The following is a 55,719-nucleotide window of genomic DNA, read 5'->3' on the forward strand; positions in this document are numbered from 1 at the left end:
CGTGTCCCGGTCGGTGGTCATGACCGCCCGCGGACCCAGGACCAACGCTAAATGTCGGTGGTCCCTGTCACCGTCGTCCGCATGACCAGAATCGACTGCGACACCTGCGAGGTGCGGGGGCTGCACTGCCACGACTGCGTGGTCACCGTGCTGCTCGGCCCACCGCCGGAGCTGACCTTCGACGACGACGAGCGCCGGGCGCTCGGCGTCCTCGCCGACAGCGGGCTGGTGCCCCCGCTGCGGCTCGTCCAGGCGGTCGACACGCCGCACGTCGAGTCGGCGTGACGACGCCCACGCGGTGGGGAGGTTGTGGCTGGTGTGACTTCTGTTGCTCGTGAGACCGGTTGAGGCGTGAATTAGCGCCGAGGGCGCACAAACTCACTGCAAATTTCCGGCGCGTTGCCGATGAAGGGTTTGGCGACCACGGGGTTGATGGTTAATCTCAGTCGCTCAGGTGGCCGAACGGGGATCATTCGGATCCGCGCGGCCGCCGCGCTGAGTCCGGGCAGCTCGATCCGTCGAGAGGCCCGGAGCCGGGGAACCAACGGTGCCGGGTCCGCCCGTCACCAGGGGTGAATCACCGGGAGGGCGACGGCACTCGTGCCGGGACCGGACCGGTGTAGGGCAAATGTCGTGCCCGAATCCGTCAGCTCACCCGGTAGGCGTACGACGTGCCGAAGGAGACCGCTCGCTCGTGCAGAAGAGCAGGAAGCGACTCGCCACCGTAGTGTCGGGTTGCGCCATGATCGCCTGTGTCGGACTCATGCCCTCGACGCCTGCGCAAGCCGAGCCGGACATCGACGACGTCCAGGACCGCGTCGACCGGCTCTACCACGAGGCCGAGCAGGCCCAGGAGCGCTACCACGACGCCCAGCTGGAGCTGAAGGACCTGGAGCGCGACCTGACGTCGCTGAAGGCCGACCAGAGCCGCCAGGACGAGGCGTTCGAGGACGTCCGCGAGCAGGTGCAGGACTCGATCGTGCGCCAGTACGAGGGCGAGAGCCTCTCGACGGTCGGCCAGGTCGTCGTCTCCGACGACCCGCAGTCGTTCCTCGCGCAGCTCTCGACCATGTCCGCCTTCAACGACCTCCAGTCGCAGCTGTTCGACAAGTACGCCACCGAGGCGGACGCGCTCGGCATCCGCCAGGAGGCGACCGAGCGGCGCGCCGCCGAGGTCGCCGACCTCGAGCAGCAGCTCGGCGAGGAGAAGGCGACCGTCGACAAGAAGCTCGACGAAGCAGAGGGGCTCCTCGACGAGCTCAAGGCCGAGGAGCGCGAGGACATCCTCTCCCGCGGTGTCGCCCGCGTCCCCTCCGACGTGCCTGCCTCCGGCCGCGCGGCCGCGGCGATCGCCTACGCGATGTCCCAGGTCGGCGATGCCTACGTGTACGGCGCCGCCGGTCCGAGCGCCTTCGACTGCTCCGGCCTCACCATGATGGCGTGGGGCCAGGCGGGCGTCGGGTTGCCGCACTCGTCGAGCGCCCAGTTCGGCTCCGGCCCGCACATCGCGATGAGCGACCTCCAGCCCGGCGACCTGGTCTTCTACTACAGCCCGATCAGCCACGTCGGCATGTACATCGGCAACGGGATGATCGTGCACGCCGCCAATCCCGGCACCGGCGTCGTCGTCTCCTCGGTGTCCTCGATGCCGTACTCCGGCGCGGTGCGTCCCGGCTGAGCCACGCGTGAGCCACGTCCCGGCCGGCGCCTTGGCGGCTGCGGGCAGAATGCCCGGGTGAGCACCGCTCCGGACCAGCCTCGACGGGCCGGTCGCCCACGATGGTGGGTGGCCGGTCTCATGCTGTGCGTGCTGGTCGCGGCCGCGCTCGTCGGCTGGTCCGCCACCCGCGACGACACCTACGTCGCGCCGACGCCCCGCGCCGCCCGTCCGAGCGTCGAGCCGGTCGAGGCGGGCACGACCCTGACGGCGTTCGAGCAGGCGGTGATCGGGCACGACTCCGACGCGGCCCGCGAGCTCGCGCCGGAGGGGGACGCCGCCGCCGCGGACCGGCTCGCCGCCCTGGTGACGAACGCCGAGGCGCTGCGGGTCACGGACTTCACGGTGCGCTACGTCGACGACGACGGCGCCCCGACCGGCGAGGGCGAGTGGACGGCCGCGGTCGACGTGACGTGGCGGTTCCGCGGGTTCGACCGGGTCTCGGCCCGTGCGGAGGTCTCCGCCCACCTGGTCGACGACGGGGACCGCGTCGCGCTGACCGGCTTCGGCGGCGTGCGACGCGTCTCGCCGGTCTGGCTCTCGGGGCCGGTCGACGTGCGACGTACGCCGGCGACCCTCGTGCTCGTCGCCGAGGGGGCCGGAGACGCCGACCGCTACGCGGCCCGCGCCGAGGCCGCCGTGCCGGCGGTCCGGCGGGTGCTGCCCGACTGGCGCCGCGGACTCGTGGTCGAGGTGCCGGGCTCCGCGCAGGCGCTGGAGCAGGCGCTGCGCGCGACGGCAGGGGACTACGACCAGATCGCCGCGGTCACGACCGCGGCCGACGGCTCCGCCGCGCCGCAGTCGGCGGTGCACGTCTTCGCGAACCCCGACGTCTTCGGCGGGCTCCGCCCCACGGGCGCGCAGGTCGTGATGAGTCACGAGGCCACCCACGTGGCGACCGGCGCGTGGGACAGCCGGGCGCCGCTGTGGCTGCTCGAGGGGTTCGCCGACTACGTCGCGCTGCGCGACGTCGACCTGCCGGTCGAGCGGTCGGCGGCCCAGATCATCGCGGCCGTACGCCGCTCCGGCCCACCGCGCACACTTCCCGACGCGGCGGCGTTCGGCGCACGCACGCCCCGCCTCGGCGCGACGTACGAGAGCGCCTGGCTGGCCTGCCGGCTGGTCGCCGAGGAGGCGGGCGAGGACGCCCTCGTCGCCTTCTACCGCGCCGTCGACCGTGGCCGGAGCGTCGGCTCGGCGCTCGTCGCGGCCAGCGGGCTCACGGTCGCGCAGCTGACCGGTGAGTGGCGCGACTACCTCGTCGGGCTGGCCGCATGAACCCTCCCGACCGTCGGGTGGCGGTGGCCGTCACGCTGGTCGGCGGCATGGCCTTCGTGGTGATCGCCGCCCTGCTGGTGCCGTGGCACCCGGTGCCCGGCGGGACACCGGACCCGGAAGCGGCGGCGTCGGTCTTCAGCCCGGAGCAGATCGCGCGGGGGGAGGACTACACGCGCTGGTCGCGCGTGCTGAGCTGGAGCTCCCTCGCGGTGTCCCTCGCCGTCGCCTGCGTGCTCGGCTTCAGCACCTGGGGTCGCCGGCTCGTCGACCGGCTCCCGGGCTGGTGGTGGGTGCGCGTGGTCCTGGCCGTCGTGGTGGTGCTCGTGATCGGGCGGGTGTGCACGCTGCCGTTCTCGGTGATGGTGCGGCAGCGGGCGCTCGACCACGGGCTGAGCAACCAGCCCTGGAGCGGGTTCGCCGCCGATGTGCTGCGCAGCGAGGCCGTGCAGGTGGTCGCGATGTCGCTGCTGCTGCTCGTGCTCGTCGGGTGCGCGCGCCGGTGGTCGCGCGCGTGGCCGGCCGTCGCCGGGGGACTGCTCGGGGCGCTGGTGCTGCTCGGGTCGTTCGCCTACCCGGTGCTGGTCGAGCCGCTCTTCAACGACTTCCGGTCGCTCGAGGACGGTCCGCTGCGCTCCGAGGTCCTGGCGCTCGCCGACCAGGAGGGCGTGCCCGTCGACGACGTGCTCGTGGCCGACGCGTCGCGGCGTACGACGACGCTGAACGCCTACGTCTCCGGCTTCGGCAGCACCCGGCGGGTCGTGCTCTACGACAACCTCGTCGACGACGTGCCGCAGCGCGAGGTGCTGTCGGTCGTCGCCCACGAGCTCGCGCACGCCAAGCACGACGACGTGCTGACCGGGTCGCTCCTCGGCGCCGCCGGGGCGGTGGCCGGGGTCGGCCTCCTGGCGCTCGTGACGGGCTCGCTGGCCCGGCGCGGCAGGCCGGCCCTGCGGGAGCCGGCTTCCGTGCCGATGGTGCTCGCGCTCTTCGCGATCGGCACGCTGCTGGCGTCGCCCGTGCAGAACACGATCAGCCGGCACATCGAGACCCGCGCGGACGTCGACGCGCTCGAGGTCACCCGCGACCCCGAGGCCTTCGAGGCGGTCCAGCGCCAGCTCGCGCTGCGCTCGCTGGCCGATCCGACGCCGCCGCGGGTGTCGCAGTTCTGGTTCGGGTCGCACCCCACGGGGCTGACCCGGATCGCCATCGCCCGGCAGCTCGACGACCGCGGCCGGTGAGTCAGCCGATGTAGAGCGCGGCGACGTCGTCCTTGAACTCGCGCATCACCACGTTGCGCTTGAGCTTGAGGCTCGGCGTCAGCTGGCCGCCCTCCTCGGTCCACTCGTCCGGGAGGATCGTGAACTTGCGGATCGACTCGGCCTTCGAGACGGCCTTGTTGGCCTCCTCGACCGCGGCCTCGATCTCGCCGCGCAGGTCGGGGTCGTCGACGAGATCGCCGATGCTGGTGCCCTTGCCGTGCTGCTCGGCCCACAGCGGGAGCGACTCGCGGTCGAGGGTGACCAGGGCGCCGATGAACGGCTGGCCGTCGCCCACGACCATGCACTGGTCGACGAGCAGGTGTGCGCGCAGGCGGTCCTCCAGCACGGCGGGGGCGACGTTCTTGCCGCCCGCGGTCACCAGGATCTCCTTCTTGCGGCCCGTGATCCGCACGAAGCCCTCGTCGTCGACCTCGCCGAGGTCGCCGGTGTGGAACCAGCCGTCGGACTCGAGCACCTCGGCCGTGGCCTCGTCGTTGCGCCAGTAGCCGGCCATCACCTGGCCGCCGCGGAAGAGCAGCTCCCCGTCGTCGGCGACCCGCACGGCGGTGCCGGGCAGCGGCTGGCCGACGGTGCCGATCTTCGTGGCGTCGGGGCGGTTGGCCGTCAGCGCCGCGGTCGTCTCGGTGAGGCCGTAGCCCTCCAGCACGACGAGGCCGATGCCGCGGTAGAAGTGACCGAGCCGCTCACCCAGCGGGGCGCCGCCGGACACGGCGTACAGGCACTGGCCGCCGAGCGCCGTGCGCAGCTTGCCGTAGACGAGCCGGTCGAAGACCGCGTGCTTGGCGCGCACGGCGAGCGGGACCTTCCCGCGCTCGAGGCCGCGGGAGTAGGCGATCGCGGCCTCGGCGGCCGCGTCGAAGATCTTGCCGCGCCCGTCGGCGGTCGCGCGCTGCGAGGCGGTGTTGAAGACCTTCTCGAAGACCCGTGGGACGGCGAGGATGAACGTCGGACGGAAGTCCGCCAGGTCGGGCAGCAGCTGCTTGATGTCGGCGGTGTGGCCCATCCGGGTGCGCGACTTCACGCAGCCGATCTGGATGATCCGGGCGAAGACGTGGGCCAGCGGCAGGAAGAGCAGCGTCGAGCCGTCGTCGTCGTGGAAGAGCCGCTCGAGCTCGTCGACGGCGACGCCCAGCTCGAACATGAAGTTGCCGTGGGTGAGCATGCAGCCCTTGGGCCGACCGGTCGTGCCGGAGGTGTAGATCAGCGTCGCGAGGTCGAGGGGCGTCGCCGTCGTACGCCGCTTCTCGAGCTCGTCGTCGGAGATGTCCCCTCCGAGCCGGCCGAGCGTGTCGATCGCGTTGTCCGTGATCGACCAGACGTGGTTGAGCTCGTCGAGCTCTGCGCGCGACTCGGCGACCCGGGCGAGGTGGTCGGGGGTCTCGGCGACCACCGCCCGTGCCCCGGAGTCGGCGAGGATCCAGCGGATCTGCTCGGCCGAGGAGGTCTCGTAGATCGGCACGGTCACCGCGCCGGCGAACCAGATCGCGTAGTCGAGGAGCGTCCACTCGTAGCGCGTCTTGGAGATCAGCGCGACGCGGTCGCCGACCTCGATGCCGGCGGCGACCAGGCCCTTGGCGACGGCCGTGACCTCGGCGAGGAACTCGGCGGCCGTCACGTCGACCCACGCGCTGTCGGGGCCGCCGGAACGGCGGCTGAACATGACCGTCGACGCGGCCTCGCGCGCGTTGGTCACGACGTCGTCGGTGAGGTTCCCGGTGGCCGGGATCTCGGTCGTCAGCGGGGTCGAGAACTCACGCACCGGCTGAGGTTACCGCGTGCGATGGACCCCGGCCCATCCGGTACGCTCACAGCCCCAGCCGAGACCAGGCAGTCGTGACCAGACCGTGGAGCAAGGGGGCCCGATGGCCGAGCAGACCACCTCGTCGATCGTCATCGACGCCCCTCCCGCCGAGGTCATGAACGTGATCGGCGACTTCGCGGCCTACCCCGAGTGGGCCAAGGGCGTCACGACGGCCGACGTGGTCGAGGCCGGCCCGGACGGCTGGGCGGAGCGGGTGTTCTTCGTGCTCGACGTCAGCCCGATCAAGGACGAGTACACGCTCGCCTACGAGTGGGACGGCTACGACGAGGTCACCTGGACGCTGGTCGAGGGGAAGATGCTGCGCGCGCTCGACGGCGCCTACACGCTGACCGACCGCGGCGACGGCACCACCGAGGTGACCTACCGCCTCGCGCTCGACGTCTCGATCCCGCTGATCGGCATGCTCAAGCGCAAGGGCGAGAAGATCCTGATCGACACCGCACTCAAGGGCCTCAAGAAGCGCGTGGAGTCGCTCTGAGAATCCTCCTCTTCACCGGCAAGGGAGGGGTCGGCAAGTCGACGATCGCCGCCGGGACCGCGGCCCTCGCCGCGGCCACCGGTCTGCGCACGCTCGTGCTCTCGACCGACGCGGCGCACTCGCTCGCCGACGCCTACGGCTGCCCGCCGGGCACGATCGGCGCCGAGCCCTCCGAGGTCGCGTCCGGTCTCTTCGTCCAGCAGGTCGACGCCCAGCTGCGCTTCGAGCAGTCGTGGGCCGACATCCAGCGCTACCTGCTCTCCGTGCTCGACGCGGCCGACGTCGACCCCGTGGCCGCGGAGGAGCTCACGGTGATCCCGGGCGCCGAGGAGGTCCTCGCGCTGCTGGAGCTGCGGCTCCAGGCACTCTCGGGGGCCTGGGACGTGATCGTCGTCGACTGCGCGCCGACGGCGGAGACGCTGCGCCTGCTCGCGCTCCCGGAGGCGCTGGGCTGGTACATGCAGCGCGTGCTCCCGGTCGAGCGGCGCGTGGTCAAGGCGCTGCGCCCCCTGCTGAGTCGCGCCGCCGGCGTACCGATGCCGGGGGACACGGTCTTCGACGCGCTCGAGCGGGTGCACGCCGAGCTGGAGGAGGTCCGCGCGCTGCTCAGCGGCCCCGACGCCAGCGTGCGGATCGTGCTGACGCCGGAGAACGTCGTGCTCGCCGAGGCGCGGCGCTCCTACACGACGCTGTCGCTCTTCGGCTACCGCGTGGACGGCGTGGTCGCCAACCGGGTGTTCCCGGCCGACGGCGCGGACGACTGGCGCGCGGGCTGGGTCGTCGCGCAGGACGAGGTGCTGAGGCGGGTCGCGGAGTCGTTCGCGGGGCTGCCGGTGTGGCGGTCGGCCTACCGGCCGGGCGAACCCGTCGGCGTCGAGGAGCTCGCGACGCTGGCCGCGACGGCGTACGGCGACGACGACCCGCTCGCGACCGTGACGGGTGAGGGTCCGTTCCGCGTGACGCGGCGGGGCGGCGGGGCGGTGCTGCGCCTCGCGCTGCCGCTCGTCTCGCGCACCGACGTCCATCTGGCGCGCAATGGCGACGATCTCGTCGTGACCGTGGGATCGTATCGTCGGCTGCTCACGCTCCCATCCGGGTTGGCGCGCCACCGCGTCGTCGGTGCCCGGGTGGAGCAGGGGGAACTGCAGGTGCGGTTCGTCGAGGACCCCGTGGACGAGGCTGGGAGGTGACGTGAGCGGGGACCGGAACGACCCTGATGTCGGCCCTGATGTCGGCCCTGAAGTCGGCCCTGAAGTCGGCACCGTGGCGGAGGAGGCTGCGAAGCTCCTCGGCGCCCTGTCGGGCTGGGCGAAGGACGCGACCCACGATCTGGAGGGGCACCTGGCGACGGGTGCGCCCGAGTGCACCTACTGCCCGATCTGCCGCACGGTGCACGCCGCACGGTCCCTGAGCCCGGAGGTGACCGAGCAGCTGGCGACCGCCGCGACGTCGGCGCTCCAGGCACTCGCCGGGCTGCTGAGCGCGGCCGGCCGCGCCTCCCCGTCACGTGACGGGGAGGGCGGGGTCGAGCACATCGACCTCGACGAGGGTGCCGAGGACTGGCCCGACGACCACACCGATCCCGAGGAGGGAGACCGATGAGCCTGGCCTGCGGGATCGACGTCGGCGGCACGAAGATCGCCGGCGGCGTCGTCGACGAGCACGGCGTCATCGTCGAGGAGCTGCGCGTCGAGTCGCCGGCGACCGACGCCGAGGCGATCGAGGAGGCCATCGCGGGCCTCGTGAGCGAGCTGCGCGTCCGCCACGACATCCAGACCGTCGGCGTGGGTGCGGCCGGCTACGTCGACAAGGCCCGGGCCGTCGTGCTCTTCGCGCCCAACGTCGCGTGGCGCAACGAGGACCTCAAGGGCGAGCTCGAGAAGCGTGTCGAGCTGCCGGTCGTGATCGAGAACGACGCCAACGCCGCCGCGTGGGGTGAGTTCGTGTACGGCGCCGGCCACGACGTCGACGACCTGCTGCTCGTCACGGTCGGCACCGGCGTCGGCGGCGGGCTGGTGCTCGACGGCGAGGTCTACCGCGGAGCCAACGGTGTCGGCGCCGAGATCGGCCACATGCGCGTCGTACCCAACGGGATCCTCTGCGGCTGCGGCAAGCACGGCTGCTTCGAGCAGTACGCCAGCGGCTCCGCGCTCGTCCGCGAGGCGCGCGCGCAGGCGATGAGCGGCGCGATGATCGCGGACGGCATGCTCCAGCGCGCCGGGGGGGACCTGAAGAGGATCACCGGTCCGCTCATCACCGAGGCCGCGCGCGACGGCGACCAGGGCGCGACCCAGCAGCTCGCCGAGCTCGGGCGCTGGCTGGGCGAGGGCATCGCCTCCCTCACCGAGATCCTCGACCCCGGCGTCGTGGTCATCGGGGGCGGCGTGAGCGAGGCCGACGAGCTCCTGCTCGGTCCGACCCGCGAGGCCTTCGGTGCCCAGCTGGTCGGCCGCGGCTTCCGCCCGATCCCGGAGATCCGCAAGGCCCGCCTCGGCAACCGCGCCGGCCTGATCGGCGCCGCCGACCTGTCCCGCCGCTGACCCGCCCCGTGTTTGAGGAGGTGACGGGCGCTGGGGCGCTTCCTCGACCATCGGGCTCCGTGGCGCGCGGGACTCGGGCCGCGTCTGGTCGAATGTCCCGCGTGAGTCTCTTCATCGGCGTCGACATCGGTGGCACCAAGGTGCTGGCGACCGCGGTCTCCCGGTCGGGTCGGGTGCTGCGCACGGCGCGGCGTACGACGCCGGGCCGCCGGGTGGAGGCGAGCCTGGTCGAGGACGCGCTGACCGAGGCCGTGCAGGAGATCGCGGGCGTACGCCGGATCAGCGCCATCGGGATCGCGGCGGCGGGGTTCGTCGACGCGCAGGGGGAGCGGGTCCGGTTCGCGCCGCACCTGCCGTGGCGCGACGAGGGCGTCCGGGCCCGGCTTGCGGAGCGGTGGAGCGCGCCGGTCGTGCTCGACAACGACGCCAACTGTGCGGCCCGCGCGGAGCTGACCTACGGCGCGGTCGGTGAGGCCGCCAACGCCCTCGTGGTGACGATGGGCACCGGCATCGGCGGGGCGGTGGTGCTGAACGGCGACGTGTTCCGCGGTCACAACGGCATGGCGGGGGAGTACGGCCACATGCAGGTGGTGCCCGACGGGCGGCCGTGCGAGTGCGGCGGGACCGGCTGCTGGGAGCAGTACTCCAGCGGCAACGCCCTGGTCCGGTTCGTCCGCGAGCACGGGGCCGCGGACCTGACCGGACCGATGGTCACCGCCGCGGCGGAGGCGGGTGACGACGTCGCGTGCGCGGCGTTCGCCTCCGTCGGCGACTGGCTGGGGGTCGGGCTGGCCAACCTGGTCGCGGCGTTCGACCCGGAGATCGTCGTCGTCGGCGGGGGACTCTCGGCGGCGGGGGACCTGCTGCTCGAGCCCGCTCGCCGCGCGATGCGGACGTCGCTGGTCGGGGCCGAGCACCGCACGATCCCGCCCGTGGTGCGCGCCGCGCTCGGCCCCGAGGCGGGCGCGATCGGGGCCGCGGACCTGGCGCGTCAGACGTTCAGGAGCGCCGGTACTCGGGCACGAGCTCGACGGCGAGCTGCTCGAGGAACAGCCCGACGTCGGTGACGATGCCGCGGGCCTGCGAGGAGCCGCGGTCGGCGAGCTTGGTGACGGTCGCGGGATTGATGTCCACGCAGACGAGCGGGATCGACGCCGGCAGGATGTTGCCGGTCGCCACCGAGTGGAGCATCGTCGCGACCATCAGGCAGAAGCCGACGTCCTGGAGCTGGCCACGCATCGCACGCTGTCCCTCGATGACGTCGGTGTAGACGTCGGGCAACGGGCCGTCGTCGCGCACCGAGCCGACGAGCACGAACTCCTTGTCGTGGGTGACGAGCGCGTGCATGATGCCGCCGGTCAGGACGCCGCTCTCGACGGCCGCGCGGATCGAGCCGGCCTTGCGGATCGTGTTGATCGCGCGGATGTGGTGCTCGTGGCCGTGCTCGACGCCGCGACCCATCGCGAGGTCGACGCCGAGGCTGGTGCCGTAGAGCGCGGACTCGATGTCGTGCGTCGCAAGCGCGTTGCCGGCGAACAGCACGTCGACGAACCCCGCGTGCACCATCGCGACCATCGCCGGCGCGGCCCCGGTGTGGACCACTCCGGGGCCGCCGACCCACAGCACCTTCCGGCCGGCGGCCTTGGCCTCGCGCATGCCGTCGGCCACCTGGCGCACCAGCACGGCCTGCGGCTTCTCGGAGGAGACCTCGGACTCCATGAAGCCGAACGCCTCGCCGCTGGCGTCGGGGACCGGCACGCTCACGTGGATGCCGTCGGCGCCGGTGATGACCAGCATGCCGGCGCGGACGTCGGACATCGGCAGCGTGTAGACGCGCGCCGCACGGCCGTCGGCCCCGCGCTCGAGCACGAGGCCGCAGTCCATCTCGGGGTTCTGGACGTGCAGCCAGGTGCCGTCGATGCGGACCCGGGTCTCGAGGTTGGTGGTCGAGTAGAACCGGTCCGGGAAGACGCCGTCCTGCTCGGCCTCCGTCACCTCGGCCGTGCCGGGGTCGACCTGGTTGACCCCGCGGGTCTGCAGGCGCATCAGCAGCCGCTGGAGCGCCTCGTCGTCCTCGGCGATCACCGAGATCACCGCGTGCGAGGCGTCGTCGGTGTCGCGCCCGACGTCGAAGCGATCGATCGTGTAGTCGCCGCCGTACTCCCGGATGTCGTCGAGGACCCGCGACAGGATGCCGTGGTCCATCAGGTGGCCGGTGATCTCGACGGTCTCGTTGGCGCTCATACGGGGTCCCCGCGGAATTGTGCGCTGGAGGAGCGGAGCGGGGGAGGCGCGCAATTGCGTGGGGTGTTCACGGATGGCACCCTAACCAGCGCGCTGTCGTGCTGCCGAGGTGCCGGTGGAGTCGGGGCCGGTTTCCTCGGGTCCTCCCGACGGGGTCAGACCTGCGCGCCGTCGTCCCAGGGGTCGCGCGGCTCGCGGGGCATCCGGAGCACGAGGTAGACGAAGCCGCCGACGAAGCCCCCGATGAGCAGGTAGCCCAGCCAGCTCGGCAGGTCGATGCCGAGGATCAGGGCGACCAGCAGCACCGCCGGCGATCCGAAGATCCCGGCCCAGGCGACCGCCCGGTCCGGCGCGAGCCGGGGCAGGGGTGGCGGTGGCGGGGGGACGTACCCCTCGTCGACGTCCGCCGCCTCCTCGACCACGTCGTCGGCGTCGTCCGGATCCCGACCGACGTACGGGTCGTCGGCATCGTCGACGACGAAGGCGCGCGGATCGCCGAACCGACCGCCGAACGGGGCCTCGGCCGACGGTGCCTCGCCCGGGAGGTCGTCGACCTCGGCGCGCTCGCCGTAGTTGTCGACGATCTCCTGCCAGGCGCGCTCGTCGGCGGTCTGCTCGTGGTCGCCGCGCTCGTCGCGCGGGTCGCGGGGGTCGCGGGGGTCCGGCACAACCACGAGCGTATGCCTCCCCCGTGAACTGTCACGAACCCGTGGTCACCCGCGCGACGAAAGCGGCGGAGTCGTCGAAGATCCGCGCGGCGTCGTTGTCGACCGTGGCGACGTGATAGCTGTCCTCGAGGCGTACGACGGTCACGTCGGTCGACGACACCCCGCCGGTGATGATCGGCTCGGACGCCTCGTCGACGACGTGGTCCTCGGTGGAGCGGAAGCAGAGGATCGGGGCGCTGACCTTCGGCGGGTCCGCGACCAGCGGCGGCCACGCCTGCAGCAGCGTGTGGAGGTGGTGCCGTGTCCGGGCAGGCGCGCACCTCGACGGCGTACCCGCGCGCCGCCGGCGCCTCGCCCCAGGGCCGCATCGACGCGGGCTTGGCCGGTGAACCCGTGGCTGAGCAGGACGCCGACCCGGCGGCCGCCGGTGAGCTCGGGCCGGGCGGGGGCCGAGAGCGGTGCGGCGAGAGGGTGGATCGTCATGGGTGGATGGTAGGGCTAGAGTTCCCTTGTCCGGTCGGATGTCGGGAGGGCTGCCGCGGTGTTCTACTGGTTCCTGAAGTGGATCGCACTCGGACCCTGGCTCCGCCTGTTCTTCCGGCCTCGGGTCTCGGGTGCCGAGAACGTCCCGCTCGAGGGTCCCGCGATCCTCGCGAGCAACCATCTCTCGTACGCCGACTGGCTGTTCATGCCGCTCACGCTGCCGCGCCGGGTGACCTTCGTGGCGAAGGCGGAGTACTTCACCGGCAAGGGTCTCAAGGGCTGGCTGCAGCGGACGTTCTTCAAGGGCTCGGGCCAGGTGCCGATCGACCGCTCCGGCGGCAGCGCGTCCGAGGGCGCGATCATCTCCGCCAAGCGGCTGCTCGACGACGGCGAGCTCTTCGGGATCTACCCCGAGGGCACCCGCTCGCACGACGGCCGGCTCTACCGCGGCAAGGTCGGCGTCGCCCGGCTGGCGATGGAGTCAGGGGTCCCGGTCGTCCCGGTCGCCGTGGTCGGCACCGACGTGGTCGCGCCGCCGGGCAAGACCTTCGGCCGGTTCACGCGGCCGGTGGTGCGCTTCGGCAGGCCCCTGGACTTCTCCCGCTACGAGGGCATGGAGAACGACCGCTACATCCTGCGATCGATCACCGACGAGATCATGTACGAGATCATGCGGCTCTCGGGCCAGGAGTACGTCGACATGTACGCCGCCCGGGCCAAGGAGCTGTCGAAGTCCGAGAAGGACTCCGGTCAGGAGGGCGGGCCCGAGAAGCTGGCGTCGTGACGATCCACGACACGCACCCGTTCGCGGACCCCGATCCGGATCCGGTGCGGCGGCTGCGTGGCCGGCTCGGCGCGACGGTCGCGCTGGTGACGACCGGTGCGGGCTCCCACCGCGCCGGGCTCACGGTCTCGTCGCTGATGGTGGCGAACGGCGAGCCCGCGCGCGTGCTGTTGCTCGTCGACCCGGACAGCGAGCTCGCCGAGGCGCTGACGCCGCCCGTGCGCGCGGTCGTGCAGCTGCTGTCGTGGTCGCACCGTGACCTCGCCGACGCCTTCGCCGGCACCGCGCCGGCCCCGGGCGGGCCGTGGCGGATGGCGGCGTTCGCCGACACCGAGTGGGGTCCGGTGCTCACCGGCGCCTCGACGTGGGCGGGAGTGTCGGTCGAGTCTGCCGCCGAGGTCGGCTGGTCGCTCCTGCTCACCTGCGTGATCGACTCGGTGACGGTCGGCGACGACGCCGAGCCCCTCGTGCACCGGCGCGGTCGCTACGTCAGGCCCGCGCGATGACCGACGAGCTGCTCGAGATCGCCGACGAGCTCTACGGGCTCCCGCTCGCGGAGTTCACCCCGGCGCGGGACGCGCGCGCGAAGGAGCTCAAGGGCACGCCGCTCGCGGCGCGGGTCAAGGCGCTGCGCAAGCCCTCGACCGCGGCGTGGGTCGCCAACCTGCTGGTGCGCCGCGACACCGGGCAGGTCGACCAGGTGCTCGCGGTCGGGGCCGCGCTGCGCGAGGCGCAGGCGTCGATGTCGGCCGACGAGCTGCGCACGCTGACCCGGCAGCGGCGCCAGCTCACCGCGGCCGTGACGACCGGCGCCCGGCGGATCGCACGCGAGGAGGGCTCGAAGGTCACCCAGGCCGTCGCCGACCAGGTCGAGGCCACGCTCACCGCGGCGATGGTCGACGAGCGGTGCGGCCAGGCGCTGCGCAGCGGGCTGCTCGTCACCGCGCTCACCACGACCGGCCTCGAGCCGGCCGAGCTGGAGGGGGCGGTGGCCCTGCCCGAGGCGTTGGGCTTCGCGGCGTCGGCACGTGAGGCCGAGCGGCCGGGACGACCCGACCTGCACGTCGTACCCGATCCGGAGGCGGACGAGAAGGCCGTGCGGGCGGCCGAGGACGCGCTCGAGCAGGCGGAGGAGGCGTACGCCGAGGCCGAGGCCGCCCACGGCGACGCCGCCGCCGCGGTCGACACCCTCGAGGCGCGCAGCCTCCAGCTCCAGGCCGAGATCGCCGAGCTGCGCGCCAAGATCGACGAGCTCGACGCCGCCGCCGAGGAGACCGACGAGGAGCTCGCCGAGGCCGAGGATGCGCGCGCCGACGCGGTCACCGACCTCGACGCCGCCACCAGGGCCCGCGACGCCGCCCGGTCGGCGCTCGAGCGACTGCGGGGATAGTCCCTGACGTTTTCGGGGTCGACGCGCCGTGGGGACCCCGAAGATGTCAGGGACTATCCCGACGACTCACTCCGCCCAGCCCTGCGCGAGGGTGACGGCGCGGGTCCAGCGGGCGTGGGCGGCGTCCGGCTCGGTGCGGTCGGAAGCGGGGTCGAAGCGGCGGTCGAGGGTCCAGGTGTGGCGCAGGTCGTCGGTCGACGACCAGAGCCCGACGCCGAGGCCGGCCAGGAACGCCGCGCCGAGCCCGGTCGTCTCGACGACGGTCGGACGCTCGACGGGTACGCCGACCTGGTCGGCCTGCAGCTGGCACAGCAGGTCGTTGGCGGCGGCCCCACCGTCGACGCGCAGCGACGAGAGCCGCGGCATCACGTCGAGGACGTCGCGGACCTCGAACGTGATCGCCTCCAGGGTCGCGCGGACGACGTGGGCACGCGTCGTACCCCGCGTGATGCCGACGATCAGGCCCCGGGCCTGGGGGTCCCAGTGCGGCGCGCCGAGACCGGTCAGCGCCGGGACGAACACGACGCCGCCGCTGTCGGTCACCGTCGAGGCGACGGCCTCGCTCTCGGCGACCGAGCCCACGACCTGGATGCCGTCGCGCAGCCACTGCACGGCCGCGCCGGTGACGAAGATCGAGCCCTCGGAGCAGTAGGTCATCGTGCCGTCGGGGGCGCGCCAGGCGGCCGAGGCCAGCAGGGCGTCCGACCGCTGCACCGACGACCCGGTGTTGGTGAGGATGAACGACCCGGTGCCGTAGGTGCACTTCGAGTCGCCCTCGTCGAAGCAGGTCTGCCCGAAGAGCGCCGACTGCTGGTCGCCCGCGACGCCGGAGATCGGCAGCGACAGGCCGAGGAAGGTCGTCGGGTCGGTCGTGGCGAGCTCGCCCCAGTTGGGCACCAGCTCCGGCAGCGCGTCGCGCGGGACCCCGAAGAGCTCGCAGAGCTCCTCGGACCAGTCGCCGGCCTCGAGGTCGAAGAGCAGCGTCCGGCACGCGTTGGAGACGTCGGTGACATGGTAGGTGCCGCGCGTCATCCGGGCGATCAGGTAGGACTCGACGGTGCCGATCGCGTAGCGGCCCGACTCCACCAGCGCCCAGGTGTGCGGTTCGTGCTCGGCCAGCCACATCAGCTTGGTGCCGGAGAAGTACGGGTCCAGCCGGAGACCCGTCAGCTCCCGCACCCGAGCCTCGTGGCCGTCGTCCTGCAGGCGCGTGCAGAGGTCGGCGGTCCGCCGGTCCTGCCACACGATCGCGCGGCGCGGCGACCCGAGCGTCTCGCGGTCCCAGAGCAGCACGGTCTCGCGCTGGTTGGTGAGGCCGATGCCGCGCAGCCGACCTGCGTCGTACGACGAGAGCGCGGAGCGGCAGGACTCCAGCGTGGCCTGCCAGATCTCCTCGGGCGAGTGCTCGACCCACCCGGGCTGGGGGAAGTGCTGCGAGAACTCCTCGTAGCCGCGGGCGACGATCCGGCCGTCGTGCTCGACGACCAGCGCCGTGACGCCGGTCGTCCCGGCGTCGATCGCGAGGATCGCGCCCTGGTCGGCGGAGCTCACCGGTAGGCCTCGGTGTCGCGGATGATCTCGAGGACGCGGACGTCGATCCAGGAGGCGTCGTCGGCGACCCGCATCTCGTAGTTCTCGGCGCCCACCCAGGCGAGGAAGTCGCGGTGGCCGAGCGCGGTCGCGAGCTCCTCGAGCTCCGCCGCGAGGTCCGGCGTCACCGGCACCTGCTCCTCGGCGGTCGAGGCCGTCAGGTAGAGCTCGTTGAGCGCCAGCAGGCGTGCCAGCTCGACGATCGGCTCCGGATGATCGTCGACCCTCAGGTCGACGGCGATGTCGTCGAGACCGCCGTACCCTGCCTCCTCCTCGACCACCAGCAGCGCGGCGGACTGCCGGCCGCGGGCGTCGCCCCCGGCCGCGTCGCCCGCGGTGAGCGCCTCGAGCAGGCGCTGCGCGAGCGGCGCCTCCGGCGAGGAGTCCAGCCAGGCCGACTCCATCGCCTCGACGACCTCGCCGCCGGTGAGGACGTTGCCCTGGATGGCGTAGCCCTCCCCGGTGACACCGCCCGCCCAGTCGAGGCACGCGTGACCGGTGTGGCTGGCGGCGTTGCCGTCGACGTCGACGATGCCGACCTGGCGGTGGTCGCGGCCGTCGTCCTCCTCGAGCAGCCGCTGCAGCGCGACCGAGGCGGTCGCCCCGTCGTCGAGGTGGGCGAGCGCGAGGCCCTTGTAGGCCACGTTGGCGCTCGCCTGGGTCGCGAGGGCGCCCACGCCTGCGACGGCGGCCGGGACCGCCGCCCCGACCGCGAGGAACCTGGAGGCGACGGCGACGCCCCACGACTCACCGTCGGCGGAGCGGGCCACGATCGAGAACGTCATGGCCCGACCCTAGTGCCGCGGGCGGCGGCACGGCTCGCAGCGCGCCCGCCCTCTCCACTAGGGTCGAAGGCGTTTGTGAACGATCCAAGATCAGGTCCAGCGTCAGCTCAGCGACAGGAGAGGTCATGCGCGTCGGAGTGCTCACCGGAGGCGGGGACTGCCCCGGCCTCAACGCCGTCATCCGGGCCGTGGTCCGCAAGGGGGTCAAGGAGCACGGCTTCGACTTCGTGGGCTACCGCGACGGCTGGCGCGGCCCGCTCGAGGGCGTGACGATGGAGCTCGGCATCGAGCAGTGCCGCGGCATCCTGCCGCGCGGCGGCACCATCCTGGGGTCCTCGCGCACCAACCCGTTCAAGCTGGACAACGGCGTGGAGCGCATCAAGGACAACCTCGCCAAGGACGGCGTCGACGCCCTCGTCGCGATCGGCGGCGAGGACACCCTCGGCGTCGCCACCAGGCTCGCCGATCTCGGCGTGAACGTCGTCGGCGTACCGAAGACGATCGACAACGACCTGTCGGGGACGGACTTCACCTTCGGCTTCGACACCGCGGTCAACATCGCGACCGAGGCGATCGACCGGCTGCACACGACGGCGGAGTCCCACCACCGGGTGCTCGTCGTCGAGGTGATGGGCCGCCACGCCGGCTGGATCGCGCTCCACTCCGGCATCGCGGGCGGCGCCAACATCGTGCTGATCCCCGAGCAGCCCTTCGACATCATCGAGGTCTGCGAGCTGATCGAGAGCCGGTTCGAGTCGCGCTACGCACCGATCCTGGTCGTCTCCGAGGGCGCGGTCCCGCGTGAAGGAGGCGACATGACGCTCGTCTCCGGCGATCTCGATGACTTCGGCCACGTCCGCCTCGGCGGCATCGGCGACCGGATCGCCAAGGAGATCGAGACCCGCACCGGCAAGGAGGCCCGCGCGGTCGTGCTCGGCCACATCCAGCGCGGCGGCACGCCCACGGCGTTCGACCGCTGGCTGGCGACCCGCTTCGGGCTCCAGGCGATCGACGCGGTCGCCGAGGGCGACTTCGGGACGATGATGGCGCTGCGCGGCACCGACATCGTGCGGGTCCCCCTGATCGAGGGGACCGGTGAGCTCAAGCTCGTCAGCGTCAAGGAGTACGCCGAGGCGCAGGTGTTCTTCGGCTGACCGCTACACCAGCTCGAGGTCGGCCACCAGCGCCAGGTGGTCCGAGAGCGCCAGCCGGCGTGCCTCGGACGCCGTCGCCACGAGCGGGCCGTCCGCGAGCACGTGGTCGATCTGCCTCTCGGGCCGGTCGGCAGGGAACGTCCGGTGCACGGCCAGGGAGGCCATGCCCGTGGTGCGCTCCGCTCGTCGCGGCCCCATGTTCAGGTCGCCGGTCAGCGCCAATGGACGCCGGGCGTCGCGCAGCGCGCGCACCAGCTGCCGGAGCTGGCGGCCGTTCCAGTAGTGGAGGAACGACAGGTGGGTGTTGGCGACCGTGACGCACCCCGCGGGCGTCTCGACCTGGGCGGCCACGGCCACGCGCGGCTCGTCGCGCACCAGCCGCGGGAGCGGCTGGTCGTGCCAGCGCCAGGGCCCGCGGGCCGGGAGCGCCGGCAGGCGCACCACCTCCCAGGCGGCCACCGGGTGCCGGCTCAGTAGCGCCACGCCGTACCCCGCGCTGTCGGGCTGCTCCGCCCCGGTGGCGGCGGTCCAGGTCGCGCCGGGGCTGCCGTCGAGGGCCGCCACGAAGCGGTGGTCGGTCGCGCCCATGGCCTCGGCGGCGACCGCGGTCAGGTCCGCGTGCGCCGAGCGCGGCAGGTTGCGGTCGACCTCCTGGAGGGCCAGCACGTCGGCGTCCAGCTCGCCCACCGCTGCCGCGAACCGCGCGACGTCGACGCGGCCGTCGACCGGGGAACGGCCGTGCAGGATGTTGAACGTCGCCAGGCGCATCGACCCGACGGTACCCACGGGCATGCGCCCGGTTGCCCGGGGTAACCCACCGGGTGTGGATGACGTGCAGTCGGGGCTGCGAGAGGCGCTCAAGCTCGTGGCCGTGACCCTCAAGGAGGGTGGTGCGCCGTTCGCGCTGACCGGCGGCTACGCGCTGTGGGCGCGCGGCGGACCCGAGCCCGACCACGACGTCGACTTCATGGTGGCCGAGGAGGACTCCGCCGCCACCGCCGAGCTGCTCGCCGAGCACGGCCTCGACGTCGTGCAGCCGCCGGAGGACTGGCTCTTCAAGGTGTACGTCGACGGCGCCATGGTCGACGTCCTCTTCCGGGCCGGCGGCGATCCCGTCACCCGCGAGCGGCTCGACCACGTCGACCACGTCGAGGTCGAGTCGGTCCGGATGCCGGTGCTCACGGCCACCGAGCTGATGGTCGACAAGCTCAACGCGCTCGAGGAGCACGCCTGCGACCTCGGTCCGGTCGTGGCCGTCGCACGAGCGGTGCGCGAGCAGGTCGACTGGGAGGTCGTGGCCGGGCGCACGGCGGACAACCCGTTCGCCGGGGCGCTCCTCTTCCTCCTCGACCGGCTGGCCGTCACGGGGTCTGGCTAGTTCGCTGCAGGTGGGGGACGCTGGCGTCATGGCCACCCAGAGCGCAGAACCCACGGACGTCAACGGTTCGACTCCCGATCTCAAGCGGGTGATGGGCCCCAAGCTGCTCCTGCTCTTCATCGTCGGCGACATCCTCGGTGCGGGCGTGTACGCCGTGACCGGCCAGATGGCCGGCGTCGTCGGCGGCATCGTCTGGCTTCCGTTCCTCGTCGCGTTCGTCGTCGCGAGCCTGACCGCGCTGTCCTACCTGGAGCTGGTGACGAAGTACCCCCAGGCCGCGGGGGCGGCGCTCTATGCGCACAAGGCCTTCGGCATCCACTTCGTGACGTTCCTCGTCGCCTTCGCCGTCATCTGCTCGGGCATCACCAGCGCGTCGACGTCGGCCAACGTGCTGGCGCAGAACCTCACCGGCGGCCTGCTGGCCAACGGATGGCTGGACTCCGAGCCCAGCACCGGCACGATCACGCTGATCGCGCTGGCGTTCATGGTGCTGCTGGCGCTGATCAACCTGCGCGGCGTCGGCGAGTCCGTGAAGTTCAACGTGCTCCTGACCCTGGTCGAGATCACGGCCCTCGCGATCGTCATCGGCGTCGGCTTCTACGCGATGTCCCAGGGCGACGCGGACTTCAGCCGGGTGACGACGTTCGAGAACCCCGACGACAAGGGCCTCTTCCTGGCGGTCACCGCGGCGACGTCGATCGCGTTCTTCGCGATGGTCGGCTTCGAGGACTCGGTCAACATGGTCGAGGAGACCAAGGACCCCGAGCGGATCTTCCCGCGCACGATGATCACCGGGCTCGGCATCGCCGTGATCATCTACATGCTGGTCGCGATCTCCACGGTCGCGGTCCTGACCTCCGACCAGATCGCGAACGCGACCGAGGGCCGCGCGCTGCTGGAGGTGGTGCGGGTCGGCGCCCCCGACTTCCCGATCGACAAGGTCTTCCCGTTCCTCGCGGTGTTCGCGGTCGCCAACACCTCGCTGATCAACATGCTGATGGCCAGCCGCCTGCTCTACGGCCTCGCCCATCAGGACGTGCTGCCGCGCACGCTCGGAAAGGTCTCGCCCCACCGTCGCTCGCCGTACGTCGGCGTGATCTTCTCGACGATCCTGGCGCTCGGCCTGATCCTGTACGTCGCCAACCGCGCCGAGGACGACATCGTCGTCAACCTCGCGTCGGTCACGTCGCTGCTGCTGCTCGGCGTCTTCACCATCGTCAACATCGCGTGCCTCGTCCTACGGCGCGACGGGCGGGAGGGAAGGTTCCGCTCGCCGGGGGTCACGCCGGCGGTGGCGGCCGTGCTGTGCGCGTTCCTGATCGGGCCCTGGGTCGACCGGGAGGGGATCGTCTACGAGATCGCCGCCGGTCTGCTGGTCATCGGCATCGTGCTGTGGGCCTTCACGTGGCTGACCAACCGAGCCGTCCGGTCGCAGAAGACCGGCTTCCGCGACATCGAGCACATGGAGGACATGGAGGACTGACGCCGCACGACGCCCGTCTCGCGCCCGATCGGCGAATCGGGCGGGGCGGCGCGCGCGCCGTACCCTTGGCTGGTGAGCACCACCCTTCCCGATCTCGCCAGCCTGCACGCCCGCGGCGCGGCGCAGCAGCCGACCTACCCCGACGCGGAGGTCGTCGCGGCCAACGTCGCGCGGCTGCGCACGATGCCGCCGCTGGTCTTCGCCGGTGAGTGCGACGAGCTCAAGGCCAAGATGGCGGCGGTGTCGCGCGGCGAGGCGTTCCTGCTCCAGGGTGGCGACTGCGCGGAGACCTTCGCCGACGTCACCGCCGACAACGTCCGCAACAAGCTCCGGGTGCTGCTGCAGATGGCGGTCGTGCTGACCTACGCCGGATCCGTGCCGGTCGTGAAGCTGGGGCGGCTCGCCGGCCAGTACGCCAAGCCGCGCTCCTCAGACACCGAGACGCGCGAGGTCGACGGGCAGAGCGTGACGCTTCCGGCGTACCGCGGCGACGCGGTCAACGGCTTCGACTTCACCCCGGAGTCGCGCATCCCCGACCCGACGCGGCTGCTCGACGTCTACAACGCGTCGGCGGCGACGCTCAACCTGGTCCGCGCGTTCGTGACCGGTGGGTACGCCGACCTGCGCCAGGTGCACACCTGGAACACCGACTTCGTGCGCACCTCCGTCGCGGGTCAGCGCTACGAGACGATCGCGGGCGAGATCGACAAGGCGATCGCGTTCATGACCGCGATCGGCGCCGACCCGGAGGAGCTGCGCCGCGTCGACTTCCACTCCAGCCACGAGGCGCTGCTGCTGGAGTACGAGCACGCGATGACGCGAATCGACTCGCGCACCCAGAAGCCCTACAACGTCTCCGGCCACTTCGTCTGGATCGGCGAGCGCACCCGCCAGCTCGACGGCGCGCACGTCGAGTACTTCCGCAACATCGCCAACCCGATCGGTTGCAAGCTCGGCCCGACCGCCTCCGCCGACGACGCGATCGCGCTCGCCTCGCGGCTGAACCCGGACAACGAGGCGGGCCGGCTCACGTTCATCACCCGCTTCGGCGCCGGCAGGATCCGCGACGGCCTGCCCGAGCTGGTCGAGAAGGTCACCGCGGCGGGCGTGCAGGTGGCGTGGGTCTGCGACCCGATGCACGGCAACACCTTCGAGTCGAGCACCGGCTACAAGACCCGCCGTTTCGACGACGTCATCGACGAGGTGCAGGGCTTCTTCGACGTCCACCGTGCCCTCGGCACCTGGCCCGGCGGCGTGCTCGTCGAGATGACCGGTGACGACGTCACCGAGTGCATCGGGGGCGGCGAGGAGATCGACGAGGCAGGCCTCGCGCACCGCTACGAGTCCGTCGTCGACCCCCGCCTCAACCGCGTGCAGTCGCTGGAGCTGGCGTTCCTGGTCGCCGAGATGCTGCGCCAGGCCTGAGGCCCATCGCCACGGAGTCCTGTCTCCGGTCGTGTGCCGGGGTGGTCATCCTCCGCCGCCGCAGGTTCATCAAGGGATGCGGGTCGAACCACGCCTCCCTCGGCGAACTCGGCAAGGGAGGCGCGACTTCGCCTTCATCCCTTGATGAAGCGCCGCCGACCGGAGGCACCCGCGCTGGCCCGTGGGAACACGTCGGACGGAGCAGCGGTCAGTCCTCGCGCGCCGGCGCCACGAGCAGGGCGCGCAACCGGTGGGCGAGGACGGGCAGTGCCTCTTCGACCGGTCGTCCGTGCAGGTCGCGACCGATGTCGAGCATCTCGAGTTCGGCGCGGACCAGGCGACCGGCCTCGTCGACGTCGACGACGAGGTCGGTGCACCCGTCCGGGTGCTCAGGATCGAGGGCCGCTCGGGCGGCGGGGTGGCGATCGCGGAAGACGGGAGTCGGCGCGCACCAGGTCAGCGACGCGGACCGTCCCGGCCGGAGGAGGGCGGCCTCGACGGGATCGGGCGGCACACCGGACTGGCCATTGGTGAACGCCGTGCCCTCGAGCAGCGGGTCGAGGGTGGCGATGAGCAGTGCCGAGGTGCTCGGTGCGGACATGACCCGATCGTCCACCGTCGTCCGCGGCCCGGCCACCGCGTTTCGGTCCGCCCGTGATACTCAAGACTCCGTGATCGATCTCCGCTCCGACACCGTCACCCGTCCCACCGACGAGATGCGCGCCGCGATGGCGCGCGCGGAGGTCGGTGACGACGTGTACGGAGAGGACCCGACGGTCCTGCGGCTCGAGGAGCGGGTGGCTGGGCTGTTCGGCCACGAAGCAGCGCTCTTCACACCGACCGGGTCGATGGCCAACGTCCTCGCCGTCCGATCGCTGGTCGGTGCCGGGCAGGAGGTCCTCTGCGAAGCGAGCGCGCACATCGCGCGCGCGGAGCTCGGCGCGCACGGCGCCTACACCGGTCTGACGATGCGCACCTGGATCCACCCGCGCGGCCAGGTCGACCTGCCGACGATCCGGTCGATCTTCGCCCCCGACATGGGCCCGTTCTTCGTGCCGACGGCGGCGATCTCGGTCGAGAACACCCACAACTTCGCGGGGGGAGCCGTGCTGCCGCTGCCGGACCTGCGCGACCTGCGCGAGTACGCCACCGGCGTCGGCGCGAGCGTGCACATGGACGGCGCCCGGATCTGGAACGCGCACGTCGCGACCGGCACGGCGCTGACCGAGTACGGCGCGGTCGCCGACGTGCTGGCCGTCTGCCTGTCCAAGGGACTCGGCGCGCCGGTCGGCTCGCTGATGGTGGGCAGCGCCGATGCGATCGACGAGGCCCGGGTCTGGCGCAAGCGGATGGGGGGCGGCATGCGCCAGGTCGGCATCCTCGCGGCCGCCGGGCTGCACGCGCTCGACCACCACGTCGAGCGGCTCGCCGACGACCACGCCCACGCGCGCCTGCTGGCGGAGGCGTGCGGCGTCGACCCGGCGACCGTCGACACCAACATCGTCGTGGTGCAGCGCGCGGACGCGCCGCAGCTCGTGGCGGCGGCCCGCGACGCCGGCGTGCTGGTCTCGGCGGTCGGCCCGACCGCCGTACGCCTGGTGACCCATCTCGACGTCAGCCGGGGCGATGCGGAGCGGGCCGCCTCGGTGCTCGGGCGGCTGTAGGTCACCCGCTCGGCAGGGTCACCCGGAACGTGCTGCCGCGGCTGGGCTCGCTGTCAAGCGTGATGGTGCCGCCGTGCGCGACCACGATCGACTGGACGATGTTGAGGCCGAGGCCGGTGCCCGAGATCTGGCTCGCCACCACCTGCCCGCCGCGGAAGAACGGGTCGAAGACGTGGGCGACCTCGTCCGGAGCGATCCCGATGCCGGTGTCGCTCACCTCGATCTCGACCGCGCCGGGCGCCGCCCGCAGCGACACGGTCACCGCGTCGCCGCGCTCGCTGTACTTGACGCCGTTGGAGACCAGGTTGTCGACGACCTGACGCAGGCGGCTCTCGTCGACCTCGGCGACCAGCCTCTCCGGTGCGTCGACCCGCACGCTCACGCCACGGTGCTCGGCCTCCGGCGCCGACGTCTCCACCGCCTCGTGCACCAACGTGGTCAGGTCCGTCGGCATCCGTGCCAGCACCAGGTGCCCCGCCTCCGCTCGGGCCACGTCGAGCACGTCGGACACCAGGGCGAGCAGTCGCAGGGCGTTGCGCTGCGCGATGCGGACCTGACCGGCCGCGTCGGACGGGAGGTCCGGGCGGTCGGCGAGCAGCTCCAGGTAGCCGAGCACCGTCGTGAGCGGGGTGCGCAGCTCGTGCGACACCGACGACACGAACTCGTCCTTGACCCGCATCGCCCGCATCAGGTCGGTGATCTCCTGGTAGGCGAGGGCCGCCCCGATGCGCTCGCCCGACGGTCCACGCACCTGACGGGCCGACGTGGAGAACGCCGTACGGGCGGCGGCGTCGTCCCCGACCCAGTAGGTGTAGTCGTCGAACTCCGCGCCGTGCGCCGCGCGGTAGGACGGCATGTCCTCGGTGCTCATCAGCCGACCGTCGGGGAAGTACACGTGGCCCACCTGACCGGCCTCGCCGGCGTGCCCGCCGGGGAACGGCAGCCGCATCGTCTCCGCGTGCCGCCGGTTCATCCGCTCGTAGCGCCCGTCGCGGTCGATGAGCAGCAGCCCGACGTTGACGGTGTCGAAGATCGCCGAGAGCGTCTGGCGCTCGTGCTCGAGCTCGTCGTTGGCGGCGCGCAGCCGTTGCTCGTACTCGTGCTGCTCGCTGACGTCGAGGATCTGCGAGACGAAGTGCAGCGGCTCGCCGACGGGGTCGCGCACGAGCGCGACCGAGAGGTCGCCCCAGACCTCGTGGCCGTCGGCGTGGAGGTAGCGCTTGCGCAGCCGGTAGGAGTCGATCTCGCCACTCAGCGCCCGCTCGAACTGCTCGAGGTCGGCGTCGAGGTCATCGGGGTGGGTGAGCTCCTGGAAGCCGCGCTGCGACAGCTCCTCGGCGGCATAGCCGAGCATCTCGCAGAGCGCGTGGTTGACCATCAGCAGTCGGCCGTCGAGCCCGACCAGCGTCATGCCGACGGGCGAGTACTGCAGCGTCAGCCGCCACAGCTCGGTGCCGTCCGGTGTCACCTGCATCCGGTCCTCCTCGCCCGAACGTCGCTGGCTCACCGTAGGCCACGCGCGGCCCTCAGCTCTCGCCGACGACCGAGAGGTCGCTGATTGCGGTGAAGTCGCGCGACGACGCTCCGCTCCCGGGCTTCGACACCGCGAGCAGGCGGATCGTGATCGTGGTCGTGGCGACCTCGACGTCCACCGACTGCACGCCGGTGGTGTCGCCGAGGTCCTGGGTGACGGTGCTGCCGTCGTCGAAAACCCACTCGACCTGCTCGATGCGCCGGTTGCCGTGGTACCAGTCGCGGCCGGGAGCCCGCTTGGCGTAGCCGTTGATGAGCCCGACCGAGCTCAGGCGTGCCTCCTCGGGCAGGGTCACGACGATCTCCTCCCCGGTCCCGTCGCCCGGCATCCGCCAGGCGGTCTCCGGTACGCCGTCGAGCATGTTCTCGCCGTCGTAGCTGACCTTCTTGCCCTCGACGTCCTGGCCGGGACCCGCCGTGGCCGGCACCTCGACCGTCGCCACGGACGCCAGGTTGCCGACGCCGCCGGGTGCCGGGCCGGTCTCGTCGCCGGTCTCGTCGCCGGTCTCGTCGCCGGGCGCGGCCGACGTGGTCGAGTCGTCGGCGGTCGACGGCGCATCGTCGTCGCCGACGACGATCGCGACGACCACGGCACCGATGAGCACCAGGACCGCCGCGGCGGCGACCCACAGTCCCCACGGCGGTCGGCGGTGGCTGGTCGGCTCCACCGGGACGGGGCCGTCGAAGGAGTCGTCGGGGTGCTCCGACTCGTCGGCGTACAGGGGGAAGCGCGCGGGGGGCGGCGGCGTCCAGGCCGGGGGTGGCGGGTCGTCGGGTGGCGGGGTCGTCGAGCGCGCGCGCTCGGCGGTGTCCGTGCGCCAGTCGGGCTCGGCGCCGACCGGCTGGCCGCAGTTGGTGCAGTAGCGACCGATGCCGAGCTCGTGGCCGCACCTGGCGCAGTGATCCATGGTTCTCCTCCCGGCTCCCCCGCCGCGGCTGCCGGGCACCCGGAGGATCACCCTAGACGACGGGCGCCTGGGCGGCGGTGCGCCCCACGAGCGCGGGGAAGCGGCGGACCGCCTGGGCGAGCTCGCGCAGGTCGGCCCCCTCGAGTGCCTGGGGTCCGTCGCACAGGGCGACCTCGGGCTGCGGGTGCACGTCGACGATGACGCCGTCGGCGCCGACCGCGATCGCCGCTCGGGACAGCGGTACGACCAGGTCCTTGCGACCGGCCGCGTGAGAGGGGTCGACGATGACCGGCAGGTGACTGGTCGCCTGGACGACGGGCACCGCCGAGATGTCCAGCGTGTTGCGGGTCGACGGCTCGAAGGTGCGGATCCCGCGCTCGCACAGGACCACGTCGAGGTTGCCGCGCTGGACGATGTACTCCGCCGCCATCAGCCACTCCTCGATGGTGGCGGTCATGCCGCGCTTGAGCAGCACCGGCTTGCCCGCCTCGCCGGCAGCCTGGAGCAGCCCGAAGTTGGCCATGTTGCGCGTGCCGATCTGCAGCATGTCGGCGTACTCCGCGACGACGGCGACGTCGCGCGCGTCGACCACCTCGGTCACGATCGGCAGCCCGGTCGCCTCGCGCACGTCGGCGAGGATCTCGAGGCCCTGGACTCCCAGGCCCTGGAAGGCGTACGGCGAGGTCCGCGGCTTGAAGGCGCCGCCGCGCAGGATCGTGGCTCCCGCGGACCTGGCCATCTGCGCGGCCTCGAGAGTCTGCTGGGCCGACTCGACGGCGCACGGTCCGGCGATGAACGTCACCGTCTCCGGACCGATCGGCACCTGGCGGCCGGGCCGCCCCACCCACACCGTCGACCGGTCGGGGTGGTGCTGGCGGCTGACGAGCTTGTAGGGATCGGAGATGCGGTGCACGTCGGCGACGCCGGGCAGCGTGCGCAGGTTGAGGTGGTGGAAGGAGTCGATGTCGCCGACCAGCCCGATGATGGTGCGGACGACGCCCTTGCTGACGTTGGCCTCCCCGCCGACGCCCTCGACCCGGGCGACGACCCGGGCGACGTCCTCGGCGGTGGCATCGGGAGACATGACGACGACCATGCTGGCTCTCCTTCTCGGGACCGGCCACGTCGTCGGGGCCCTACCTGCACGACGAGGCTAGGCGACCACGGCACTCTTCCCGGGACGTGCCCGCGATCCGGGACGTCGTGCGGTGGGAGCAAGCGGATGCTCCGTCCGTATGACGTCCCCGCGCGGGGGAGTCCTCAGGCTGCGAAGGACCACCCACCGGCGCGGAGGCCGTCTTCGACCTGATCGAGGAACGCCTCGGGCTCGAGGCGCAGTCCGAGCAGCGGGATGCGGAGCACGGTGTCGCCGTCCAGCGTCAGGGCGTTCTGGCGCAGCGCGTCGCCGACGACGTTCTGGGCCCAGGTGTGGTGGATGCCGTCGACCTCGACGACGAGGTGGTAGGCCGGCCAGTAGAGGTCGAGGTAGTAGCGGCCGCGCCCGTCCTGACGGACCACCTGTCGGCTCGGCGCGGGGAGGCCACGTCGACGCAGCAGGACACCGACGTCGATCTCGCCGAGCGACTGGGCCCCGTCGAGCAGCTCGTTGACGACGGTGTGCAGCAGCAGGCGGCGCCGGTCGCGGCGCACGCGAAGCAGCTCGGTCCCGACCATGGCCGCGGTGGCGAGGCGTTGCTGCACCGTCAGGAGGAGGACGTACGTCGCCTCGCGGTCGGTGCGCGCCCACAGCGCCGCACGGATCGCAGCGGTGGCCGGGCGGGTGCGCGGGATGCCGACGCGGACGATGTCGTCCTCCGCCCACCGACGGGTCTGCCGGATGTCGAAGCTGCGCCTGCGACGGACCCGTGCCCCCCGGGGGACAGAAACGCGCACGCGGTCCAGCTCGTACCGCTCGAGACCGGCGGCGATCAGCGCCGACCCGCCGTCCAGGCACGCCCGGGGGCCGCCCTGGACGACGGCCGCCCACTGCTCGCCGGTCGGCGACAGGTCACCATTGGTGAGGTGCACGGACTGGTCGCCGATCAGCTGCCAGCGGTGTGCCCGGACTTGGCCGCGGATCTCCCATCGGGTGATCCCCAACGAGTAGAGCTGGCGACGCGACAGCACCCACCCTTGCTGCGTGGCAAGCCGGCGCGCAGAGACGAACCGCGGATCGTCGTATCGGATCTGTCGTGGCATGGCTGCACGCTTGCCGACTTCCGGGAAGCGCGCCCCTGCTGCACCACCCGCTGTGGAATCCCGCGCGGGAGGACGAGCTGTGCACATGTCGGGGTCGTCGCCCGCGGCCAGGGCTGCGCCGGGAGGTCATACGGTGCGAGCAAGCGGTTGCTCCGTCCGTATGACGTCCCAGGCCGGGCGAGGCTCAGACCGCGATGTGCGGCACCTCGGCCTCGACCTTGCGTCGCGGGCCGACCTCGACGATGAGCATCGCGGCGAGGACGAGCACGCCGCCGGTGACCATGCGCCCCGTGAGGGTCTCGCCGCCGAGGAGCACCGCGAAGAACGCCGCGAAGACCGGCTCCATGCTCATCACGATCGCTGCCCGGGTGGCGCTGAGGTGGGCCTGCGCCCAGGTCTGCGCGAGCAGCGCCACGGCGGCCGGGAACACCGCCATGTAGACCACCGAGAGCCAGTCGCGGCCGGTGTCCGGCAGCACGATGCCGTGCGGAGCGCTCGCGACGAGGCAGATCACGGCGACGACGACGACCTGGAGGATGGACATCCCGAGGGCGTCCCGGGCGTTCGACCAGGCGCCGAGCCCGACGATGTGGAGCGCGTAGAGCAGCGCGGCGAGGAAGGTGATCGCCTCGCCGTAGCCGACGGAGAGCCCGTCGAGGGACAGCACGGCCAGCCCGCCGAACGCGAGGACGACCGCGAGCCAGGTGAGCCGCGTGATCCGGTTGTGGAGCAGCACGGCCGCGAGGAGCGGCGTCGCCACGACGTACATGCCCGTGATGAAGCCGGCACGCTCGCCGGGGTGTGCGCGAGCCCGGCGGTCTGCAGGATCTGCGCGACGCCGTAGAGACCACCGAGGACCAGCGCCTGGCGGCGGGTCGTGGGGGAGAGCCGCAGCAGCGCCTTGGGCGCGACCACCAGCAGCAGGACCGCCGCGATCGAGAAGCGCAGCGCCAGGAAGTCGACGGTCGGGATCCGGTCGACCAGGTCCTTGATGAGGAAGAACGTGCTGCCCCAGCAGGCGGTGACGCCCAGCAGCGCCGCCGTCGCGAGGAGCGTCGTACGACGGGTGTCGGTCACGGCGCGGCCTGCTCGCGCAGGCGCTTGAGCAGGGGGATGTCGCGGGTGTCGGCATTGCGGGAGTCGGGCGTCTCGAGGATGAAGGGCACCCCGTCGGTGGCCGGGTGGGCGAAGAGCTCCGTGAACGCCGCCTCGCCGATGTGTCCCTCGCCGATGCGCTGGTGGCGGTCCTTGAACGCGCCACGCACGTCCATCGAGTCGTTGGCGTGGATCAGCCGCAGCCGACCCGGCCCGCCGATCTCGACCACCCGGTCGACGGTGGCGGTCGCGCCGCCCGGCTCGTCCAGCGGAGCCCCGGCGGCGAACACGTGGCAGGTGTCGAGGCAGATGCCGGCCTTGGGGTGGTGGTCGAGGGCGTCGAGGTACGGCGCGAGGTCCTCGACGCCGGCGCACAGCGACCGGCCCTGCCCCGCGGTGGGCTCGAGCAGCAGCCACGGCGCGCCCTCGTCGGCCACCGCGTCGAGCAGCGGGAGCAGCGCCTCCCGCACCTGCCTCATCGCCGCGTCGTACCGCGCGACGCTGTCACCCTCGCTCGGGTCGACGAACGACCCGGTGTGCACGACGACCCCCTCGGCGCCGATCTCGGCGGCCCTCTTCAGGTTGTGGGCGACCGACGCCGCCGAGCGCTCGTACGTCGCGGCGGTCGGAGAGCCGAGGTTGACCAGGTAGGGCGAGTGGATGAAGACCCGCGTCCCACGCTCGGCCATCAGGTCGCGGAACCGTGCGTCCTCGGCGGGCTTGCCGTCGGTGAGCGCCCACCCGCGCGGATTGCCCACGAAGACCTGGAAGGTCTCGCAGCCGACGAGGTCGGCGTTCGCGACCGCCCCGTCGACGAGGCCCTTGCCGACCAGGACGTGGGTTCCGATCGGGTTGCGCACCGCGTCAACCTATCCCGCGGTTCGATGCGTCCTAGGGTCAGCCCCGAACCGTCATCCAGGAGCTCGCGTGGACGACCGAGACCGTGCCTTCACGGCGTACGTCGACGCGCGCGCCGCGACGATGCTGCGCACGGCCGTGCACCTGTGCGCGGGCGACGAGGCGGCCGCGGAGGACCTGGTGCGTACCCCGCCGGGAGCGCCTGGAGGACGACGACCACGTGCTGCTGACGGTCGCGTCGTACGTCGTCCGCTGCGAGGTCGACGCGCTGACCTGCGAGCGCACCACCGACAGGTTGCCGATCGGGTGGAACGAGTCGGCGCAGCTTTCGCCGACCCGCGTCGACTGATCAGATCAGCGAGAGGGTGATGGTCGTGCCGGGCGGCACCATGTCGCCCGCCTCGGGGGACTGCGACCAGACGAAGCCCAGCCCCAGCGATCCGTCGGCGTCCTCGACCTCGACGTGGAAGCCGAGGCCCTCGAGCGTCTCGCGGGCGGCGTCCACGCCGTTGCCGCGCACCGACGGGACCTCGATGAGCTCGGGCCCCTTCGAGACGACGATCGACACCTCGTCGCCGCGGTGGAGGGTCGTGCCGCCGGGCGGGTCCATCGAGATGACGTCGCCCTCGGCGACGTCGTCGGAGTACTCCTCGCTCGCGACCTTGCCGCTCAGTCCGCGCTTGTCGAACCACTCGAGCGCCTTGTCGGCGCTCTTGCCCACCCAGTCCTTGAGGTCGACCGGCTTCGGCCCCTTGCTGACGACCAGGTCGACGGGGGAGTCGGGCCGCAGCGTCGTACCCGCCTTCGGGTCGCTGGCGATGACCTCGCCCGCCGGGACCGTGTCGGACCACTTCTCGGTGGTCTTCCCGAAGCCGAGGTGCGTGCCCGTCAGCGCGTCCTGCGCCGCGTCCTCGGTCATCCCCTTGAGCTTGGGTACGTCGTACCGCTCCTTGCCGAGCGAGATCGTGACCGACACGGTGCCGCCGTCGCGCACGCGGTCGCCCGGCTCGGGGTCGGTGGCGACGACGCGGCCGGCCGCGACGGTCTCGGAGTAGGCCTCGTCGCCGAGCTCGGCGTCGAGGCCGGCCGACGCGAGCTCGGCCTCGGCCGCGGCCCGGGTCATCCCGAGCACGCCCGGCGTGCTCGTGTAGCGGCCGTCGATGAACCACCACGCGGCCGCACCGCCGCCGACGACCAGCAGCAGGGCGGCGACGAGCAGCACGAGCCCCTTGCGCGAGCGGCGGCGCCCCGGTGGCGGGCCGTCGACCGGCCGCGCGGGTGGCCGCGGCGGAGTCGGCGTCGGCGGCGGGTCCAGGGTACGGAGTGGGGCGGTGAGGTCGGTGTCGGCGGCCGGTGCCGGTGGGCCGAGGGTCGCGAGCACCCGGCCGTCGAACGGGTCGGGCGCCGTGTCCTCCGTCGACGGCGCCTCGGCCGCCTCGAGCCGCATCCGGAGCGGGGTGAGGTCCGCCGTCAGGTCCGGGTCGTCCGCGACGCCCTCGGCGAGCGCGTGGGACACGCGGTGGACCTGGTGGAGCAGGACGGCGGCGTCGGCGGGGCGGAGCTCGCGGTCGCGTGCGGTGGCCCGGGCGACGAGCGCGTCGACGTACGTCGGGATGCCGGGCACCACCCCCGACGGAGGCGGCACGTCCTCGTGGACGTGCTGGTAGGCGACCTGGATCGGCGTCTCGCCCTCGTGGGGCTTGGTGCCGGTGAGCATCTCGTAGAGGACGACCCCTGCGGCGTACACGTCGGCGCGCGCGTCGGCGCGGCCGTTGACGACGAGCTCGGGCGCGAGGTAGGAGACGGTGCCGATCAGCACGCCGCCGGTCGCGGTGTGCTGGGTGTCGGCGCTGACCGCCTTGGCGAGGCCGAAGTCGGCGACCTTGACGCGGCTCGCGCCGGAGTTGGGCAGCGTGGCGATCAGGACGTTCTCGGGCTTGATGTCGCGGTGGATGAGGCCCGCGCGGTGGGCGGTCGCGAGCGCGGAGAGCACGGGCTCGAGCAGCGCCAGCGCCTTCGCCGGCGGCATCGGGCTCTCCTTGCGAATCACGTCGCGCAGCGTGTGGCCCGGCACGAGCTCCATCGCGAGGAAGACCGTGCCGTGGTCGTCGCCCTGGTCGTAGACGGCGACGACGTTGGGGTGGGAGAGCCGCGCGGCCGCGCGGGCCTCGCGGACGAAGCGCTCGGCGAACTCGTTGTCGTCGCCGAGCCCCGGATGCATCACCTTGACGGCGACGGTGCGGTCGAGGCGGATGTCGGTGGCCTCGTAGACACTGGCCATGCCACCGCGGGCGATGCGCGCCCCGATGCGGTAGCGGCCCTCCAGCACCCGGCCGGTCATGGGGTCGGCAGCGGCGCCGGCGCCGCCCGCGCGGGCGTGCCGGTCGTCGTGCCGGTCTGGCTGCACAGCGACCCTCCTGTGGCCGGATGGGGAAGGATCCGGGGCCTCAATCGTACGGACGACCGGCGATCGGCACCCGTTGGGCGGCGGCGCGGCGTGGCGTGCGCCCGGGTGGGAGACTGGCCACATGGAACGCAGCACCAACCCGAGCCGCCTCGCCGACGCCGACCTCGCCGCCCTCGTGCCGGCCTGGCTCGACTGGGCGGCGGCCGCTCAAGAGCTCGGCGTGACGGTCGCCAAGGTCCGCACGATGATCCGCGACCACCAGCTCGCAGGGGCCGTCCCGTCGCCCGGCGCCGGCCAGCAGGTGCCCGCTGACTTCCTCCAGGAGGGCCTGCCGGTCAAGGGCCTGCCCGGCCTCCTCACGCTCCTCCACGACGCCGGGTTCGACGACCGCGAGTGCATCGCCTGGATCTTCACCGACGACGAGCTGCCGGGCCGCCCGATCGACGCCCTGCGCGAGAACCGGGGCTCCGAGGTCAAGCGCCGCGCGCAGGCGATGCTCTAGACGACCCTCCGAGTCGCTGCGTCGGCCAGCCCGCGCAGCACCTCGCGGGCGTGGTCGTCGATGTCGGCGCGGTCCAGGGCGCGTACGGCGCGGTCGCCGAGCTCCGCGATCACCGCCTCGACCTGGGCGTGGGCGCCGGAGTCGTCGATGATCCGGCGCAGGTCGGCGACCTCGTCGCCGGACAGGGCGGTGCCGAGCGAGCGGTCCAGGCGCGCCGCGTCGGCGGGCGGTGCGGCGTCCAGCGCGAGCGCGACGAGCACGGTGCGCTTGCCCTCGATGAGGTCGTCGCCGGCGGGCTTGCCCGTGGTCGCCGGGTCGCCGAAGACGCCGAGCAGGTCGTCGCGGAGCTGGAACGCCTCGCCAAGCGGAAGGCCGTACTCCGACAGGGCCCGCATCGTCTCCGGCGACGCGCCGGCGAGCGCGGCCCCGATGTGCAAGGGCCGCTCGATCGAGTACTTCGCGGACTTGTAGCGCAGGACGGTCATCGCGGCGTCGACGTCCGCGCGACCGCGCGCCTGGACCGACACGTCGAGGAACTGCCCCGCGATCACCTCCGAACGGCACCTGTCGAAGACCGCGAGCGCCGGCGCCACCTGCGTGATCGGCAGCCCGCAGCGACGCAGCAGCTCGTCGGACCAGCTGAGCAGGAGGTCGCCGATCAGGATCGCGGCGGCCGCGCCGTACTGCGCGTCGTCGCCCGGCCACCCGGCGGCCCGGTGCTCGGCCTCGAACGCGCGGTGCGTCGCCGGGCGCCCGCGCCGGGTGTCGGAGGCGTCCATGAGGTCGTCGTGGACCAGGGCGCTCGCGTGCAGCAGCTCGAGCGACGCACAGGCGCGGACGAGCGCGTCCTCGTCGGCCGGGGTCGGAGCGACGGCCCGGTGGCCCCAGTAGCAGAAGGAGGCGCGGAACCGCTTCCCGCCGCTCACCGAGGTCCGCGCCTCCGCCACGATGCGGTCCGCGTCGGGGCCGAGCGGCGCCAGCAGGGTGGCCTGGTCGTCGACGAACGTGTCGAGCACGGCCTGGACCCGGTCGCGGAAGGCGGCGCTGTCCCACCCGTTCGCCGTCACGCGGACGAGACTAGAGGGTGGACGGAATGCGGTCCGAGGCGGTCTCGCTTCCTACACTGTTGCGCATGGCGAACCAGCAGGCACCCAGGATCGGCGACCTCGTCCGGTCCGGGGAGCGGTCGTTCTCGTTCGAGTTCTTCCCGCCCCGCGACGCGGCCGGCGAGGAGCAGCTCTGGCAGGCGATCCGCGACCTGGAGCCCTACCGCCCGACGTTCGTCTCGGTGACGTACGGCGCGGGCGGGTCGACCCGGGACTCGACGGTCCGGGTGACCGGTCGGATCGCGCGCGAGACCTCGATGACCGCGATGGCCCACCTGACGTGTGTCGGCCACACCCGCGCGGAGCTCGAGGACATCCTCGACTCCTACACCGAGGCCGGCATCGGCAACGTGATGGTGCTGCGTGGCGACCCGCAGGAGGGTCCGCGGGCCCCGTGGACGCCGACCGACGGCGGCCTCACGTACGCGCAGGACCTGGTCGAGCTCGTGCGCGGCCGCGGCGACTTCAGCATCGGCGTGGCCGCGTTCCCCGAGGGCCATCCCTCCGCCGAGTCGCTCGACCACGACGCCGACGTGCTGGTCGCGAAGGCCCGCGCCGGAGCGGAGTTCGCGGTCACCCAGATGTTCTTCCGCGCCGAGGACTACTTCGGGCTCGTCGACCGGGTCAGGGCGCGCGGCGTCGACCTGCCGATCCTGCCGGGCATCATGCCGATCCTGAACCTCGGCAACATCCGCCGCCAGGGTGAGCTGATCGGCACCGACGTGCCCGCCGTGGTCGTCGAGCGGATCATGGCCCACGACGGCGACCCGGCGGCCATGCGGGCTGCCGGCATCGCCCTCGCGGCCGAGCTCTGCGAGCAGCTGCTCGCCGGTGGCGCACCCGGCCTGCACTTCTACACCCTCAACCGATCCAAGGCGACCCGCGAGATCTTCGCCGCGCTCAACATGGCGGTCTGAGCACCTCTCGGGCAGGTCCTGCACTTCTCGGGTGTTGCGTTGCCCCAGAAGTGCGGGAATACCCGGTGCACCGGGTATTCCGCGCGCGGGCGCCTACGCCGGGCCGATCTCCGCCGCCACCAGCGCCGCCGACAGGCCCACGTAGGGCAGCCCGGCGCCGGGGGTCGCGTGCGCGCCGGCGGCGTACACCCCCGCGATCGGCGTGCGCGGCCCGACCCGCTGCCGCACGGTGCCGCGGCCCTGCCAGAGCACGCCCATCGGCGACCCTCCCCACCGCTCCACCTGCTCGCGCGGGCTGAGGTCGACGCGCTCGACGACCCGGGCCCGCAGGTCGATGCGGTGCCGGGCGAGCGCCCGGAGCACGTCCTCGGACAGACGGCCGCGTCCGTGCACGGTCACCGCCGCGTGCCCGTCCGGTGCCCGGCCGCCGGTGCGCACGACGAGCATGGGATCGCCGTGCAGCACCAGCTCGTGGGGCAGGTCGGGCGCCTCGCCCTCGAGGCCCACGTGCACGACGACCGGCGGGATCGCGGGCATGGTGCGCTCGACGTACGCCGCCAGCGCGGCCAGTCGCCGCGGGTCGGTGGCGCACACCACGACCTCGGCGTCGACCTCACCCGCGTCGGTCGTGACCGCCGCGACCCGGCCGTCGCGCACGACGACGTCCGTGACGTCGGTGTCGGTCAGCACCGTCACCCCGCGCGTCGCGAGCCGCGCGACGAGCGCGTCACCGAGCCGCGCCATGCCACCGTCGACGGTCCACGCGCCGAAGCGCTGCTCCACGTACGCCGTCACGCCGGCCCAGGCCGGCACGTTGCGCGGATCGTGGCCCTCGGCGACGAACGGGTGCGTCGCGACCAGCCGCAGCCGCTCGTCCTTGAACGTCCGCTTCAGCCGCTTGAAGAGCATCTCCCGGCTGTCGAGCCGCGTGGCGAGGTCGCGGGGGAGCGCGGCGGGGTCCCAGGGGTTCTCCAGGTAGTCCCGGCGCAGCACGTCCCAGTCGTCGGCGTACGACGCGACGTGGTCGGCCCACCGCCGTCCGAGCCCGCCCGCGAGCTGATCGAACGCCGCCACCTGGGCCGCGCGCCCGCTCGGGACCCGCACCGAGGTGCCGTCGTCGAACCGGTGCTCGCGCACGACGTCCAGCGGCACCAGCTCCAGCTCGCGCTCGACGGGTCGCCCGGACTTGCGGAAGAGGTCGCGCACGACGGCCGGCAGGAGCGTGTACGTCGGGCCCGCGTCCCAGGCGAAGTCGCCCGCGCGCACCTCCGCCAGCGCGCCGCCCAGCGTCGCGGAGCGCTCGAGCAGCGTGACGTCGTGGCCGAGCTTCGCCAGCCGCAGCGCGGCGGCGAGACCACCGAAGCCGCCTCCGACGACCGCGACCCGGGCCATCGGCGCTCAGGCCTCGGCGCCGAGGACGCGGTCGAGCGCCTCCTGGTCGCGACCGACCACGGTCGTCCCGTCCGCGGCGGTGATGATCGGGCGCTGGATCGCGCGGGGGTGCGTCGCGAGCGCGTCGAGCCAGGCGTCACGGTGCTCGGCGTCCCTGGGCAGGTCGATGCCGGCCTCGCGGGTCTCCCTGGCGCGCGCGATGTCCCAGGGCTCGAGGCCGAGCCGCGCGACGACGCCGGCGAGCTCGGCGGTCGTGGGCGGCTCGTCGAGGTAGCGCCGCACGGTGTAGTCCACACCCGCCGCCTCCAGCTCCGCCGCGGCCGAGCGGCACTTGGAGCAGGCGGGGTTGAGCCAGATCTCCATCACGCGACCTCGATCTCGGGCGCACCGGTCATCGCCGCGAGCTCGTCGTACGTCGTCGAGAACACCGCCGCCGGGTGGCCCGCCGCCGCCCAGACCACGTCGTACCTGCGCAACCAGGAGTCGAGGTACGTCGTCACCGGCCGCGGGTGCCCGATGGGCGAGACCCCGCCGATGACCTGGCCGGTGTGCTCGCGCACGAACTCCGGCGTGGCCCTCCTGAGCTCGCCCAGCCCGAGGTCCGCCGCGACCCGGGCGGTGTCGACCCGGTGGGCGCCTGACGTCAGAATGAGCAGCGGCGCCCCGTCGGCGTCGAAGAGCAGACTGTTGGCGATCGCACCGACCTCGCACCCCAGAGCCTCGGCCGCGAGCGCCGCGGTGTGCACCGAATCGGGCAGGATGACGATCTCACCGGTGCCGCCGCGGAGCGCGTGGTCGTCGCGGAACCGGGTGATCGCCGGATGTTCGGAGTTCATGGTCGAGACCCTAGGGCAGCGTGCTGCCCCGGGATGGAGGAGGAGACGGATGAGTCAGCAGCGGGCCGCGGCGGCGACGGCGGCGGTCTGGTTGACGGCGGCGCTGATCGCGCTGTCGGTGGTGACGGCCCTCTTCTCGATCGTCTTCAAGGCCGATCTCCTCGACGCGTGGGAGTCCGGCCGCGCCGACGCCGGGTCCGTCGAGCCGCCGGACCTCGTGCCGGTCGTGGTGGTGATGCTGATCGTCCTCGCGCTGCTCATGGTCGTGCTCGTGGAGTTCTTCCGGTCGCGGCACGCGTGGGCGCGGACGGCGATCACGGTGACCGTCGTGGCGCTCGCGCTCGGCACGCTGGCGACCCTGCGCATCGGGCCGCCGGCCCTGTTCGTCGCGCTGTCGGTCATCAGCCTCGTGCTCGACGCGGCGGTGCTGGTCGCGCTCTGGCATCGCGACACCGGCGCCTACCTGCGCGCCGCCGACCGCTCGGGGGACGTGCGCTCGGGCTCGTGACGGCGTCCGGGGTCCGAGGCCGCCCGCGCCCTTGACGCACGGTCGGCGGTGGGGTGTACCGTGAGTCCCGGATCGAACAGGTGTTCGATCCGGGCTCGGCGGGGACGACCTCGACCCCCGTCCCCGTCGGGCCGGCCCGGTCGGTGGCTCGGGTCGACGGAGGGGGTCGTCAGTCCCGGGGTCGAGGGAGAGAGGTGCCCGATGAACCCGTACGCCCTGCCCGCCACGACCCACTCCTACCTGGCCCGGGCAGCGGAGTCGCTGAGCGAGGCGTTGGCCGCCACCGACACCCCGACGCGCTACGCCTGCGCGCACGTCGCCGCGCTCCGGGCGGCGGCCGCGCTGCTGTCCGCCCGAGCCCGTCCGACGGCGAGCCGGGGGCGCCGTCCGCAGAAGAACGCCTGGGTGCTGCTGACCGACGTGGCGCCCGAGCTGGGCGAGTGGGCGACCTTCTTCGCGGCCGGCGCCGCCAAGCGTGCCGCGGCCGAGGCCGGGTCCACCAGGGCGGTCGCCGAGCGGGAGGCCGACGACCTGGTGCGCGACGCCGATCGCTTCCTCGCGGTCATCGAGAGGTCGCTCGGCCTGGTGCCGCACGCGCCGATGGCGGACCGGGCGGCGGTCGTGCGCGCAGGGTGAGGCCGAAGCCCGGCCCACGCCCTAGGGTTGGCAGCATGAACGAGAGCGTGCGGTCGACCGAGCGGCCGAGCGAACGCCGCACCGCAGCCCGGAGCTCCGTGGTCTGGGACGCCGTCCGTCCGTACGTCGAGGACGCGGGCGGCGTCGACGTCCTCGACATCGGCGGCGGCACCGGGGGGTTCGCCGTGCGGGTGGCCCGCCTCGGCGCGCGGGTGACGGTGGTCGACCCGAGCCCCGACGCCCTCGCGGCGCTCGGACGGCGGGCCCGCGAGCTCGAGGTCGAGGTCTCGGCGCAGCAGGGCGACCTGGCGACGCTCCTCGACGTCGTGGAGCCGCGGAGCGCCGACGTCGTGCTCTGCCACGGCGTGCTCGAGGTCGTCGACGACCCGGTCGCCGCCCTGGCGACCCTGCGCGAGGTGCTCCGCCCCGGTGGGGTGCTCAGCCTGCTCGTCGCACAGCGCCACGCAGCCGTCGTGGCGCGGGCGATGGCCGGCCACTTCGGCCAGGCGCTGGCCCTGCTCGACGCGCCGGCGGGGGAGCGAGACGGGCGCACCTCCCACCGCTTCACTGCCGCGGAGGCGACCGCCCTGCTCGGGCAGGCCGGGTTCTCGGTCGACGCGGTCCACGGCGTGCGCGTCTTCGCCGACCTGGTCCCGGGCTCGCTGCTCGACCTCGAGCCCGGGGCGACCGCGGCCCTGGTCGAGCTCGAGCGCGCGGTCGCCGAGCGCGCCGAGTACCTCCCGCTCGCGGCACAGCTCCACCTGCTCGCGCACTGATCCGTCCGGGCGCCTCCCGGCCCCGGAGCCGGTCGGTGCGTGCCTCCTCCGCCCTGGGGGGGTTGACGATCCGGTCGGCTGGGCACCGTACCGTTGAGCGGTGTGGGCACGGTTCGGACACGAATTTCCCCATCCCGGCTACCGGGATGACGGGCCGCTGCCTAGACTTGGAGCTGCCGGGGCCGGTTTCCGGCGATGACATGTGTGGGAGGTACGGTGCCACTCTCGGAAGAGGAGCTCCGACTGCTCGAGCAGATGGAGCGGGCCCTCGTCGAGGAGGACCCCAAGCTGGCGTCGACGCTGCGCGGCACCGCCTTCCGCCGTTCGGCCCGCCGGCGCGCGATCATCGCCGGCGCCTGCTTCGCGATCGGCGTCGCGATCCTGATGACCGGGGCCGTCGCGCGCATCACCGTGCTGGGCATCGCCGGCTTCGTGGTCATGCTCGGCTCCGCGACGGTGGCCCTCGCCGCGCTGCGCGGTCATCACGGGACTCCGGCGTCCGCCGACCCGCGTGCGGCGCACCCCAGCCGCGGCTTCACCGTCATCGACGGTGGTCGCAAGACCAAGCGCAACCGCGGCTCGGGCCACGGCACCGCCCACGGCTCGTTCATGGAGCGCATGGAGGAGCGCTGGCGCCGGCGTCGCGAGAGCGGCGGCTTCTGACCCACACGCGCTCAGCGCTAGCCCGACCCGGTCGACCTCGGCCGGGTCGTTCCACGTACGGCGCCCTACGCCCGCCACGGCGGGATACTCCGTCACCTTCTGGCTGTCGATCCACCGGATCCACGACCAGAACGTGACGGACTATCCCGGCGGTCCGGTCCGGTCCGACACGGTCCGCTACGACATGTTGTCGACGACGCCGCCGTAGCGGGCCTCGAGGGGTGCGGGAGCGGTGCGGGCCCGCCGACGGAGGGTGAGCACCGAGCGCGGCCACCAGATGGCGCGGCGTCGGGCGGAGCGGGAGGCGCCGCCGGCGAGCGCGGCCACGCAGGCCTCGCCGTCGGCGCGCAGCCGCACCGGGTCGATCCGGGCGCCGGCGCGCGAGTAGCGGGCCAGCTCGAGCGTCAGCACCAGCCGGTCCAGGGCCGCTACGGCCTCGGGGGCGACGGCCGCGCCGTGTGCGGGACGCTCGATCGTCTCCGCGCCGACGGGCGCGCCGAGGTGGTCGATGAGGACGTCGCGGGTACGTCGTGGCGACCGGCCGTGCGGCCACGGGACGCCGAGGTCGAGGGCGGTGTCGTGGAGCTCGTCCCAGACCGGCTCGACCGCGCCCGCCGACAGCCGCTGCTCGCGGCGCCGTGAGCGCACCCCGCGGGGGAGCAGCAGCCCGGCGGCCAGCACCACCACTGCGGCGAGCGCGCCGAGCGTAGGGCCCCACGGGACCGTCGAGCCCGTCTCGCCGAACTCGTCGCCCTCCGCGGCGGCGGTCTCGGTCTCCTCGGGCCGGTTGGTCGGTGCGACGGCCGAGGAGCTCGCCTCGGGGGCTGCGGACTCCGTCGGGTCGTCGTCGGGCGTGCCCGGCACGGTGTATGGCGGCACGTTCTCGGCCCGGCCGGACGGGGTGGGCTCGAAGCGCACCCACCCGGCGCCGTCGAAGAACAGCTCGGGCCAGGCGTGCATGTCGTCGGAGCTGTAGACCCAGGTGTTCGCGCCGTCCGCCGAGGGGTTCAGGAATCCGATCGCGACGCGGGCCGGGATGCCGAGGTCGCGCGCCATCACCGCCATCGCCGAGGCGAACTGCTCGCAGTAGCCCTGCCGGCCACCGGGACCGTCGGACAGGAAGTCCACCAGGGCCTCGATGCCGTTGCCGTCGGCCCGGGCGAGCGAGTAGGTGAACTCCGAGCGGAACCACTCCTGCAGCGCGACCGCCTTCTCGTACAGCGTGGTCTCGTCGTCGGTGACCTGGGTCGCGAGGTCGTGGACGATCGAGGGCATGTCGCCGGGCAGCTCGGTGAAGATGCCGTCCACCTTGCCGGTGGGCGTGCCGGCCTCCTCGAGGCGCGTGGAGGTCAGGTCCAGCTGGGTGGAGGTCATCGTGTACTCGATCGCGGCCGCGGTCAGGTCCTCGTCGCCGGCGATGAAGTCCATCGTGCGCTGGTCGAAGCGCCAGTCGCCCGGCGCGTCGACGAGGCTGATCGGCGGCTGCGTCGGCAGCCAGCGGGAGTCGAACTCCGGCAGCACCGTGACCTGGTAGGGGTAGCTCCGCCGGTCGAGGTCGGCGGCGACGCCCTGCAGCGGAGGCATCTGGCCGTCGGCGAGCTGGTCGGCGGGGACCTCCCGGTCTCCCGGGCTCCACTCCGCCTCGGAGAAGCGGGTGAGCGTGAGGATCCGCAGGTACGACGGGTCCGGGTCGTTGGTCGTCACGCGGACCAGGGGGATGTCGTCGCCACGCTTGAGGTCGCGCACCAGGTCGGCGGTCGGGTTGTCGACGCGGATGTCGTCGCCCCCTCCGCTGCCCGGTCCGAAGTCGAGCAGGTGCAGCCCGGTGGCCGGGATCAGCACGGGCACCAGCACCGCGATCGCGGTGGCGGCGCCGCCGACCAGGCCAGCGGTGCTGCGCACGGTCGTCGCGCCGGCGCCGAAGGAGAGGGGGTCGCCGGTCTCGCGATCCTGGCCGAGCGGGCGGCCCCATCGCGCGACCTGGTCGGTCTCGTGGAGGAAGAGCATCATCAGGTAGCCGCCCGCGGTGGCGGCGAAGACCCACCAGACGACGGCGCCGTCGACCATGCCGACCGGGATGCTGAAGATCGCCAGCAGCGGCAGCCCGGCGAGCGGCACCCGATGCCACGTGGCCGCCAGCACGTCGACGAGGAGCAGGCAGGCCAGCCCGCCGAGGACGAGGAGCGGGTCGACGGGTGGCACGTCGACCGGCACCGGCGCGGCGTAGGCGTTGGCGCTGTCGACGGCGTCGCGGATCGTGGCGACCAGCTCCGTCCACGCCCCGCCGACCGGCAGCGGCGAGCCGGTGAGCAGCAGGCAGCTCAGCATCGCGGTCACCACGACCTGGAACGCGACCACGGCGGGCCCCGGCCAGCGCCACCAGCGTCCGGCGACCCCGGTGCCGGCGACGACGGCCGCGAGCAGGAGCAGCGGGTTGAGGAAGTCGCCCGGCTGCGCCGTCAGGTCGCGCCACGCGTTCATCGCGAGCCAGGTGGTGCCGGCCGCCGTGGCGGCGAAGAGCACGTTGGCGCCGAGGCGTCCCCGGGGCCGGTTCATGGTGCTCACGCGTCGACCCCGTGGTGCACGCCGCGCGAGGTCTGCGCGCTGGTGTGGCCGAGCTCCTGCCACACCGCGTCGAGTCGGTCACGCGGACGCAGGGCGACCGAGCGCCACCCCTGCTGGGCGAGCACCCGCGTCGTGCCGTCGTCCGGAGCGCCGCCGATCCAGGCATCGACGTCGACGGCGACGGCGAGCGCCGAGCCCGCGTGGTGCTGCATCCGGCGCAGCACCGGTAGGTCCGCCGCGTCCACGCCCCCGAACACCGCGACGGTGAGCCCGCCGTGGGCGCCCTCCGCGAGCCACCCGGTCTCGAGCCGCGGCTGCTGCACCGGGGCGACCACCGCGAGCGCCTCGAGCAGGGGCGCGGCGTTCAGGTCGGCGCCGCGCACGTGCCAGGCGCTGCCGGGCTCCTCGCCGGTCGCCGTGACCAGGCGTACGGCGAAGCCGCGTCGGGTCAGGTGCACGGCGATCGACGCCGCGGCGGACACCGCCGCCTCCAGTGAGGACGCGATCCCCTGCCCCCGGTGCGAGATCACCCGGTTGTCGAGGAAGAGTGTCGCCCGCGACTGCCAGGGCTGCTCCTCGCGGCGCACCATCAGCTGGCCGACGCGCGCCGAGCTGCGCCAGTGCACCCGGCGCAGGTCGTCGCCGCGGCGGTACTCACGCACGGTCACGTCCTCGGCGCTGCCGGTCGCGAACGCGCGCGGCCGGTTGTCACCGGAGCCGGTCCAGGCGCCGCCGAGCGGGATCTGGGGGAGCGGCACGGTCCGGGGCGTCACGGTCAGCGGCACCGTGGTGCGGAACGTGCGTCCGAGCTCGACGAGCCCGAACGGGTCGCTGACCCGCACCGACATCGGCCCGATCTCGAAGCGACCGCGCACGTCGGAGCGCACCTGGTAGCTCACCGAGTGTCGCCAGCCCTGGCTGATGCCCTCGAGCACGAAGCGGGGGCGGGTGCCGAGCACGTAGGGCACCTGGTCCTCGAGCAGGAGCACGCCGTTGGGCGCGAGGCCGTCGTTCGCGAGCGTGAGCGTGACCCGTGCCGGCTGCCCGGCCGCCACCAGCTGCGGGGTGACGTTGCGGACGAGCGTCAGCCGGTAGCGGTTGCGCGCCAGCACCAGCACGGTGAGGAGCGTCAGGGCCAGGAGCAGCACGCCGACCCGGGCGAGCGTCGTCTGGTTGAGCATGACCGAGCAGACGATCGCCGTGACTCCGGCAGCCAGGAACGCCCGTCCGCGGACGGTCAGCCCGGCCAGTGCCTCTCTCATGAGCACCCCATGGTCAGCTCGGCGTCTCGCGCGGTCAGCGGGCGCCGCCGGGGACGGCGACCGTCCCGACCACGGCGTCCAGGATGGCGGCCGTCGACCGGCCGCTCATCGCGGCCTCGACGCTGGGCAGCAGCCGGTGGGCGAGCACCGGCCGCGTGAGCCGATGGATGTCGTCGGGGAGCACGTACTCGCGGCCGTCCATGGCCGCGACGGCCTTGGCGGCCCGCACGAGGTGCAGCGTCGCGCGGGGCGACGCGCCCAGCGACAGCTCGTCGGAGCGACGGGTCGCCGAGGTGATGGCGACGGCGTACCGCTGCACGTCGGGGGAGACGTGGACCTGGTTGACGATCGCGATCAGCTTGCGCACCTCGGCGGCGTCGGTGACCGGCTCGAGGTCGTCCAGGGGGTTCGCCCCCGTGTGGGTGTCGAGCATCGCGATCTCCGCGGCCTCGACGGGATAGCCCACCGACACCCGGGCCATGAAGCGGTCGCGCTGCGCCTCCGGCAGCGCGTAGGTGCCCTCCATCTCGATCGGGTTCTGGGTCGCGATGACCATGAACGGCTGCTCGAGCTGGTAGGTCGTGTTGTCGACGGTGACCTGGCGCTCCTCCATGCACTCCAGCAGCGCCGACTGCGTCTTCGGCGAGGCGCGGTTGATCTCGTCGCCGACCACGATGTTGGCGAAGACGCCGCCGGGCCGGAACTCGAACTCGCGGGTGTTCTGGTTGAACACCGACACGCCCGTCACGTCCGAGGGCAGCAGGTCCGGGGTGAACTGGATGCGCCGCACGGTGGAGTCGATGCTGCGGGCGAGCGCCTTGCTCAGCATCGTCTTGCCGACGCCGGGCACGTCCTCGATGAGCAGGTGGCCCTCGGCGAGGAGTACGACGAGCGAGGAGTTGACGACGTCGGGCTTCCCCTCGATGACCCTCTCGATGTTCGAACGAACCCGCCCGACGACCCGCGCCAGCGTCTCGAGGTCCGCCCCACCCGTATGCATGTCCACGTCGTCCCTCACTCCTAGCCCAAGCGGCCCGCCGTCGTGTGAGGCGGACCACGCTGTCCCAACCGTAATTCGTGGACGGAAACCTACGTGGCCCGGAGGCCGCACGCATCTGACTCCGGTGATCACGTTCTGGTTGCGGCGCCGGTTCACCCGGCCGCACGGGTCGTGCCGGCGCCTGTCCCGGCCACCCCGGCCGCTCCACCGCGCCCCACCACCTGCGCGAGATCTCCCCACCGGCGCACCACCGGTCCGGAGCGCACCGCGCCGCACCCGAACTGACCTGCGCAGACGCCGAAGAGGTACGCCGCGGCGCGGCATGCCGGCCGGACCGGGACCCGCCCACGGAGACGCGAGAACCCGGCGCCTCGACACGCCCAATGTGGTTGACGGTGGTGCAATGTGGAGTAGAGTGGAGCGCAGTGGAGGAAGGGTCACTGACAGGAGTCGGTGGAGCGGAGGTGCCCGGTGTTCTTCATGGGCACGTTCACGCCGAAGCTCGACGACAAGGGGCGGCTCTTCCTTCCGGCGAAGTTCAGGGATCGGCTCGCGGAGGGGCTCGTGGTCACACAGGGACAGGAGAACTGCCTCGTCGTGTGGCCGACCGACGTCTTCATGGAGGAGGCGCGGCGGGCCCAGACGACACCGATGACGGTGCGGGGCGCGCGTGACTACGCCCGCATCCTCTTCGCCGGCGCGGACGAGGGGTCCCTGGACAAGCAGGGCCGGATCGGCATCCCCGTCCCGCTGCGCGAGTACGCCGGCCTCGACCGCGACGTGGTCGTCATCGGCGTGATGGACCGCATCGAGATCTGGGACCCGACCCGCTGGCGCGACTACTCGGCCGGCGCCCAGGCGAAGTTCGCCGAGCTCGACGAGCAGCCCGCCCAGCCGAGCTAGCCCCACCAGTCGCCACCGGGCACCACCACAGCAGAACAGCGATCCGCAGGACGAGGTCTCGAGCCCGCTCCCGCCGCCGTCTGGGGCACCTTCCCCGGTTCCAGACGGCACGCATCTGGGGCACCTTCCCCGGTTCCAGATGCCTTCCCACCCGGGAGCGGGCAGGGACCTGGTCAGGCGGATCGCCGTACGTGCAGCACCACCCGAGAGCACTTCCCCACGCACCACCACATCGAGGGTCGAGACCATGAGCATCGCCGCCGCGGCACCGTCGCCGCACCTGGCCGCGCCGGCTGCCGAGCCGGAGGCGTCGCCCGCACCGGGCCCGGTCCGGGTGCGACAGCTGGCGCGGGACGCCGCGACGCTGATGGCCTTCTCGGCGGCGGTCTCCCTCGGCGTCGCGGTGTGCTTCCTGCTCCTCGCACTCGCGGCGCGTCAGGCCTGACATGGCGACCTCTTCGCACGTCCCGGTCCTCCTCGACCGGGTCGTCTCGCTCCTGACACCCGCGCTCGACCGGCCGGGCGCCGTGCTCGTGGACGCGACCCTCGGGCTCGGTGGCCACAGCGAGGCCGTGCTCTCGCGCATCGACGCGGCCCGTGTCGTCGGCGTCGACCGCGACCCGCAGGCGCTCGAGCTCGCGAGCCGCCGGCTCGCGCCGTACGGCGCCCGCTTCACCGCGGTCCACGCCGTCTACGACGAGATCGCGGAGGTGCTCGCCGACCTGGACCTGCCGGCCGTCGACGGAGTGCTCTTCGACCTCGGCGTCTCGTCGATGCAGCTCGACGTCCGCGAGCGTGGGTTCGCCTACGCCGAGGACGCTCCGCTCGACATGCGCATGGACGGCACCAGCGGCCTCACCGCGGCCGACGTGCTCAACACCTACGCCGCCGCCGAGCTTGCGCGGATCCTCAAGGAGTACGGCGAGGAGAGGTTCGCCCGCAAGATCGCCGCCGCCGTCGTCCGGGAGCGGGAGCGGGAGCCGTTCGCGACGTCCGGCCGCCTGGTCGAGCTGCTGTACGCCGAGATCCCGGCGCCCGCCCGCCGGACCGGGGGACACCCGGCCAAGCGCACGTTCCAGGCGCTGCGGATGGAGGTCAACGACGAGCTGGCGGTGCTGCGCCGGGCGATGCCCGCCGCCATCGACGCCGTCAACGTCGGTGGCCGGGTCGTCGTGGAGTCCTACCACTCGCTGGAGGACCGGCTGGTCAAGCAGGCGTTCACCGCCGCGACCCGCAGCGACGTGCCCGAAGATCTGCCGTTCGTGCCGGAGGGGCACGAGCCGGCGCTCCGCCTGGTCACCCGCGGGAGCGAGAAGGCCGGGCCGGAGGAGATCGCGGACAACCCGCGCGCGGCCTCGGTGCGGCTGCGGGCCATCGAACGTGTGCGAGAAGGGGGAGCCGCAGCGTGAGCGAGCGAAGCGAGCGAGTCATCCAGTACAGCGCGAGATGTGCCTCATCGGCGCACGGAGCGAAGCGAGTACGTCGATGAGCAATGCAGCGATGCAGGTGAGGTCCCGGATCCCGAGGATCGCGGGCGCGGCGGTCGAGCGAGCGCGGCTCACGGTCGTCCCGCGCCGGCGCCGGTCGGCCGGTCGTGCGCCGTTCCTCGCGCTGGTGTCGATGGTGCTGCTCGGCGGCGTCGTCGGGCTGCTGCTCTTCAACACGTCGATGCAGCAGGCCTCCTTCGCGAGCACGGCGCTCGAGCAGCAGGCGACCCGCCTCGCCGCCCGCCAGCAGAGCCTCGAGATGGAGCTCGACGAGCTGCGCAACCCCCAGCGCATCGCCGCCGCGGCCAAGCGGCTCGGCATGGTGCAGGCGTGCAGCCCGGCGTTCCTGCGGCTCGGCACCGGCGAGGTGCAGGGCCAGCCGTGCGCGGGCGGCGGCCCGGAGAGCCCGTCGCTCCGGATCAACCCGCTCCCGCCGACCAAGCCGGCGATCCTGGACCCGCCGCCGAACGTCGTCACCGTCGACCCGCCGGCCGGTGACGCCGAGAGCACGGACAACTCCTCGGGCGACACGGGCCGCGGCAACCCGGATCGCGATGCCCGGGACGGTAGGAAGAAGAACGACCGGTAGGCCCCGGTCCGTTCGCGACCCCACCCGACCCCCTGACCAGAGGAGCAGCCGTTGCCCGCGACCACGCCCCGCGGCACCCGGCGCGGCTCGCCACAGCTGCGGCTGCGCATCGGGTTCGTCGTGATCGCGATGGCGCTCTCGGTCTTCGGTGCGCGCCTGGTGCAGCTGCAGGGCATCGACCCCAACTCGTACGCCGAGATGGCCGCCGCCGAAGGCATCGAGGAGGTCGAGCTGCCGGCCACCCGGGGTGAGATCGTCGACCGCGACGGCGAGCCGCTCGCCAGCTCCGTCGACGGGATGATGCTGGTCGCCGACCCGAAGCTCACCGACGAGCACGCGGCGGACCTCGCCGCGTTCCTCTACAAGTTGCTCGACGTCGACTACGTGAGCACGCTCGCGAAGCTGCGTGCGCACGAGACCGACGAGGGCGTGGAGGCGCGGTTCGAGTACGTCGCCCGGCGGGTGCCCGCCACGATCGCGACCGACGTCGTCGAGGAGGCCGAGCGCCGCGGGTTCGAGGGCCTCGACACCTGGCGCGACCCGCTGCGTGACTACCCGGCGGGAGACGTGGCCGCCAACCTGGTGGGCTTCGTGGGCACCGACGAGCCGCTGGCCGGCCTCGAGCGGACCTTCGACAAGGAGCTCGCCGGCATCGACGGCTCGGCCCGCTACGAGGTGGGCAGCGGCAACCGGCTCCCCCTCGGCGAGAGCACGACCACCGACCCGGTCGACGGGCGCGACCTCGAGACCACGCTGGACCTGAAGCTCCAGTGGTACGCGCAGCGGGTGGTCCGCCAGACCGTGGAGGACGCCCGGGCCGACTCGGGCTTCGCGGTCGTGATGGACACGCGCACCGGCGAGCTGCTCGCCGTGGCCGATGACCCGACGTACGACGCCAACAAGCCGACCGACGCCCCGAAGGCCGACCTCGGCTCGCGCGCCCTGCAGAACGTCTACGAGCCCGGCTCGGTCCAGAAGGTGCTGACGGCCAGCTCCCTGATCGACCTGGGCCTGGTCACGCCGCGCACGAAGATCGTCGTGCCGTCGCAGCTGGACCGCGACGGACGGGTCATCCACGACTGGTTCGGCCACGGCACGCTGCACATGACGCTGACCGGCGCGATCGCCCAGTCGTCGAACATCGCCACCGTGCTCGCCGCCGACAAGTTCAAGCGCGGCCAGCTCTACAGCTACCTGCGCCACTTCGGACTCGGCCGCCGCACCGACATCGGCGTGCGGGGCGAGACCAAGGGCCTGCTCCCGCCGCTCGCCGAGTGGACCTCGCAGCTGGAGGACCGCATCGACTTCGGCCAGTCGCTGTCGGTCAACGGCGTGCAGATGACCGCGGCGATCAACACGATCGCCAACGGCGGTGTCCGGGTCTCGCCGAGCCTGGTCAAGGGCTCGGCGACGACCGACGACGGCCAGCAGGTCGGCACCGACCACACGACCCGCAAGCGGGTCGTCGGCGAGCAGGCCGCCCGCCAGACCGCGATTATGATGGAGCGGGTCGTCGATCCCGACGTCGGCGTCGCCCCCGCCGCCGCGGTCCCGGGCTACCGGGTGGCGGGCAAGACCGGCACGGCGCAGGCCGTCGGCGCCGAGTGCGGCTGCTACGACGGCACGTTCACGGTGTCCTTCGCCGGCTTCGCCCCGGCCGACGACCCGCGGTTCACGATCTACGTGGTCGTCCAGAACCCGCGCAACGGCGGTGGCGGCGGCTCGGTCGCGGGCCCGGCGTTCTCCCAGATCATGAGCTACGCGCTGCGCCGATACCAGGTGCCCCCGACCGGCACCAGGCCCTCCCGGCTGCCGGTCGCGTGGTGACTCCCGCGCAGCGATAGGTTCACGTGGTGAGCGACTCCACTCGGCCGCAGCGCCCTCCGCGGACGCCGCTCGCGACCCTCGCGGCGTGGCTCGAGGAGGCCGTCGGGGTGCGGGTCGCCGGAGCCGCGGAAGGCGTCGCCGTGACCGGCATGTCGCTCTCCTCACAGCGGATCCGCAGGGGTGACCTCTACGCCGCCCTGCCCGGCACCCGCGCGCACGGGATGGACTTCGCCGCGGCGGCCGTCGCCGCCGGGGCCGTCGCGGTGCTCACCGACGAGGCGGGAGCTGCGGCCGCGGCGGTCGACGTACCGGTGCTCGTCGTCGACCGGCCCCGGGCCGTGCTCGGAGCCCTGGCCGCCCGCGTCTACGGCGAACCCGCCGAGTCCATGCGGATGATCGGGGTGACCGGCACCCAGGGCAAGACCACCACCACGCGCCTGCTCGAGGGCGGACTCACCACGGTGGGCGACACCGCGGCCGTGATCGGCACGGTCGGCACCCGCGTCGCCGGCGAGGACGTGCCGACGGTGCTGACGACGCCGGAGGCGCCGGACCTGCACGGGCTCTTCGCGATGATGCGCGAGCGCGGCGTGACGACCTGCGCGATGGAGGTGTCCAGCCATGCGCTGGTGATGGGCCGGGTCGACGGCGTGGTCTTCGACGTCGCCGTCTTCCTCAACCTCGGTCGCGACCACCTCGACTTCCACGCGGACGTCGAGGACTACTTCCGGGCCAAGGCGTCGCTCTTCACGCCGGCGCGCGCCCGGCTCGGCCTGGTCAACGTCGACGACGACCACGGCCGGCGCCTCGTCACCGAGGCGGGCGTGCCGGTCCGCACCTTCTCGACCGGCGGCGACGCGGACTGGACCGTCGAGGACGTCGAGCTCGGGCCGGAGGGCTCGACGTTCGTCGTGGTGGCCCCCGACGGCCGGCGGATCGCCGCGCGCTGCCCACTGCCCGGCGACTTCAACGTCGCCAACACGCTCGCGGCCGTCGCGGCGGCGGGGGAGGCGGGCCTCGACCCGGCCGTCGTCGCCGCCGGCATCGCCGCGGCGGATGGCGTGCCCGGTCGCCTCGAACGGGTCGACCTCGGCCAGGACTTCCTGGTGGTGGTCGACTACGCCCACAAGCCGGACGCGGTCGAGGCCGCGATCCGCACGCTGCGGCCGCTGACGGAGGGGCGGGTGATCGTCGTGCTCGGCGCCGGCGGCGACCGCGACCCCGGCAAGCGGCCGATCATGGCCGCGATCGCCGCCCGGCTCGCCGACCTGCTGGTGGTCACCGACGACAACCCCCGCACCGAGGACCCCGCCTCGATCCGGGCCGCGATGCTCGCGGGTGTCGCGGGCCCCGCCGAGGTGCTCGAGGTCGGCGACCGGCGCGCGGCCATCCGCGAGGCGGTGCGGCGGGCCCGGCCGGGCGACATCGTGCTGGTCGCCGGCAAGGGCCACGAGACCGGACAGGAGATCGACGGCGTGGTGCACCCGTTCGACGACCGGGAGGTCGCCCGGGAGGAGCTCGCATGCTTGCCCTGACCCTGGCGGAGATCGCGGCCGTCGTGGGCGGGAGCGTGCACGGCGACCCGACCCTCGTCGTCACCGGCCCCGCCTACGTCGACAGCCGGAGGCCCGAGGCCGCCGGTCTCTTCGTCGCGGTCGTGGGCGAGCGCGTGGACGGGCACGAGTACGCCGCGGGCGCCCACGCCGTCCTCGGCAGCCGGCCGACCGAGGCACCGACGGTCGTGGTCGCCGATCCCGTCGTCGCGCTCGGGCGCCTCGCCGGGCACGTCGTGCGCCGGCTCCCCGCGACGGTGCTCGCGCTCACCGGCTCGCAGGGCAAGACCGGCACCAAGGACTACCTCGCCCAGGTGCTCGCCATGGCCGGGCCGACGGTCGCGACGGCCGGAAGCTTCAACAACGAGCTCGGCCTGCCGCTGACCGTGCTGGGCGCGGACGCAGACACCCGCCACCTGGTGCTGGAGATGGGGGCGCGCGGGATCGGCCACATCGCGTACCTCTGCGAGATCGCCCCACCGCACATCGCGGCGGTGATCAACGTCGGCACGGCGCACGTGGGCGAGTTCGGCTCCCGCGAGGCGATCGCGCTGGCCAAGGGCGAGATCGTGGAGGCGCTGCCCGAGGACGGCGTCGCCGTGCTCAACGCCGACGACGAGCTCGTGGCGGCGATGGCCGACCGCACGCACGCGCGGTTGCTGCGGTTCGGCAGCGACGCCGAGGTCACGACCCGGAGCGTGGAGGTGGACGACCTCTCCCGGCCGACCTTCGAGATCGGCCACGACGGCGCGTGGCACCCGGTCAGGCTGCGCCAGTCGGGCCTGCACCAGGTCCAGAACGCGCTCGCCGCGGCGACGATGGCGATCGCGGCCGGCGTGCCGGTCGACCGCGTGGCCGCGGCCCTGTCGGAGGCAGAGCCGGCGTCGCCGATGCGAATGGAGCTCCACGAGCGCGGCGACGGCCTGCTGGTGATCAACGACGCCTACAACGCCAACCCGGCCTCAATGACGGCCGCGCTCGGCGCGCTCAGGACGATCGGCGAGCGCCGCGGACGACGTACGGTCGCCGTCCTCGGGGAGATGCGCGAGCTCGGCGACAGCTCGACGGCGGGCCACCACGAGGTCGGCGAGACCGCGCGGACCCTCGGCATCGACGCGGTCGTGGTCGTCGGTGCGGCGGCGGCAGCCATCGCCGAGGGCTACGGCGATGAGGCGATCGTCACGGCGGGGCGCGACGAGGCACTGGCCTGGGTGCGGGAGAATGTCGCGGGCGCCGACGTCGTGCTGGTCAAGGCCTCGCGCGGAGCCGCCCTGGAGACGATCGCGGACGGACTGCTGGAGGGAGGCGAGACCACGCGATGAGAGCCATCCTCTTCGGTGGCGGCCTGGCCCTGCTGATCTCGCTGCTCGGCACCCGGGTCGCGATCAACCTCTTCACCCGCTGGGGCTACGGCCAGGAGATCCGCGACGACGGACCCACCAGCCACCACACCAAGCGCGGCACGCCCACGATGGGCGGCGTCGTGATCATCCTGGCGACCGTCGTGGGCTACTTCGGCGCGCTGCTGATCACCGCGACCCCGCCGTCGGCGTCCGCGCTGCTGCTGCTCTTCCTCTTCGTCGGGATGGGCCTGGTCGGCTTCCTCGACGACTACATCAAGATCTCCAAGCAGCGCAGCCTCGGCCTGCGCAGCAAGGCGAAGATGATCGGGCAGACCGTGGTCGCCGTCGTCTTCGGCGTGCTGGCGCTCTCCCCGTGGCTGGAGGACGAGAGCGGCACCACGCCGGCCTCCCAGAACATCTCGTTCCTGCGCGACATCAGCTGGCTGGCGCTGCCGATGTTCCTCGCGGTCGTCCTGATCTGGGTGATCATCGTCGGCACCAGCAACGGCGTGAACCTCGCCGACGGTCTCGACGGCCTCGCCACCGGCGCCTGCACGATGGTGTTCGCGGCGTACATGATCGTGAACATCTGGCAGAGCAACCAGTCGTGCGCGGTCGAGGACACCGCGCTCTGCTACGACGTACGAGATCCGCTCGACCTCGCGATCGTGGCCGCCGCGCTCACCGGCGCGTGCTTCGGCTTCCTGTGGTGGAACGCCTCACCGGCCGCGATCTTCATGGGCGACACCGGGTCGCTCTCGCTCGGCGGCGCGCTCGCCGGGCTCGCGATCCTGACCCGCACCGAGCTGCTGCTGGTCATCCTCGGCGGCCTCTTCCTCGTGATCACGCTCTCGGTGATGGTGCAGGTGGGCTTCTTCAAGCTGTCGCGCAGGTCCGGCCTGGTCCGGAAGGTCTTCCGGGTGGGGCCCGGCCACCGCGTCTTCCGGATGGCGCCCCTGCAGCACCACTTCGAGCTCCTCGGCTGGGAGCAGGTCACGATCGTGATCCGGTTCTGGATCATCACCGGGCTCTGCGTCGCCGGCGGCCTGGGCGTCTTCTACGCCGAGTGGGTGGCGAGGCTGTAGTGGATCCGACCATCCTCGGCCGGCACGACTCCTGGGAGGGCGTCCGCGCGGTCGTCGCGGGCTTCGGCGTGTCCGGGTTCGCCGCCGCCGACAACCTCAACCACCTCGGCGCCGACGTGATCGCGCTCGACGAGTCCGAGGCGGGCGACCGCCCCGAGAAGGCCGAGCTCCTCGAGGTCCTCGGCGCCGACGTGCGCCTCGGCAGCGGAGCCACCGACGCGCTCCCCGACGAGGTCGACCTGCTCGTCGCCTCGCCCGGCTGGAGGCCCACCGCGCCGCTGCTCGCGCAGGCCGCCGCCCGCGGCGTGCCGATCTGGGGCGAGGTCGAGCTCGCCTGGCGGCTGCGCGACCCCCACCAGCACACGCCGTGGCTGTGCGTCACCGGCACCAACGGCAAGACCACGACCGTCCGGATGCTCGACGCGATCCTGCGCGCCGCCGGGCTGCGCAGCGTCGCGGTCGGCAACGTCGGGCTGCCGGTCGTCGAGGCGGTCATGGATCCCGAGCCGTACGACGTGTTCGCGGTCGAGCTCTCCAGCTTCCAGCTCCACTACACCGACTCGATGGCCGCCGAGGCGGCCGCGGTGCTCAACATCGCCGAGGACCACCTGGACTGGTACACCGGCCCGTCGGGGATGACCGACTACGCCGCCGACAAGGGCCGCATCTACCGGGGCGTGCAGCGCGCCTGCGTCTACAACGCGGCAGACCCCGAGACCGAGCGGCTGGTCCGCGCGGCCGACGTGGTCGAGGGCGCCCGGGCGATCGGCTTCACGCTCGGCATGCCGGCGGTCGGCATGGTCGGCCTGGTCGAGGACATCCTCGCCGACCGGGCGTTCATCGAGCAGCGCCAGACGAGCGCCGCCGAGCTGTGCACCATCGGTGACCTCGCACTCAACAACCCGGGAGGGGCGGCTCCACACATGGTCGCCAACGCCCTCGCGGCGGCCGCGCTGGCCCGCGCGCACGGGGTCTCGCAGGCCGCGGTCCGCGACGGCCTGCGGGCGTTCCGTCCCGACGGCCACCGGATCGCGGTCGTCGGGGAGGCGCGCGGCGTCACCTGGGTCGACGACTCGAAGGCCACCAACCCGCATGCCGCGCAGTCGTCGCTGCTGGCCTACGACCCGGTCGTGTGGGTGGCTGGCGGCCTGGCCAAGGGCGCCACGTTCGACGGGCTGGTGCTCGCGGTGCGGGAGCGGCTGCGCGGCGTCGTGCTCCTCGGGCGGGACCGTGACCTGATCGCCGGCGCGCTTTCGCGACACGCCCCGGATGTGCCCGTGATCGTGGTCGGCGACGACGAGACTGACCCCGTAGATGGTGGGCATGCCATGGAGCGCGTCGTGGCGGCCGCTGCCGAGTTGTCTCGACCCGGCGACACGGTGCTGCTGGCCCCGGGATGCGCCTCCATGGACATGTTCACCAACTACGGCGAGCGCGGCGACGCGTTCGCCGACGCCGTACGTCGCAGGCTGTGATCCGGGAGGGGGACGCGAGATGACCACCGCGGATCCCCTCGACAGCGGCCACGACCGCTCCGCCGTCGGCGCCTGGTACGCCTCCGCCCGTGCCGCGCTCGACCGGCCGCTGACGGCCTACTACCTGCTGC

General features: G+C 73.0%; 56 protein-coding genes, 1 pseudogene and 1 riboswitch (1 of these 58 only partly in view). Of the genes and pseudogenes, 34 read left to right on the plus strand and 23 right to left on the minus strand.

The window, feature by feature from the left end; genetic code table 11:
- Positions 1-81: 81 nt before the first annotated feature.
- The 4 genes from PZ894_RS05540 to PZ894_RS05555 all read left to right on the plus strand — a co-directional run bounded on the left by PZ894_RS05540 (position 82) and on the right by PZ894_RS05555 (position 4,233).
- Positions 82-285, plus strand: a complete 204-nt coding sequence (locus tag PZ894_RS05540; RefSeq protein ID WP_275743246.1) for a hypothetical protein — start codon at positions 82-84, stop codon at positions 283-285.
- A gap of 221 nt (positions 286-506) precedes the next feature.
- Positions 507-681, plus strand: a riboswitch (cyclic di-AMP (ydaO/yuaA leader).
- 61 nt (positions 682-742) lie between these two features.
- A complete protein-coding gene (locus tag PZ894_RS05545) occupies positions 743-1,678 on the plus strand; it encodes a C40 family peptidase (protein ID WP_275743248.1) in 936 nt (311 codons plus the stop codon).
- 57 nt (positions 1,679-1,735) lie between these two features.
- Positions 1,736-2,995: a hypothetical protein gene (locus tag PZ894_RS05550; protein ID WP_275743250.1), complete on the plus strand. Its 1,260-nt coding sequence runs from the start codon at positions 1,736-1,738 to the stop codon at positions 2,993-2,995.
- Positions 2,992-4,233, plus strand: a complete 1,242-nt coding sequence (locus PZ894_RS05555) for a M48 family metallopeptidase (protein WP_275743252.1) — start codon at positions 2,992-2,994, stop codon at positions 4,231-4,233. Before PZ894_RS05550 ends, PZ894_RS05555 begins: the two co-directional genes overlap by 4 nt.
- Before the next feature lies 1 nt (position 4,234).
- Here PZ894_RS05555 and PZ894_RS05560 read toward each other — a convergent pair whose 3' ends face one another.
- Positions 4,235-6,034, minus strand: a complete 1,800-nt coding sequence (locus PZ894_RS05560; protein WP_275743254.1) for an AMP-dependent synthetase/ligase — start codon at positions 6,032-6,034, stop codon at positions 4,235-4,237.
- A gap of 103 nt (positions 6,035-6,137) precedes the next feature.
- Between PZ894_RS05560 and PZ894_RS05565 the strand changes: the two genes are divergently transcribed.
- The 5 genes from PZ894_RS05565 to PZ894_RS05585 all read left to right on the plus strand — a co-directional run bounded on the left by PZ894_RS05565 (position 6,138) and on the right by PZ894_RS05585 (position 10,182).
- A complete protein-coding gene (locus tag PZ894_RS05565; protein WP_275743256.1) occupies positions 6,138-6,575 on the plus strand; it encodes an SRPBCC family protein in 438 nt (145 codons plus the stop codon).
- A gap of 2 nt (positions 6,576-6,577) precedes the next feature.
- Entirely contained in the window at positions 6,578-7,765 is a 1,188-nt protein-coding gene (locus tag PZ894_RS05570; RefSeq protein WP_275743681.1) for an ArsA family ATPase, read from the plus strand.
- A gap of 73 nt (positions 7,766-7,838) precedes the next feature.
- Complete coding sequence (locus PZ894_RS05575) at positions 7,839-8,177, plus strand: hypothetical protein (RefSeq protein ID WP_275743258.1); 339 nt, start codon at positions 7,839-7,841, stop codon at positions 8,175-8,177.
- A complete protein-coding gene (locus tag PZ894_RS05580) occupies positions 8,174-9,115 on the plus strand; it encodes an ROK family glucokinase (RefSeq protein WP_275743260.1) in 942 nt (313 codons plus the stop codon). The genes PZ894_RS05575 and PZ894_RS05580 overlap by 4 nt, the downstream gene beginning before the upstream one ends.
- A gap of 92 nt (positions 9,116-9,207) precedes the next feature.
- Entirely contained in the window at positions 9,208-10,182 is a 975-nt protein-coding gene (locus PZ894_RS05585) for an ROK family protein (RefSeq protein WP_275743262.1), read from the plus strand.
- Here the strand turns inward: PZ894_RS05585 and PZ894_RS05590 are convergent.
- The 3 genes from PZ894_RS05590 to PZ894_RS05600 all read right to left on the minus strand — a co-directional run bounded on the left by PZ894_RS05590 (position 10,115) and on the right by PZ894_RS05600 (position 12,187).
- Positions 10,115-11,359: a TIGR00300 family protein gene (locus tag PZ894_RS05590; protein ID WP_275743264.1), complete on the minus strand. Its 1,245-nt coding sequence runs from the start codon at positions 11,357-11,359 to the stop codon at positions 10,115-10,117. The two genes, PZ894_RS05585 and PZ894_RS05590, sit on opposite strands and share 68 nt — an antisense overlap.
- A 155-nt stretch (positions 11,360-11,514) precedes the next feature.
- Complete coding sequence (locus PZ894_RS05595) at positions 11,515-12,027, minus strand: hypothetical protein (RefSeq protein ID WP_275743265.1); 513 nt, start codon at positions 12,025-12,027, stop codon at positions 11,515-11,517.
- A 31-nt stretch (positions 12,028-12,058) separates the two neighbouring features.
- Positions 12,059-12,187: a hypothetical protein gene (locus PZ894_RS05600; RefSeq protein WP_275743267.1), complete on the minus strand. Its 129-nt coding sequence runs from the start codon at positions 12,185-12,187 to the stop codon at positions 12,059-12,061.
- 381 nt (positions 12,188-12,568) lie between these two features.
- Here PZ894_RS05600 and PZ894_RS05605 point away from each other — a divergent pair, with 381 nt between their 5' ends.
- From PZ894_RS05605 to PZ894_RS05615, 3 genes are read left to right on the plus strand one after another with little or no spacing between them, the layout of a single operon-like run.
- Positions 12,569-13,294, plus strand: a complete 726-nt coding sequence (locus PZ894_RS05605) for a lysophospholipid acyltransferase family protein (protein WP_275743269.1) — start codon at positions 12,569-12,571, stop codon at positions 13,292-13,294.
- Positions 13,291-13,800, plus strand: a complete 510-nt coding sequence (locus PZ894_RS05610) for a flavin reductase family protein (protein WP_275743271.1) — start codon at positions 13,291-13,293, stop codon at positions 13,798-13,800. Before PZ894_RS05605 ends, PZ894_RS05610 begins: the two co-directional genes overlap by 4 nt.
- Positions 13,797-14,684, plus strand: coding sequence for a hypothetical protein (locus PZ894_RS05615; RefSeq protein WP_275743273.1), 888 nt, complete (start codon positions 13,797-13,799; stop codon positions 14,682-14,684). Before PZ894_RS05610 ends, PZ894_RS05615 begins: the two co-directional genes overlap by 4 nt.
- 66 nt (positions 14,685-14,750) lie before the next feature.
- Here the strand turns inward: PZ894_RS05615 and PZ894_RS05620 are convergent, their stop codons facing one another.
- The gene (locus tag PZ894_RS05620; protein ID WP_275743275.1) at positions 14,751-16,235 is read right to left on the minus strand and encodes a glycerol kinase; all 1,485 of its coding nucleotides are present in this window, start codon (positions 16,233-16,235) and stop codon (positions 14,751-14,753) included.
- The gene (locus PZ894_RS05625; protein WP_275743277.1) at positions 16,232-17,059 is read right to left on the minus strand and encodes a DUF1028 domain-containing protein; all 828 of its coding nucleotides are present in this window, start codon (positions 17,057-17,059) and stop codon (positions 16,232-16,234) included. Before PZ894_RS05625 ends, PZ894_RS05620 begins: the two co-directional genes overlap by 4 nt.
- A 125-nt stretch (positions 17,060-17,184) precedes the next feature.
- On the opposite strand from PZ894_RS05625, the gene PZ894_RS05630 reads away from it, so the two are divergent.
- Entirely contained in the window at positions 17,185-18,213 is a 1,029-nt protein-coding gene (locus tag PZ894_RS05630) for a 6-phosphofructokinase (protein WP_275743279.1), read from the plus strand.
- Between the two features lie 3 nt (positions 18,214-18,216).
- Here the strand turns inward: PZ894_RS05630 and PZ894_RS05635 are convergent, their stop codons facing one another.
- Positions 18,217-18,981: an endonuclease/exonuclease/phosphatase family protein gene (locus PZ894_RS05635; RefSeq protein WP_275743281.1), complete on the minus strand. Its 765-nt coding sequence runs from the start codon at positions 18,979-18,981 to the stop codon at positions 18,217-18,219.
- Between the two features lie 55 nt (positions 18,982-19,036).
- Between PZ894_RS05635 and PZ894_RS05640 the strand changes: the two genes are divergently transcribed.
- The 3 genes from PZ894_RS05640 to PZ894_RS05650 all read left to right on the plus strand — a co-directional run bounded on the left by PZ894_RS05640 (position 19,037) and on the right by PZ894_RS05650 (position 22,499).
- A complete protein-coding gene (locus tag PZ894_RS05640) occupies positions 19,037-19,591 on the plus strand; it encodes a hypothetical protein (protein ID WP_275743283.1) in 555 nt (184 codons plus the stop codon).
- A 28-nt stretch (positions 19,592-19,619) separates the two neighbouring features.
- The gene (locus tag PZ894_RS05645; protein ID WP_275743285.1) at positions 19,620-21,074 is read left to right on the plus strand and encodes an APC family permease; all 1,455 of its coding nucleotides are present in this window, start codon (positions 19,620-19,622) and stop codon (positions 21,072-21,074) included.
- Between the two features lie 72 nt (positions 21,075-21,146).
- Entirely contained in the window at positions 21,147-22,499 is a 1,353-nt protein-coding gene (locus PZ894_RS05650; protein ID WP_275743287.1) for a 3-deoxy-7-phosphoheptulonate synthase class II, read from the plus strand.
- 208 nt (positions 22,500-22,707) lie between these two features.
- Here the strand turns inward: PZ894_RS05650 and PZ894_RS05655 are convergent, their stop codons facing one another.
- Positions 22,708-23,100, minus strand: a complete 393-nt coding sequence (locus tag PZ894_RS05655) for a hypothetical protein (protein WP_275743289.1) — start codon at positions 23,098-23,100, stop codon at positions 22,708-22,710.
- A gap of 70 nt (positions 23,101-23,170) precedes the next feature.
- Between PZ894_RS05655 and PZ894_RS05660 the strand changes: the two genes are divergently transcribed.
- A complete protein-coding gene (locus PZ894_RS05660; protein WP_275743291.1) occupies positions 23,171-24,163 on the plus strand; it encodes a GntG family PLP-dependent aldolase in 993 nt (330 codons plus the stop codon).
- 1 nt (position 24,164) lies between these two features.
- Here the strand turns inward: PZ894_RS05660 and PZ894_RS05665 are convergent, their stop codons facing one another.
- The 7 genes and pseudogenes from PZ894_RS05665 to PZ894_RS05695 all read right to left on the minus strand — a co-directional run bounded on the left by PZ894_RS05665 (position 24,165) and on the right by PZ894_RS05695 (position 30,758).
- On the minus strand, positions 24,165-25,670 hold the full coding sequence (locus tag PZ894_RS05665; protein ID WP_275743293.1) for a PAS domain S-box protein: 1,506 nt from the start codon (positions 25,668-25,670) through the stop codon (positions 24,165-24,167).
- Between the two features lie 19 nt (positions 25,671-25,689).
- Positions 25,690-26,604: a hypothetical protein gene (locus tag PZ894_RS05670; RefSeq protein ID WP_275743295.1), complete on the minus strand. Its 915-nt coding sequence runs from the start codon at positions 26,602-26,604 to the stop codon at positions 25,690-25,692.
- Between the two features lie 52 nt (positions 26,605-26,656).
- On the minus strand, positions 26,657-27,700 hold the full coding sequence (aroF, locus tag PZ894_RS05675; RefSeq protein WP_275743297.1) for a 3-deoxy-7-phosphoheptulonate synthase: 1,044 nt from the start codon (positions 27,698-27,700) through the stop codon (positions 26,657-26,659).
- A 164-nt stretch (positions 27,701-27,864) separates the two neighbouring features.
- Positions 27,865-28,803 (minus strand): DUF559 domain-containing protein, encoded by a 939-nt coding sequence (locus PZ894_RS05680; protein ID WP_275743299.1) that lies wholly within the window; start codon positions 28,801-28,803, stop codon positions 27,865-27,867.
- A gap of 184 nt (positions 28,804-28,987) precedes the next feature.
- Complete coding sequence (locus PZ894_RS05685; protein WP_275743301.1) at positions 28,988-29,572, minus strand: DMT family transporter; 585 nt, start codon at positions 29,570-29,572, stop codon at positions 28,988-28,990.
- Positions 29,573-29,649: 77 nt separating this feature from the next.
- A pseudogene (locus PZ894_RS05690) lies at positions 29,650-29,880 on the minus strand (EamA family transporter); the annotation flags it as partial.
- Positions 29,877-30,758: a deoxyribonuclease IV gene (locus tag PZ894_RS05695; protein ID WP_275743303.1), complete on the minus strand. Its 882-nt coding sequence runs from the start codon at positions 30,756-30,758 to the stop codon at positions 29,877-29,879. The gene PZ894_RS05695 and the pseudogene PZ894_RS05690, both read right to left, overlap by 4 nt.
- A gap of 218 nt (positions 30,759-30,976) precedes the next feature.
- Between PZ894_RS05695 and PZ894_RS05700 the strand changes: the two genes are divergently transcribed.
- Complete coding sequence (locus PZ894_RS05700; protein WP_275743305.1) at positions 30,977-31,105, plus strand: hypothetical protein; 129 nt, start codon at positions 30,977-30,979, stop codon at positions 31,103-31,105.
- Here the strand turns inward: PZ894_RS05700 and pknB are convergent, their stop codons facing one another.
- Positions 31,106-33,163, minus strand: a complete 2,058-nt coding sequence (gene pknB / locus PZ894_RS05705; protein ID WP_275743307.1) for a Stk1 family PASTA domain-containing Ser/Thr kinase — start codon at positions 33,161-33,163, stop codon at positions 31,106-31,108. It lies immediately after the preceding gene.
- Positions 33,164-33,284: 121 nt separating this feature from the next.
- Between pknB and PZ894_RS05710 the strand changes: the two genes are divergently transcribed.
- A complete protein-coding gene (locus PZ894_RS05710) occupies positions 33,285-33,665 on the plus strand; it encodes an Rv2175c family DNA-binding protein (protein WP_275743309.1) in 381 nt (126 codons plus the stop codon).
- Here PZ894_RS05710 and PZ894_RS05715 read toward each other — a convergent pair.
- Positions 33,662-34,732, minus strand: a complete 1,071-nt coding sequence (locus PZ894_RS05715; RefSeq protein ID WP_275743311.1) for a polyprenyl synthetase family protein — start codon at positions 34,730-34,732, stop codon at positions 33,662-33,664. The genes PZ894_RS05710 and PZ894_RS05715 overlap by 4 nt on opposite strands.
- 65 nt (positions 34,733-34,797) lie before the next feature.
- Between PZ894_RS05715 and metF the strand changes: the two genes are divergently transcribed.
- A complete protein-coding gene (metF, locus tag PZ894_RS05720; protein WP_275743313.1) occupies positions 34,798-35,688 on the plus strand; it encodes a methylenetetrahydrofolate reductase [NAD(P)H] in 891 nt (296 codons plus the stop codon).
- Positions 35,689-35,781: 93 nt separating this feature from the next.
- Here the strand turns inward: metF and PZ894_RS05725 are convergent, their stop codons facing one another.
- From PZ894_RS05725 to PZ894_RS05735, 3 genes are read right to left on the minus strand one after another with little or no spacing between them, the layout of a single operon-like run.
- Positions 35,782-37,080 carry an FAD-dependent oxidoreductase gene (locus PZ894_RS05725; RefSeq protein WP_275743315.1) on the minus strand — a complete coding sequence of 433 codons (1,299 nt, stop codon included), beginning with the start codon at positions 37,078-37,080 and terminating at the stop codon, positions 35,782-35,784.
- A 6-nt stretch (positions 37,081-37,086) separates the two neighbouring features.
- Positions 37,087-37,443 (minus strand): ArsC/Spx/MgsR family protein, encoded by a 357-nt coding sequence (locus tag PZ894_RS05730; RefSeq protein WP_275743317.1) that lies wholly within the window; start codon positions 37,441-37,443, stop codon positions 37,087-37,089.
- The gene (locus tag PZ894_RS05735; RefSeq protein ID WP_275743319.1) at positions 37,443-37,916 is read right to left on the minus strand and encodes a YbaK/EbsC family protein; all 474 of its coding nucleotides are present in this window, start codon (positions 37,914-37,916) and stop codon (positions 37,443-37,445) included. Before PZ894_RS05735 ends, PZ894_RS05730 begins: the two co-directional genes overlap by 1 nt.
- Positions 37,917-37,965: 49 nt before the next feature.
- On the opposite strand from PZ894_RS05735, the gene PZ894_RS05740 reads away from it, so the two are divergent.
- The 4 genes from PZ894_RS05740 to PZ894_RS05755 all read left to right on the plus strand — a co-directional run bounded on the left by PZ894_RS05740 (position 37,966) and on the right by PZ894_RS05755 (position 40,499).
- Positions 37,966-38,424, plus strand: coding sequence for a hypothetical protein (locus tag PZ894_RS05740; protein WP_275743321.1), 459 nt, complete (start codon positions 37,966-37,968; stop codon positions 38,422-38,424).
- A gap of 201 nt (positions 38,425-38,625) precedes the next feature.
- A complete protein-coding gene (locus PZ894_RS05745; RefSeq protein WP_275743323.1) occupies positions 38,626-39,060 on the plus strand; it encodes an SAV_6107 family HEPN domain-containing protein in 435 nt (144 codons plus the stop codon).
- A gap of 35 nt (positions 39,061-39,095) precedes the next feature.
- Positions 39,096-39,836, plus strand: a complete 741-nt coding sequence (locus PZ894_RS05750) for a methyltransferase (protein ID WP_275743325.1) — start codon at positions 39,096-39,098, stop codon at positions 39,834-39,836.
- Positions 39,837-40,052: 216 nt separating this feature from the next.
- Positions 40,053-40,499 (plus strand): DUF3040 domain-containing protein, encoded by a 447-nt coding sequence (locus tag PZ894_RS05755; protein WP_275743327.1) that lies wholly within the window; start codon positions 40,053-40,055, stop codon positions 40,497-40,499.
- Between the two features lie 177 nt (positions 40,500-40,676).
- Here PZ894_RS05755 and PZ894_RS05760 read toward each other — a convergent pair whose 3' ends face one another.
- From PZ894_RS05760 to PZ894_RS05770, 3 genes are read right to left on the minus strand one after another with little or no spacing between them, the layout of a single operon-like run.
- Entirely contained in the window at positions 40,677-43,055 is a 2,379-nt protein-coding gene (locus PZ894_RS05760; RefSeq protein ID WP_275743683.1) for a DUF3488 and transglutaminase-like domain-containing protein, read from the minus strand.
- Between the two features lie 5 nt (positions 43,056-43,060).
- Positions 43,061-44,326, minus strand: coding sequence for a DUF58 domain-containing protein (locus PZ894_RS05765; RefSeq protein ID WP_275743329.1), 1,266 nt, complete (start codon positions 44,324-44,326; stop codon positions 43,061-43,063).
- A gap of 34 nt (positions 44,327-44,360) precedes the next feature.
- Positions 44,361-45,326 carry a MoxR family ATPase gene (locus PZ894_RS05770; protein WP_275743331.1) on the minus strand — a complete coding sequence of 322 codons (966 nt, stop codon included), beginning with the start codon at positions 45,324-45,326 and terminating at the stop codon, positions 44,361-44,363.
- A 480-nt stretch (positions 45,327-45,806) separates the two neighbouring features.
- Here PZ894_RS05770 and mraZ point away from each other — a divergent pair, with 480 nt between their 5' ends.
- The 10 genes from mraZ to ftsW form a co-directional block, all read left to right on the plus strand.
- On the plus strand, positions 45,807-46,229 hold the full coding sequence (gene mraZ, locus PZ894_RS05775; RefSeq protein WP_275743333.1) for a division/cell wall cluster transcriptional repressor MraZ: 423 nt from the start codon (positions 45,807-45,809) through the stop codon (positions 46,227-46,229).
- Positions 46,230-46,476: 247 nt separating this feature from the next.
- Positions 46,477-46,674, plus strand: a complete 198-nt coding sequence (locus tag PZ894_RS05780) for a hypothetical protein (protein ID WP_275743335.1) — start codon at positions 46,477-46,479, stop codon at positions 46,672-46,674.
- 1 nt (position 46,675) lies between these two features.
- On the plus strand, positions 46,676-47,638 hold the full coding sequence (gene rsmH / locus PZ894_RS05785) for a 16S rRNA (cytosine(1402)-N(4))-methyltransferase RsmH (protein WP_275743337.1): 963 nt from the start codon (positions 46,676-46,678) through the stop codon (positions 47,636-47,638).
- A gap of 76 nt (positions 47,639-47,714) precedes the next feature.
- The gene (locus PZ894_RS05790) at positions 47,715-48,305 is read left to right on the plus strand and encodes a hypothetical protein (protein ID WP_275743339.1); all 591 of its coding nucleotides are present in this window, start codon (positions 47,715-47,717) and stop codon (positions 48,303-48,305) included.
- 51 nt (positions 48,306-48,356) lie between these two features.
- Entirely contained in the window at positions 48,357-50,132 is a 1,776-nt protein-coding gene (locus PZ894_RS05795; RefSeq protein ID WP_275743341.1) for a penicillin-binding protein 2, read from the plus strand.
- 23 nt (positions 50,133-50,155) lie between these two features.
- Positions 50,156-51,667, plus strand: coding sequence for a UDP-N-acetylmuramoyl-L-alanyl-D-glutamate--2,6-diaminopimelate ligase (locus tag PZ894_RS05800; protein ID WP_275743343.1), 1,512 nt, complete (start codon positions 50,156-50,158; stop codon positions 51,665-51,667).
- Entirely contained in the window at positions 51,655-53,007 is a 1,353-nt protein-coding gene (gene murF, locus PZ894_RS05805) for a UDP-N-acetylmuramoyl-tripeptide--D-alanyl-D-alanine ligase (protein ID WP_275743345.1), read from the plus strand. The genes PZ894_RS05800 and murF overlap by 13 nt, the downstream gene beginning before the upstream one ends.
- Positions 53,004-54,113 carry a phospho-N-acetylmuramoyl-pentapeptide-transferase gene (gene mraY / locus PZ894_RS05810; RefSeq protein ID WP_275743346.1) on the plus strand — a complete coding sequence of 370 codons (1,110 nt, stop codon included), beginning with the start codon at positions 53,004-53,006 and terminating at the stop codon, positions 54,111-54,113. Before murF ends, mraY begins: the two co-directional genes overlap by 4 nt.
- On the plus strand, positions 54,113-55,588 hold the full coding sequence (gene murD / locus PZ894_RS05815; RefSeq protein WP_275743348.1) for a UDP-N-acetylmuramoyl-L-alanine--D-glutamate ligase: 1,476 nt from the start codon (positions 54,113-54,115) through the stop codon (positions 55,586-55,588). The genes mraY and murD overlap by 1 nt, the downstream gene beginning before the upstream one ends.
- Before the next feature lie 19 nt (positions 55,589-55,607).
- Positions 55,608-55,719, plus strand: the beginning of a protein-coding gene (gene ftsW / locus PZ894_RS05820; protein ID WP_275743350.1) for a putative lipid II flippase FtsW. 1,136 nt of this gene lie beyond the right edge of the window; only the first 112 of its 1,248 coding nucleotides appear in the window; its start codon is at positions 55,608-55,610; its stop codon lies beyond the right edge, outside the window.

The organism is Nocardioides sp. YIM 152315, assembly GCF_029210375.1.
Classification (GTDB): domain Bacteria; phylum Actinomycetota; class Actinomycetes; order Propionibacteriales; family Nocardioidaceae; genus Nocardioides.

Coding starts and splice junctions, on each gene's coding strand:
- aroF (WP_275743297.1), bottom strand. CDS start 27,700: ATGGTCGTCGTCATGTCTCCCGATGCCACCGCCGAGGACGTCGCCCGG.
- PZ894_RS05765 (WP_275743329.1), bottom strand. CDS start 44,326: ATGAGAGAGGCACTGGCCGGGCTGACCGTCCGCGGACGGGCGTTCCTG.
- PZ894_RS05580 (WP_275743260.1), top strand. CDS start 8,174: ATGAGCCTGGCCTGCGGGATCGACGTCGGCGGCACGAAGATCGCCGGC.
- PZ894_RS05545 (WP_275743248.1), top strand. CDS start 743: ATGATCGCCTGTGTCGGACTCATGCCCTCGACGCCTGCGCAAGCCGAG.
- PZ894_RS05790 (WP_275743339.1), top strand. CDS start 47,715: ATGAGCAATGCAGCGATGCAGGTGAGGTCCCGGATCCCGAGGATCGCG.
- PZ894_RS05740 (WP_275743321.1), top strand. CDS start 37,966: ATGAGTCAGCAGCGGGCCGCGGCGGCGACGGCGGCGGTCTGGTTGACG.
- PZ894_RS05565 (WP_275743256.1), top strand. CDS start 6,138: ATGGCCGAGCAGACCACCTCGTCGATCGTCATCGACGCCCCTCCCGCC.
- PZ894_RS05750 (WP_275743325.1), top strand. CDS start 39,096: ATGAACGAGAGCGTGCGGTCGACCGAGCGGCCGAGCGAACGCCGCACC.
- PZ894_RS05555 (WP_275743252.1), top strand. CDS start 2,992: ATGAACCCTCCCGACCGTCGGGTGGCGGTGGCCGTCACGCTGGTCGGC.
- mraY (WP_275743346.1), top strand. CDS start 53,004: ATGAGAGCCATCCTCTTCGGTGGCGGCCTGGCCCTGCTGATCTCGCTG.
- murF (WP_275743345.1), top strand. CDS start 51,655: ATGCTTGCCCTGACCCTGGCGGAGATCGCGGCCGTCGTGGGCGGGAGC.
- PZ894_RS05730 (WP_275743317.1), bottom strand. CDS start 37,443: ATGGAGATCTGGCTCAACCCCGCCTGCTCCAAGTGCCGCTCGGCCGCG.
- metF (WP_275743313.1), top strand. CDS start 34,798: ATGGCGAACCAGCAGGCACCCAGGATCGGCGACCTCGTCCGGTCCGGG.
- PZ894_RS05685 (WP_275743301.1), bottom strand. CDS start 29,572: ATGTACGTCGTGGCGACGCCGCTCCTCGCGGCCGTGCTGCTCCACAAC.
- PZ894_RS05745 (WP_275743323.1), top strand. CDS start 38,626: ATGAACCCGTACGCCCTGCCCGCCACGACCCACTCCTACCTGGCCCGG.
- PZ894_RS05625 (WP_275743277.1), bottom strand. CDS start 17,059: ATGACGTTCTCGATCGTGGCCCGCTCCGCCGACGGTGAGTCGTGGGGC.
- PZ894_RS05680 (WP_275743299.1), bottom strand. CDS start 28,803: ATGCCACGACAGATCCGATACGACGATCCGCGGTTCGTCTCTGCGCGC.
- PZ894_RS05540 (WP_275743246.1), top strand. CDS start 82: ATGACCAGAATCGACTGCGACACCTGCGAGGTGCGGGGGCTGCACTGC.
- PZ894_RS05770 (WP_275743331.1), bottom strand. CDS start 45,326: ATGCATACGGGTGGGGCGGACCTCGAGACGCTGGCGCGGGTCGTCGGG.
- PZ894_RS05710 (WP_275743309.1), top strand. CDS start 33,285: ATGGAACGCAGCACCAACCCGAGCCGCCTCGCCGACGCCGACCTCGCC.
- PZ894_RS05630 (WP_275743279.1), top strand. CDS start 17,185: ATGCGCGTCGGAGTGCTCACCGGAGGCGGGGACTGCCCCGGCCTCAAC.
- PZ894_RS05760 (WP_275743683.1), bottom strand. CDS start 43,055: ATGAACCGGCCCCGGGGACGCCTCGGCGCCAACGTGCTCTTCGCCGCC.
- PZ894_RS05645 (WP_275743285.1), top strand. CDS start 19,620: ATGGCCACCCAGAGCGCAGAACCCACGGACGTCAACGGTTCGACTCCC.
- PZ894_RS05655 (WP_275743289.1), bottom strand. CDS start 23,100: ATGTCCGCACCGAGCACCTCGGCACTGCTCATCGCCACCCTCGACCCG.
- PZ894_RS05735 (WP_275743319.1), bottom strand. CDS start 37,916: ATGAACTCCGAACATCCGGCGATCACCCGGTTCCGCGACGACCACGCG.
- PZ894_RS05585 (WP_275743262.1), top strand. CDS start 9,208: ATGTCCCGCGTGAGTCTCTTCATCGGCGTCGACATCGGTGGCACCAAG.
- PZ894_RS05615 (WP_275743273.1), top strand. CDS start 13,797: ATGACCGACGAGCTGCTCGAGATCGCCGACGAGCTCTACGGGCTCCCG.
- PZ894_RS05590 (WP_275743264.1), bottom strand. CDS start 11,359: ATGAGCGCCAACGAGACCGTCGAGATCACCGGCCACCTGATGGACCAC.
- rsmH (WP_275743337.1), top strand. CDS start 46,676: ATGGCGACCTCTTCGCACGTCCCGGTCCTCCTCGACCGGGTCGTCTCG.
- PZ894_RS05725 (WP_275743315.1), bottom strand. CDS start 37,080: ATGGCCCGGGTCGCGGTCGTCGGAGGCGGCTTCGGTGGTCTCGCCGCC.
- PZ894_RS05780 (WP_275743335.1), top strand. CDS start 46,477: ATGAGCATCGCCGCCGCGGCACCGTCGCCGCACCTGGCCGCGCCGGCT.
- PZ894_RS05635 (WP_275743281.1), bottom strand. CDS start 18,981: ATGCGCCTGGCGACGTTCAACATCCTGCACGGCCGTTCCCCGGTCGAC.
- PZ894_RS05670 (WP_275743295.1), bottom strand. CDS start 26,604: ATGGATCACTGCGCCAGGTGCGGCCACGAGCTCGGCATCGGTCGCTAC.
- mraZ (WP_275743333.1), top strand. CDS start 45,807: ATGGGCACGTTCACGCCGAAGCTCGACGACAAGGGGCGGCTCTTCCTT.